46 protein-coding genes and 1 riboswitch are annotated in these 57,671 nt (G+C 47.1%); all 46 genes read left to right on the top strand.

The window, feature by feature from the left end:
* Positions 1-119 precede the first annotated feature (119 nt).
* The 46 genes from PIL01S_RS08975 (at position 120) to PIL01S_RS08750 (ending at position 57,564) form a co-directional block, all read left to right on the top strand.
* The gene (locus PIL01S_RS08975; RefSeq protein WP_127537252.1) at positions 120-1,340 is read left to right on the top strand and encodes an FtsW/RodA/SpoVE family cell cycle protein; all 1,221 of its coding nucleotides are present in this window, start codon (positions 120-122) and stop codon (positions 1,338-1,340) included.
* Between the two features lie 240 nt (positions 1,341-1,580).
* A complete protein-coding gene (gene spoIIR / locus PIL01S_RS08970; RefSeq protein WP_127537251.1) occupies positions 1,581-2,243 on the top strand; it encodes a stage II sporulation protein R in 663 nt (220 codons plus the stop codon).
* Positions 2,244-2,480: 237 nt separating this feature from the next.
* A complete protein-coding gene (locus PIL01S_RS08965) occupies positions 2,481-3,710 on the top strand; it encodes an L-threonylcarbamoyladenylate synthase (RefSeq protein ID WP_127537250.1) in 1,230 nt (409 codons plus the stop codon).
* 4 nt (positions 3,711-3,714) lie between these two features.
* The gene (locus PIL01S_RS08960; RefSeq protein ID WP_127537249.1) at positions 3,715-3,960 is read left to right on the top strand and encodes a hypothetical protein; all 246 of its coding nucleotides are present in this window, start codon (positions 3,715-3,717) and stop codon (positions 3,958-3,960) included.
* Positions 3,924-4,484 carry a manganese efflux pump MntP gene (locus PIL01S_RS08955; protein ID WP_127537248.1) on the top strand — a complete coding sequence of 187 codons (561 nt, stop codon included), beginning with the start codon at positions 3,924-3,926 and terminating at the stop codon, positions 4,482-4,484. Before PIL01S_RS08960 ends, PIL01S_RS08955 begins: the two co-directional genes overlap by 37 nt.
* Before the next feature lie 127 nt (positions 4,485-4,611).
* Positions 4,612-5,184 carry a low molecular weight protein arginine phosphatase gene (locus PIL01S_RS08950; protein WP_127537247.1) on the top strand — a complete coding sequence of 191 codons (573 nt, stop codon included), beginning with the start codon at positions 4,612-4,614 and terminating at the stop codon, positions 5,182-5,184.
* A 138-nt stretch (positions 5,185-5,322) separates the two neighbouring features.
* Positions 5,323-5,404, top strand: a riboswitch (ZMP/ZTP riboswitch).
* A gap of 142 nt (positions 5,405-5,546) precedes the next feature.
* The gene (locus PIL01S_RS08945; protein WP_127537246.1) at positions 5,547-6,140 is read left to right on the top strand and encodes a TIGR01440 family protein; all 594 of its coding nucleotides are present in this window, start codon (positions 5,547-5,549) and stop codon (positions 6,138-6,140) included.
* 229 nt (positions 6,141-6,369) lie between these two features.
* Positions 6,370-7,617: a serine hydroxymethyltransferase gene (locus tag PIL01S_RS08940; protein ID WP_095291213.1), complete on the top strand. Its 1,248-nt coding sequence runs from the start codon at positions 6,370-6,372 to the stop codon at positions 7,615-7,617.
* 230 nt (positions 7,618-7,847) lie between these two features.
* Positions 7,848-8,477, top strand: coding sequence for a uracil phosphoribosyltransferase (gene upp / locus PIL01S_RS08935; protein ID WP_127537245.1), 630 nt, complete (start codon positions 7,848-7,850; stop codon positions 8,475-8,477).
* 38 nt (positions 8,478-8,515) lie between these two features.
* On the top strand, positions 8,516-9,673 hold the full coding sequence (gene wecB, locus PIL01S_RS08930) for a non-hydrolyzing UDP-N-acetylglucosamine 2-epimerase (protein WP_127537244.1): 1,158 nt from the start codon (positions 8,516-8,518) through the stop codon (positions 9,671-9,673).
* A 187-nt stretch (positions 9,674-9,860) separates the two neighbouring features.
* Positions 9,861-10,115, top strand: a complete 255-nt coding sequence (locus tag PIL01S_RS08925) for an AtpZ/AtpI family protein (RefSeq protein WP_127537243.1) — start codon at positions 9,861-9,863, stop codon at positions 10,113-10,115.
* The gene (locus PIL01S_RS08920) at positions 10,108-10,485 is read left to right on the top strand and encodes an ATP synthase subunit I (RefSeq protein WP_127537242.1); all 378 of its coding nucleotides are present in this window, start codon (positions 10,108-10,110) and stop codon (positions 10,483-10,485) included. Before PIL01S_RS08925 ends, PIL01S_RS08920 begins: the two co-directional genes overlap by 8 nt.
* Positions 10,486-10,530: 45 nt before the next feature.
* Entirely contained in the window at positions 10,531-11,349 is an 819-nt protein-coding gene (gene atpB / locus PIL01S_RS08915; RefSeq protein ID WP_127537241.1) for a F0F1 ATP synthase subunit A, read from the top strand.
* A gap of 78 nt (positions 11,350-11,427) precedes the next feature.
* A complete protein-coding gene (gene atpE, locus PIL01S_RS08910; protein WP_090922866.1) occupies positions 11,428-11,652 on the top strand; it encodes a F0F1 ATP synthase subunit C in 225 nt (74 codons plus the stop codon).
* 114 nt (positions 11,653-11,766) lie between these two features.
* Positions 11,767-12,255, top strand: coding sequence for a F0F1 ATP synthase subunit B (atpF, locus tag PIL01S_RS08905; RefSeq protein ID WP_095291225.1), 489 nt, complete (start codon positions 11,767-11,769; stop codon positions 12,253-12,255).
* Complete coding sequence (locus PIL01S_RS08900; RefSeq protein ID WP_095291227.1) at positions 12,252-12,800, top strand: F0F1 ATP synthase subunit delta; 549 nt, start codon at positions 12,252-12,254, stop codon at positions 12,798-12,800. The genes atpF and PIL01S_RS08900 overlap by 4 nt, the downstream gene beginning before the upstream one ends.
* Before the next feature lie 16 nt (positions 12,801-12,816).
* Positions 12,817-14,331: a F0F1 ATP synthase subunit alpha gene (gene atpA, locus PIL01S_RS08895; RefSeq protein ID WP_095291229.1), complete on the top strand. Its 1,515-nt coding sequence runs from the start codon at positions 12,817-12,819 to the stop codon at positions 14,329-14,331.
* Positions 14,332-14,461: 130 nt separating this feature from the next.
* The gene (gene atpG / locus PIL01S_RS08890; RefSeq protein WP_095359963.1) at positions 14,462-15,334 is read left to right on the top strand and encodes an ATP synthase F1 subunit gamma; all 873 of its coding nucleotides are present in this window, start codon (positions 14,462-14,464) and stop codon (positions 15,332-15,334) included.
* Positions 15,335-15,429: 95 nt separating this feature from the next.
* Complete coding sequence (gene atpD, locus PIL01S_RS08885; RefSeq protein ID WP_127537240.1) at positions 15,430-16,833, top strand: F0F1 ATP synthase subunit beta; 1,404 nt, start codon at positions 15,430-15,432, stop codon at positions 16,831-16,833.
* A gap of 63 nt (positions 16,834-16,896) precedes the next feature.
* Positions 16,897-17,301, top strand: coding sequence for a F0F1 ATP synthase subunit epsilon (locus tag PIL01S_RS08880; RefSeq protein ID WP_127537239.1), 405 nt, complete (start codon positions 16,897-16,899; stop codon positions 17,299-17,301).
* 602 nt (positions 17,302-17,903) lie between these two features.
* A complete protein-coding gene (locus PIL01S_RS08875; RefSeq protein ID WP_095291312.1) occupies positions 17,904-18,161 on the top strand; it encodes a DUF1146 family protein in 258 nt (85 codons plus the stop codon).
* 516 nt (positions 18,162-18,677) lie between these two features.
* Positions 18,678-20,024 (top strand): UDP-N-acetylglucosamine 1-carboxyvinyltransferase, encoded by a 1,347-nt coding sequence (gene murA, locus PIL01S_RS08870; RefSeq protein ID WP_095359959.1) that lies wholly within the window; start codon positions 18,678-18,680, stop codon positions 20,022-20,024.
* 399 nt (positions 20,025-20,423) lie between these two features.
* Positions 20,424-21,770, top strand: coding sequence for a stage II sporulation protein D (gene spoIID, locus PIL01S_RS08865; RefSeq protein WP_127537238.1), 1,347 nt, complete (start codon positions 20,424-20,426; stop codon positions 21,768-21,770).
* 624 nt (positions 21,771-22,394) lie between these two features.
* On the top strand, positions 22,395-23,129 hold the full coding sequence (locus PIL01S_RS08860) for a M23 family metallopeptidase (protein WP_095291317.1): 735 nt from the start codon (positions 22,395-22,397) through the stop codon (positions 23,127-23,129).
* 170 nt (positions 23,130-23,299) lie between these two features.
* Positions 23,300-23,587, top strand: a complete 288-nt coding sequence (gene spoIIID / locus PIL01S_RS08855) for a sporulation transcriptional regulator SpoIIID (RefSeq protein WP_024632710.1) — start codon at positions 23,300-23,302, stop codon at positions 23,585-23,587.
* Positions 23,588-23,805: 218 nt separating this feature from the next.
* Complete coding sequence (gene mreB / locus PIL01S_RS08850; RefSeq protein WP_095291319.1) at positions 23,806-24,804, top strand: rod shape-determining protein; 999 nt, start codon at positions 23,806-23,808, stop codon at positions 24,802-24,804.
* A gap of 102 nt (positions 24,805-24,906) precedes the next feature.
* Positions 24,907-25,791, top strand: a complete 885-nt coding sequence (locus tag PIL01S_RS08845; protein WP_127537237.1) for a flagellar hook-basal body protein — start codon at positions 24,907-24,909, stop codon at positions 25,789-25,791.
* Positions 25,792-25,821: 30 nt separating this feature from the next.
* Positions 25,822-26,661 carry a flagellar hook-basal body protein gene (locus PIL01S_RS08840; protein ID WP_127537236.1) on the top strand — a complete coding sequence of 280 codons (840 nt, stop codon included), beginning with the start codon at positions 25,822-25,824 and terminating at the stop codon, positions 26,659-26,661.
* 11 nt (positions 26,662-26,672) lie between these two features.
* A complete protein-coding gene (locus PIL01S_RS08835) occupies positions 26,673-26,900 on the top strand; it encodes a DNA-directed RNA polymerase subunit beta (protein ID WP_095291325.1) in 228 nt (75 codons plus the stop codon).
* Between the two features lie 467 nt (positions 26,901-27,367).
* On the top strand, positions 27,368-27,799 hold the full coding sequence (gene fabZ / locus PIL01S_RS08830; RefSeq protein ID WP_095291326.1) for a 3-hydroxyacyl-ACP dehydratase FabZ: 432 nt from the start codon (positions 27,368-27,370) through the stop codon (positions 27,797-27,799).
* A gap of 113 nt (positions 27,800-27,912) precedes the next feature.
* On the top strand, positions 27,913-29,634 hold the full coding sequence (locus PIL01S_RS08825; protein ID WP_127537235.1) for a phospho-sugar mutase: 1,722 nt from the start codon (positions 27,913-27,915) through the stop codon (positions 29,632-29,634).
* Positions 29,635-29,860: 226 nt separating this feature from the next.
* Positions 29,861-31,882, top strand: a complete 2,022-nt coding sequence (locus PIL01S_RS08820; protein WP_127537234.1) for a DUF5693 family protein — start codon at positions 29,861-29,863, stop codon at positions 31,880-31,882.
* Entirely contained in the window at positions 31,858-33,027 is a 1,170-nt protein-coding gene (gene csaB, locus PIL01S_RS08815) for a polysaccharide pyruvyl transferase CsaB (protein ID WP_127537233.1), read from the top strand. The genes PIL01S_RS08820 and csaB overlap by 25 nt, the downstream gene beginning before the upstream one ends.
* 7 nt (positions 33,028-33,034) lie before the next feature.
* Complete coding sequence (locus PIL01S_RS08810) at positions 33,035-33,793, top strand: WecB/TagA/CpsF family glycosyltransferase (protein ID WP_095359951.1); 759 nt, start codon at positions 33,035-33,037, stop codon at positions 33,791-33,793.
* Positions 33,794-34,170: 377 nt separating this feature from the next.
* Positions 34,171-35,298 (top strand): glycosyltransferase family 4 protein, encoded by a 1,128-nt coding sequence (locus PIL01S_RS08805; protein WP_127537232.1) that lies wholly within the window; start codon positions 34,171-34,173, stop codon positions 35,296-35,298.
* 163 nt (positions 35,299-35,461) lie between these two features.
* Positions 35,462-39,400 carry an S-layer homology domain-containing protein gene (locus tag PIL01S_RS08800; protein ID WP_127537231.1) on the top strand — a complete coding sequence of 1,313 codons (3,939 nt, stop codon included), beginning with the start codon at positions 35,462-35,464 and terminating at the stop codon, positions 39,398-39,400.
* A 205-nt stretch (positions 39,401-39,605) separates the two neighbouring features.
* A complete protein-coding gene (locus PIL01S_RS08795; RefSeq protein ID WP_127537230.1) occupies positions 39,606-39,947 on the top strand; it encodes a hypothetical protein in 342 nt (113 codons plus the stop codon).
* A 588-nt stretch (positions 39,948-40,535) separates the two neighbouring features.
* Positions 40,536-43,475: an S-layer homology domain-containing protein gene (locus PIL01S_RS08790; RefSeq protein ID WP_164764197.1), complete on the top strand. Its 2,940-nt coding sequence runs from the start codon at positions 40,536-40,538 to the stop codon at positions 43,473-43,475.
* Positions 43,476-43,622: 147 nt separating this feature from the next.
* On the top strand, positions 43,623-46,214 hold the full coding sequence (locus tag PIL01S_RS08785; protein WP_127537228.1) for a hypothetical protein: 2,592 nt from the start codon (positions 43,623-43,625) through the stop codon (positions 46,212-46,214).
* A gap of 139 nt (positions 46,215-46,353) precedes the next feature.
* A complete protein-coding gene (locus PIL01S_RS08780; protein ID WP_127537227.1) occupies positions 46,354-46,911 on the top strand; it encodes a hypothetical protein in 558 nt (185 codons plus the stop codon).
* A 137-nt stretch (positions 46,912-47,048) separates the two neighbouring features.
* Entirely contained in the window at positions 47,049-47,324 is a 276-nt protein-coding gene (locus tag PIL01S_RS08775; protein ID WP_095291345.1) for an alpha/beta-type small acid-soluble spore protein, read from the top strand.
* Positions 47,325-47,579: 255 nt separating this feature from the next.
* Positions 47,580-48,782, top strand: a complete 1,203-nt coding sequence (gene metK, locus PIL01S_RS08770) for a methionine adenosyltransferase (protein ID WP_127537226.1) — start codon at positions 47,580-47,582, stop codon at positions 48,780-48,782.
* Positions 48,783-48,965: 183 nt separating this feature from the next.
* Positions 48,966-52,673, top strand: coding sequence for a SwmB domain-containing protein (locus PIL01S_RS08765; RefSeq protein WP_127537225.1), 3,708 nt, complete (start codon positions 48,966-48,968; stop codon positions 52,671-52,673).
* 232 nt (positions 52,674-52,905) lie between these two features.
* Positions 52,906-55,629, top strand: a complete 2,724-nt coding sequence (locus tag PIL01S_RS08760; protein ID WP_127537224.1) for a stalk domain-containing protein — start codon at positions 52,906-52,908, stop codon at positions 55,627-55,629.
* Positions 55,630-55,676: 47 nt separating this feature from the next.
* A complete protein-coding gene (locus PIL01S_RS08755) occupies positions 55,677-56,837 on the top strand; it encodes a sensor histidine kinase (RefSeq protein ID WP_095291353.1) in 1,161 nt (386 codons plus the stop codon).
* A gap of 4 nt (positions 56,838-56,841) precedes the next feature.
* A complete protein-coding gene (locus tag PIL01S_RS08750) occupies positions 56,842-57,564 on the top strand; it encodes a response regulator transcription factor (RefSeq protein WP_095291355.1) in 723 nt (240 codons plus the stop codon).
* The last annotated feature ends 107 nt before the right edge of the window (positions 57,565-57,671 follow it).

Genomic DNA, 57,671 nt, shown 5'->3' with positions numbered 1-57,671 from the left:
GAAATCCATCCTCCGCGAAGTGATTAAAATTTCCAATTTATCTCTCTATTTTATACAATGGAAATTATAAGTCAATTTGGAAAATGCGTATATAGGTACCCGGGAGGACGATTGCAGTTATGTTGAGAATGCTGAAAAAGATGGACGGTGTTATTCTTTTTGTATTGTTTTTGCTGATGATCGCAAGTGTGTTTGCCATTTATAGTGGTACGCAGACGGATGCCACTTTGGCCAAGCATCATATCAAAACCTTGCTATTTTATATCTTAGGATTTGTCGCAGTAGTGGGCATCGGACTAGTGAATTACAAAATGTATGTGAAATATGCTTTTTATCTGTATGCCTTAGGAATCGTTCTGCTTGTTCTCGTCAACTTTGTGGGCGGACCTATCAATAATGCCAATGGCTGGATCAAGCTTGGGGAAAATCTTTCGTTTCAACCTGCGGAGTTGTTCAAGATGATTCTGATCCTGTTTCTTGCACATTTGCTTGTGAAGCGTCAGAGAAACACGCTAGGTTTCTGGAGGGATATTATTCCCATCGGATGTTGGGCGTTTGTTCCGTTTGCACTCGTCATGATTCAAAATGATTTGGGCAACGCGCTGGGTTACGTCGTCATCTTGGCTGCGGTATTATGGATCGGTAATATCAAGCTAAAACATGCAATCATTGGCCTTGTTATTGTAGCTGTCACTTTCTTTGGTTTCGTCAAAGCCTACACGACGTATCATGATGAAATCTTTACCTTTCTCGAAAAGATAGGCCGTGAACACTGGGCGGAACGGATAGATCCCTGGCTCGTACCGGAAAAGGCCACATCCAAGGCGACGTGGCACACCAAAAATGCCGGCTTGGCTATAGGCTCAGGAGGCATTGTCGGTAAAGGGTATTTGCAGGGAACTTCCGTCCAAAGTGGACGCGTGCCGTATACCTATTCGGATTCCATCTTTGTCGTTATCGCTGAGGAATTCGGTTTTGTGGGGGCGTCGGTGCTGTTACTGCTGTACTTCATTCTGATTCACCGAATGGTTCTGATCGGTATGGAGTGCAAGGATCGGGCGGGGCCAGTCATTATTGTAGGCATTATTGGCATGCTGTTATACCAAGTGTTTGAAAACATAGGTGCGTTCCTCGGACTGATGCCACTAACAGGGATTACCCTTCCGTTCATCAGTTATGGCGGGACTTCATTGCTCATTAATATGGCTTGTATCGGACTGGTCATGAGCATTAAATTATATGGAGATGAAGAGGAAGATGACCTGCTGCTTGGAGAGCAGAAGCCTGGTTTGCCAGACCGGTTACTGCATTTGCTGAGAAAAGAAAAGAGCGCGTTGTAATCATCGAATAGGGTTATGTATTAACAGTTGGGTTCCATAGGTCTCTTAAGCATGGCTGATGCACACCTGTAACAGGTGTGGTCAGCCTTTTCTTAATTCCGCTCAACCACGTTAAAATAAGAGAATGAATTTGCTAGATTTATGATTTTTGCTAGGTTTACTTCTGTCTCTTCCGGGCATACTGATAGACATGAGAGAGTTGCAGGGAACATGATCACGGGAGCCGAGGGGGAGAACGGGATGAGCAGAAGAACAGTGAAACAAATTGGACTTATTATCGTTTGTCTTATGATGATTATTATGATGTGGGAAGGTCAGAAGACGGATGCAGCTGTAGCCGCTACAGCAATTCCGGAGCAATCCATCCGTTTGCGGATTCTAGCGAATTCGGATGCTCCAGGGGACCAACTGGTGAAACGCGAGATTCGGGATGCTGTGGTTGCGCAGATGAGTGAGTGGGTTACAGAGCTGGATAATCCGCAAAGTCTGGATGAAGCACGCCATGTCATTCGTGAGCATTTGTCTGAAATCGAAGATCGGGTGGGAGAAGAGCTGGCCAGCCGTGGATTGGACTATCCATACCAAGTGGAGCTTGGTGTCGTACCGTTCCCTACCAAACTATATGGAGGCACGGTATATCCCGCAGGTGATTATGAAGCAGTGCGTATAACACTGGGAGAAGGAAAGGGTCAGAATTGGTGGTGTGTGCTGTTTCCGCCGCTATGCTTCATTGATGCAAGCACAGGGGATGCGCTGGCGAATCCGTCTACGGTATCTGCAGCGGCTGCTACTGAGCCTGGAGATGCTGAAGCATCTGTCCAGGGAGCAACACCGGAAGCGCGTTTTTTCCTGGTGGATCTGGCGGTTAAACTATGGGATTGGGTAGCGGGGTTGTTTGCATAATATCGTGAGAATGATAGGGAAGGGCAACTTCGATACAGGAAGCTGCCCTTTTGCCCCATTTTTCAATGAATGGCTGTCATGCTTAAGGGATGGGGTTTATAAGAGAGCTAGCGAGCCCGTTCTTAGGTTGAACAGATATGCTATAATTATAGGTATTCGAAATGTAAGCAAGACAGCTACCGTCAAGGTCGAGGCCCCGCGGTTACTAACCTATTGAAGTTTAGGGATGATGGATATATGAGTAGAGAACAAGACCAATACCAATACACAGGAAACAAAGATTCGGGCAACCCAGAAGGATTGCTTACCTCGGTGTGGGATGTCAGAGCATTGATGAGTGAGAAACAGCCGCATGTTGTGGGTAATTTGGTTATGGGTGAACCTGAGGGACAGGGATCTGATGAGAAAAAAAAGAGCGCCTATCAGCAGGCGCTCGCTGACTTGCAGGCTGCCGCTGCCTGCATTCGTCAAGGCCAGACCGTTGCGTTTCCGACAGAGACGGTATACGGTTTGGGCGCGGATGCGCGCAGTACAGCCGCGGTAGAGGCTATATTTGAAGCCAAAGGCCGCCCGTCTGACAATCCGCTTATTGTGCATATCGCACATCGCGATCAGCTGGATTCACTGGTTACGGAAGTGAATGAGGCGGCAGAAGCGCTGATTGAGGCCTTTTGGCCAGGTCCGCTCACCATTGTGCTGCCTGTTAAGCCAGGCGCCGTATCCCCGCGGGTTACGGCTGGCTTGGATACGGTGGGTGTCCGCATGCCGGATCACCCGGTTGCTCTGCAGCTGCTCGCAGCAGCGGCGTGCCCGGTGGCTGCGCCAAGTGCTAACCGCTCCGGGCGGCCAAGCCCGACGCTCGCTTCACATGTAAGCGAGGATCTGGCTGGCCGCATCGGCGGCATCGTGGACGGCGGCCCCACGGGTGTGGGCGTCGAGTCCACGGTGGTGCAGGTCGGTGACGACGGTACCGTCACCATCCTGCGCCCTGGCGGCATTACGGCGGAACAGTTGTCCGCCGTTGCCGCCCGTGTCGCCACGGACCCGGCGATTCTCGCGGGTGGGTCCGAAGGCGAAGGCAGCCCGGCGCCGCGCTCGCCGGGCATGAAGTACACGCACTATGCGCCCACAGGGTCGCTGTGCGTGGTAGAGGGGCCGCCGCCAGCCGTGGCGGCCTGGATCAGCGCCGCCCTCGCGGAGGCGGCGCAGCGCGGAGAGCGCACCGCGGTGCTGGCGTTCGCCGAGCACGCGGAGCAGTACCGCGCCGATGCCGTATTCTCGCTGGGCGATGCCAGCGAGCTTGAAGAAGCAGCGCGCCGGCTGTACGCCGCGCTGCGCAGCTGCGATGAGCAGGGCGCCACATACATTGTGGCTGAAGCCTGCTCACGCGAAGGGCTGGGAGCAGCCGTCATGAATCGGCTGCTCAAGGCTGCTGGTCACCAACTTATACAGGTTGGGGACCAGTAGCACCATGACCGGAGCTGACGACGTCTCTCCGGTCCACCTGATCGGCAGGCCGTGGCAGCAGGCACCACCAACCACGGCCTGCCGATTAGACCAATCCTCTTTTGACACGCCTGCCTGCATCTCTCTGACTATTCATTCTCTATCTCCCGTCATGTTTGTGTCCTTGTCCGCATATCGTGTACAAGAACCTTTACGTGACTTGGGGGTATGGGAATGTGGGATGTGTCTGCCCATCTGGGGCAGTTGGTAACCATTTTGATTATGGCCGTCGCCCTTGGGCTGGATGCCTTCTCGCTGGGTATTGGGATCGGCATGAAAGGCATTCGTTTGCGTGATGTGCTGCGAATCAGTTTTGTCACGGCCCTGTTCCATGTGATCATGCCGCTGATCGGTATGTACACGGGGAAATACGTCAGTTCACTTCTTGGGGACATCACGACGTATGCTGCAGGCGGATTGCTCGTTCTGCTTGGGGGTCACATGATTCTGAATGCATTTCGTGAAGGTGACACCAAGCTGGTGGACCATCGCTCCATGCTAGGTGTGATCTTATTTTCACTCAGTGTGAGTGTGGATTCGTTTTCCGTTGGGGTATCCCTCGGCATGTTTAGCAGTGATCTGGTACTGACGGTACTTGCCTTTGGTGCATGCGGTGGAATCATGTCCGTCATGGGTCTGCTGCTGGGAAGACGAGTGAGCCAGAACCTTGGTGATTATGGTGAAGCGATTGGCGGAGCCATCCTGCTTGCGTTTGGACTGTTGTTTATTTTTTAATAGTCATAGAGCGGAGCAGTGCAGTGCAGCCATTGTGCAGTCATAACGATATCCTTTAAATTTTCATCATTTAAAATTAAAATATTGCATCATTCGACAACATTTGCGAAATGGGGAGGCTATCACAATGAAACATATTTTGTTTGTATGTACAGGGAATACGTGCCGCAGCCCCATGGCGGAGGGGCTTTTGCGCAAGCTGGCAGCAGAACGGAGCATTCAGGTAGAGGTTCGTTCTGCAGGTGTGGCGGCAGCATCGGGAATGCCAATTTCCCGTCATGCCGAAGCTGTATTAAGAGATCACCAGGCGGAAGGGCCTGGTCATTCCACACAGCTTAACGCGAGCCTGATTGGCTGGGCAGATTTGGTCCTTACGTTAACGCGAAGCCATAAACAGCATGTCATGCAGGTTTTTCCGGATTCGGTACACAAGACGTACACGCTGAAAGAGTATGTGGAGAATGATAATCAGGTTCTGAATGATCTTCAGGAACTGGACAGCCTGTTCGCCACACTGGAACTGAAGCGTGCACTCGGTCAGGAGATTCTGGCATCAGAGCGTGAGCGCGTGATCGAGATTCGGCAGCGTATTCCAAGCTTTGATATATCTGACCCGTTTGGCGGCAGTCGTGATGATTACAATATCGCCGCTGCGGAGATCAGAACTGCACTGGATCGCCTTCTGGACAAGTTGGGATAAACCGGGATTGTGCAGGTCATAGTAATGGGACAATGAAGATTGAATTTTCAAATTTATTTTTATATGCAAAAACGAACATGTAGTGTAAATTACCCGTTGATTTTAAGCGTGGGTTGTTTTATGATGAAGGGGAAAACAGGGATCCGGTGTAACTGGCGACGAAGTGGGCACAACCACAATGGAGCACCGGAACAAACGGCCGGTCGCCTGGGCAAAAGAGCAATTCTGCGATACCCGCAGACTGCTCTTTTTTTCGTCTTTCATCTGATTATTCGCTATAATAGTACCTGAGATGCCGTGCATGAATACAAGAGCGGGCTGCCGTGAGGAAGTCAGGCATGATTTTATCGGGAGGCGATAGGATGACTATTGAGTTAGATTCGGAACAACCCGGATTGCAGGAACAGACCGCATCCATTCTGCGTGAACTGGCACTTGCCGGAAAGCTTGGACCTGGACAGATTGTTGTGATCGGTACAAGCACAAGCGAGGTTGCAGGCCAGAAGATCGGTACGAGTGGTGCCGTTGATGTAGCACAGCAGCTTCTTGCAGGGATCCGCGAGGTACAGCAGGAATTCGGTTTCGAGCCTGTGTTCCAGTGCTGTGAACACTTGAATCGCGCACTGGTGATGGAGCGTTCATTGCTCACACGTCTTGGTTTGACCGAAGTGGGTGCCGTACCGGTTCCCAAGGCAGGTGGTTCCATGGCATCCGCAGCATATCGTTCACTGAGTGATCCTTGCCTGGCTGAACATGTGCAGGCTCATGCGGGAGTGGATATCGGGGAAACGATGATTGGCATGCACTTGCGGCATGTGGCAGTTCCTTTCCGTACAGCGCTCCGCTACATCGGGGAAGCCCGTGTGACGACAGCCTTGACCCGTCCGAAGCTGATTGGCGGCGAACGTGCGGTGTATCAGATGGAAGAGCAACCAGATTCGACATTTTGCGACTAAATCTTCAACCTACTATAAAGCGAAATTAATGTTTACACGAAAACGGAGAGTGCAGGACAAATCTGGAGAAACGAAGTGCTCGCCTTTATCACCGGATTTCCCCTTTAGAGGGGGATTCAAAAAAATCTGGGGATAACAGCGATCGGAAGATTGTGCTGCATTCGGAGTGGCGAGTGTAACCTTTCAATTTTGCTTTAAACTTCACTAATATACTGGGAGGAATTTAAACATGGAACAATTGCGTAAGAATGACCCTGCAGTACTTGAAGCGATGAATTTGGAGTTGAAACGCCAACAGAACAACATTGAGCTGATTGCATCCGAGAACATCGTAAGTGAAGCGGTAATTGAGGCACTTGGATCTGTACTGACGAACAAGTACGCTGAAGGATACCCAGGCAAACGTTATTATGGTGGCTGCGAGCATGTGGATGTTGTGGAAGATATCGCACGTGACCGCGCGAAGGAACTGTTTGGAGCTGAGCACGTAAACGTACAGCCTCACTCCGGAGCACAAGCAAATATGGCAGTTTACCTTGCCGCATTGAAACCTGGTGACACGGTACTGGGTATGAATCTTGCCCATGGTGGACACTTGACTCACGGTAGCCCGGTGAATGCATCTGGTTTGCTCTACAATTTCGTGGCCTATGGCGTACAGGAAGATACTTTCCTGATCGATTACGATGAAGTGCGCAAAGCAGCGTTCAAGCACCGTCCTCGTCTGATTGTAGCCGGCGCAAGTGCCTACCCGCGTACGATTGATTTCGAAAAACTCGCTTCCATCGCAAACGATGTAGGTGCATTGTTCATGGTGGACATGGCCCACATTGCAGGACTGGTTGCTGCTGGATTGCATCCGAGCCCGGTTCCACATGCCCATTTCGTAACAACGACAACACACAAAACGCTGCGCGGACCTCGTGGCGGTATGATCCTGTGCCGCAAATCCTGGGCAGCTGCAATTGATAAAGCCGTATTCCCAGGTTCCCAAGGTGGACCTTTGATGCACGTTATTGCTTCCAAAGCGGTGGCATTGGGTGAGGCCCTGCAGCCTTCGTTCAAAACTTATGCACAAAACGTAGTGAAGAATGCTCAGGTTTTGGCGGAAACACTGATTGCCGAAGGATTGAACATTGTATCCGGCGGTACAGACAACCACTTGATGCTGATCGACACGCGCAGCGTGAACATCACAGGTAAGGAAGCTGAGCATGTGCTTGATTCCATCGGTATTACCGTGAACAAAAATGCAATTCCATTTGATCCGACCAGCCCGTTTGTAACGAGCGGCATTCGTATTGGTACACCGGCAGCTACTTCCCGTGGCATGAACGAAGAAGCCATGGTTGCTATTGGTAAAATCATTGCCAAAACATTGAAAAATCCTAAAGATACAGCGAAACTGGATGAGGCCCGCGCGGAAGTAACGGCTTTGACAGACCAATTCCCGCTGTACACAGATCTGAAATACTAGTCCATCTACACATGGAATTATTGTACAACTAGAGCAAAAAGGACCGGAACATGCCAAGTTTCCGGTCCTATTTTTATAGTATTTGGTTTTCTGTAATGATTACATGTCCTTTGATGGTGTAATTCGGTGTAGGTGATGATATAATATACAGGATTTATCGGGCCTATGAATGATGATTAGGCATTATTGGAAATGCTGAACATGAAGAACTTACCGGAGGGACAAATTAGATGGGAAAATTAGTAATATGTGATCACCCCTTGATTCAACACAAACTGACGTTTATACGCGACATGCGTACGAATACGAAAGATTTCCGCGAATTGGTGGATGAAGTGGCTACGCTGATGGCGTACGAGATTACAAGAGAGATTCCGCTCGAGTCTATTGATGTGCAAACACCAGTAGCTGAAACACAAGGAAAAGTCATCTCTGGACGTATGCTTGGTCTGGTACCAATCCTGCGCGCAGGTCTGGGTATGCTGGATGGCGTTGTTAAACTGCTTCCTGCGGCAAAAGTAGGACATGTTGGTCTGTTCCGTGACCCGGAAACACTGCAACCTGTTGAATACTACACGAAGCTGCCTACGGACGTTACGGAGCGTGAGCTGATTGTTATCGACCCTATGCTGGCAACTGGCGGATCTGCCATTGCTGCGATTGACGTGCTCAAAAAACGCGGCTGCACCCAAATCAAAATGATGAACCTTGTGGCAGCGCCTGAAGGTGTAAAAGCAGTTCAGGACGCGCACCCGGATGTGGACATCTACGTGGCTGCACTGGATGATCGTCTGGATGATCACGGTTATATCGTTCCCGGATTGGGAGATGCAGGAGACCGTCTGTACGGCACTAAATAAGCATGCTGCATGCTGAATAGAAAAGGGGCTTTGTTTGAATGTCCAAGAAAATTAAAGTTATGACGATATTCGGAGTTCGTCCGGAAGCCATCAAGATGGCTCCGCTTATTTTGGAACTTCAGAAACATCCCGAATCTATCGAATCCATCGTCTGTGTGACCGCACAACATCGTCAAATGCTGGATCAGGTTCTTGAAGTGTTTAACATTAAACCGGACTATGATCTGGACGTGATGAAAGATCGCCAAACGCTGAATGAAATCACGATTCGTGTGCTTGGTGGCCTGGAGCCAGTACTGCGCGAAGCAAAACCCGATATCGTGCTTGTTCACGGCGATACGCTGACTACGTTTGTAGCCAGCTATGCAGCGTTTTTGCAGCAGATTCAGGTGGGCCATGTGGAAGCAGGCCTTCGTACGTGGAACAAGCTGTCTCCGTATCCGGAGGAAATGAACCGCCAGTTAACCGGTGTGCTTGCAGACATGCATTTTGCACCGACGGATTGGTCGTTCTCCAACCTTGCCAAAGAAAATAAACCGGAGTCTAGTACCTATGTCACAGGCAACACGGTAACAGATGTGTTTCAATATACAGTACGGCAGGATTACACACATCCGGTACTTGAATGGGCACAGGGCAAACGTCTTGTGCTGATGACAGCTCACCGCCGTGAATCCCAAGGCGAGCCTCACCGCAACATTTTCCAGGCCGTCAAACGGATTGCCGACGAGTTCGAAGATATTGCCATCGTGTACCCGGTGCATCCAAGTCCTGCTGTGAAGGAGCCGGCTCACGCGATTTTGGGGAATCACCCCCGTATTCAATTAATTGATCCACTAGACGTGGTGGATTTGCATAACTTTTATCCGCATACTCACTTGATTTTGACCGATTCAGGCGGTTTGCAGGAAGAAGCGCCTTCGTTTGGTGTGCCCGTGCTGGTTCTGCGGGATACAACGGAGCGCCCGGAAGGCATCGAGGCTGGAACGTTGGAACTGGTGGGTACGGATGAGGAACGTGTTTATGAACGGACCAAAGCTCTGCTTACGGATGAAACGCTGTATGCAAGCATGAGTCAAGCTGCCAATCCATACGGTGATGGACATGCATCGGAAAGAATTGTCAATGCGATTTTGCACCATTTTGGCGTAAATAGTGAGCGTCCGGAATCATTTCACAGAAAATTCAAAAAATAATTCGTTTTTTCTGACTTAATCATAAAGGGTACAGCATACAGTTAAACTGTACGGTTTACGCGGGTTTATGGGCTCCCGGGGGCCTGTAAACCCGTCGTTTTACCCTTTAAAACGCTAAAATCAATCAATTGACAAAGGCTCTCATCATTCAGTAAAATTAACTGGGATTGCAAGGGTGGCGTGGAAAATGGCCGATTCGAACAAACCAAATTCATCCCGTAACCATGACAACAATGTATGGAAAGCGATGGGGCTCGTGACAGCTTTTGGGATCGAGATTGCCGTTCTCGCTGTTGCCGGATATTACGCTGGCTCCTGGTTGGACAAGACCGTTGGAGGTAACGGAATATGGATCGCCGTAAGCGTTCTCTTTTTTCTGGCGGCAGGTGGCGTGAGCATCTACTTTATCGCGAAAAAATTCATGGGGGAAAGTGATGAGTGAACTAACCAGATACCGCAGATGGATGACTGTTTCCGTCATGTACTTTCTTATGATTTGTTTTCTCGCAGCGGCCTTTATGCCACGTGTGGAGACAATTGCTTTGGGACTGGCCCTGGGTACAGGAATTAGCTGGATCAATGCATTTTACCTGGGCTACAAAGTAAGGAAAATGTCTGATGATGCGGCAGAAGGTAACTTGAAGCGTGTGAACCTGGGATTTTTGACAAGAGCGGCACTCGCTGTGCTCGGTATATACATATCGATGCGCTTTCCGCAGTATTTCAATACATATGCGGTTGCAGGCGGTCTGGTCATTGCGCAATTTTCCTTACTGATTATAGGGATCGTCTATTCCCGCAGAGCAGAATGATGTTAGGTGCTGCAGCTTTCAAGTCGAGAAAGGGGTGAGAAAAATATGCATGAAGCTCCAATTATTATGCTTGGCGGATTTCGACTGGATCTATCGGTTGTGTTGATGTTGGTCGTTACAGGTGCCCTCGTTTTTATTTTCGCTGTCCTGGCTACACGGAGATTGTCCGTTGAAAACCCCGGCAAGCTGCAAAATTTTATGGAGTGGGCAGTCGAATTCGTCCGCAATCTGATCTCCAGTACGATGGATATGAAGAAAGGGAAACATTTTATCTCTCTCGCTCTTTCCATGATTATGTTTATCTTTGTCGGTAACATGCTGGGTCTTCCGTTCCAGGCAGTTACTGAAGTTACGGAGGTCAGCCAGGCACAGGTGTTCAATCAGCCGATTGTTACAGCGGTCGATGCGTTTGAAGAGGCGCATGCCAAAGATCCTGAAGCACATCCACACGTTGAGCTGGCTTGGTGGAAATCACCTACCGCTGACTTGTCGGTAACGATGGGACTAGCACTTGTTGCGTTCATGGTATCTCATGGACTCGGATTGTTCCGCAACACGAGAGGTTATCTCAAGCACTACCTTCAGCCATTCGCCTTGTTCTTGCCCATCAACTTGATTGAAACGGCATCCAAGCTGCTGACACACGGTATGCGTCTATTCGCGAATATCTTCGCGGGTGAGGTACTGATCGCAACGATCCTGAAGCTGACCACGTTTAAAGTGTTTGGCGCAATAGCTGCCATTCCTTTGCTGATGGTGTGGCAAGGCTTTAGTATCTTTATCGGCGCGATCCAGGCATTTGTTTTTGTAATCTTGATGATGGTGTACATTTCACAGAGCATCGAGACGCACGACGAACATTAAGTTCCAAGCCCTACGAAGATTTCTTCACCAGGCTGAACAATAAAAAATTTGATTTATAATTTTAAGGAGGATATACAAATGGGAGCAATGGCATTAATCGCAGCAGCAATTGTTGCAGGACTGGGCGCGTTTGGCGCAGGTATCGGTAACGGTATGGTAATCAGCAAGACAGTAGAAGGAATTGCCCGTCAACCGGAAGCAAAATCCACTCTTCAAACAACAATGTTTATCGGGGTAGGTCTGATCGAGGTATTGCCGATCATCGGTGTGGTACTCGCGTTCATGTTCTACGGTGCGGCTTAATTAAATTGATAAGGTTTGGCGGGGAAGGCCATAGCCATCCGCGCCTTCTTTTTAGGTAATGTCCGTTCATGCGGATGAACGTTTCAAGGATACCTCCAGGAAGGAGTGAACAGATTGAGTTTCGTATGGGAAAATACGCTTCTTGCGATTATCGCATTTGCAATTTTATATTGGCTGCTTAGCCGTTATGCTTTCGGTCCTTTGTTCTCCATCATGGAAAAACGTCGCGAACTCGTGCTGACGCAGATGAATGAGGCTGCTCAGACTCGGGAACAGGCCATTGCCTATGTGGAGGAACAAAAACAAGCTCTGGAGCAAGCGCGCAAGGAAGCTCACGACATCATTGAACAGTCCAAACAAACGGGCGGCAAACAGGCTGAGTCAATTCTGGCTGACGCAAAAGCTGAAGCTAATCGTCTGAAAGACGATGCGGTACGTGAAATTGAAAGCGAGAAGAACAAAGCGGTTGCAGCGCTTCGCAGCGAACTGGGTACAGCTTCCGTTCAGATTGCTTCCAAATTGATCAAAAAAGAAGTTGAGAACGGTCCAGCACAAGAAGAGCTTGTGAACCAATACCTCAATGAGGTAGGGGGCCGACAATGAGCCGCGATACGATTGTTGCCAAGCGTTATGCGAAAGCATTGTTCGAAGTTGCTCTCCAGCAGCAGCAGGTACTTGAAGTTGAACAGGAACTGCGTGCGGTTGTCAGCGGATTGACTGGGGATGCCGAGATCATCAAGTTCATCGTATCTCCAAACATCTCTGATGAAGCCAAGCGGAACGTGCTTCATGCGAGCCTTGAAGGCAAAGTGTCCGAACCTGTTCTGCGTACGGTTCTGCTCCTGATTGAGCGTGGCCGTGTTGAACTGCTGGAAGCTCTTTTGAGTGATTATCTGAAGATCGAGGGCGACTCGCTCGGCATTGCCGATGCTCGCGTTTACTCGACTTATGCATTGAATGATGAAGAAAAAGAAGCGGTAGCCCGTGAATTCGGAGGCCGTGTGAATAAAAAGATCCGTATCGAGAACATTGTCGATTCGACTCTGCTGGGCGGATTGAAAGTCGCCATTGGCGATACGATCTATGACGGCAGCTTGGCTGGCAAGCTCGAACGTCTTGAGCAGTCTTTTAACAGACGAGTACAGTAGATTGGGGTGAGGACACTTGAGTATCAAACCAGAAGAAATCAGTACATTAATTAAGAGCCAAATCGAACAATACAAGACCGATATCGATGTAGTCGAAGTCGGGACGGTTATCGAGGTTGGTGATGGTATTGCTCGTGTATACGGACTTGAGAACGTCATGTCCAACGAGTTGGTTGAATTCCCAAGCGGTGTAATGGGACTCGCCATGAACGTGGAAGAGAGTAATGTCGGTGTCGTTATCCTGGGACCTTACTATGATATTCGTGAAGGCGACCAAGTAAAACGTACTGGCCAAATCATGCAAGTGCCGGTTGGCGAAGCATTGATTGGACGTGTTGTGAACCCGCTCGGTATTCCTGTCGATGGCAAAGGGCCAATCGCGACAACGGAATTCCGTCCGGTTGAAGGTAAAGCACCAGGCGTAATGGATCGTAAATCCGTTCATGAGCCGATGCAAACAGGTATCAAAGCCATTGATGCCATGGTACCAATCGGTCGCGGACAACGTGAGTTGATCATCGGTGACCGTCAAACAGGTAAAACCTCGATCGCAATTGATGCGATTCTGAACCAAAAAGGCAGCGGCATGAAGTGTATCTATGTGGCTATCGGTCAGAAACAATCTACAGTTGCACAAGTTGTGGAAACTCTTCGTCGTAAAGGCGCAATGGAGTACACGATCGTTGTAACTGCAGCTGCTTCCGATCCATCACCACTCTTGTACATCGCACCGTATTCCGGTTGTTCGATGGGTGAGTACTTCATGTACAAAGGGGAGCACGTTCTCGTTATCTATGATGACTTGACTAAACAAGCTTCTGCTTACCGTGAGCTTTCCTTGCTGCTTCGTCGTCCTCCAGGCCGTGAGGCATATCCGGGTGACGTCTTCTACTTGCACTCCCGTTTGCTGGAGCGTGCTGCGAAGCTGAATGATGAACTTGGTGGTGGTTCTTTAACCGCACTTCCGTTTATTGAAACACAAGCTTCCGACGTATCTGCTTACATCCCGACGAACGTAATCTCCATCACGGACGGACAAATCTTTCTGGAAGCCGACTTGTTCAATGCTGGACAACGCCCGGCGATCAACGTAGGTATCTCCGTATCCCGTGTCGGTGGTTCTGCTCAGATCAAAGCGATGAAAAAGGTTGCAGGTTCCCTGCGTCTCGACCTCGCTCAATATCGTGAGCTTCAAGCGTTCTCCCAGTTCGGTTCCGATCTGGATAAAGCCACTCAGGCCCGCCTGAATCGTGGTGCTCGCATGATGGAAATCCTGAAGCAGGGTGTAAACCAGCCTCTGCCTGTTGAACAACAGGTTGTCAGCTTGTATACAGCGGTTAAAGGGTTCCTGGATGAAATCCCAACAGGTGATGTGACTCGCTTTGAACACGAATTCCTAGCGTTCATGGAGAGCAACCATCCGGAGATTCTCGGGTCCATCCGTGATACAAAAGAATTGACTGCAGACAACGAAAATGCACTGAAAGGTGCAATCGAGAAGTTCAGAAAGAGCTTCGCTGTCTCTGTCTAAATAGATGATTGCAGCTGCGGAGTTGTTTAACCGATTCCGCATGTCTGCATGTAAAACTTTGATGCTTTCAAAGTAAGATAATGCTTACGAAGTAGTTTTGACTACGTCAAAACTTGAAGGTGGTGAAATCATGGCAAAAGGCATGCGCGAAATTAAGCGGCAAATTAAAAGCGTACAAAGCACCAAGCAAATCACCAAAGCAATGGAGATGGTTGCAGCTGCAAAACTGCGTAAAGCGCAGGAAAAAGCTGAGGCAGCCCGTCCGTATTCGGAGAAACTGAAAGAAGTTGTGGCTAGTATTGCGTCAAGCACGCAAGGGATCCAGCATCCGATGCTCGAGAGCCGTCCGGTCAAAAAGACAGCTTACCTGATCATTACATCGGACCGCGGTCTTGCGGGTGGATACAATGCGAACGTTTTGCGTCAGGTCAATCTGACGCTCAAAGAGCGCCATAACTCCCAAGATGACTACGAGTTGTTTGTTATTGGGCGTAAAGGACGCGATTACTTCAGACGGCGCGAAATTGCGATGGCATCCGTTACAACGGATCTATCCGATTCACCAGCATTTGCAGACATCAAATCTATTGCACACGAGGCTGTTCAAGGATTTGAGTTGGCTAAATTTGATGAATTGTACATTTGTTATAACCGCTTTGTGAATGCGTTGACCCAGATTCCTACGGTAGAAAAACTTCTTCCAATGGAAACACCTGAGGTAACTGCTGCGGAAGGACCGACGGCGAGCTACGAATACGAGCCTTCAGCTGAAGCTGTACTGGAAGTTTTGCTACCGCGTTATGCGGAAACGCTAATCTATGGTGCACTTCTGAACGGTAAGGCGAGTGAGCTGGGGGCGAAAATGACGGCAATGGGTAATGCAACCAAAAATGCATCCAAACTCATTAACGATTTGTCATTGACATACAACCGTGCCCGTCAAGCGGCTATCACGCAGGAGATTACGGAAATTGTGGCAGGTGCCAACGCAGCACAAGGCTAACCGTTTTTTATTTAATGAAGGCTTGCACTGCAAAGATAAACGAACGGAACTTTATTTTTGTCAAAGTAGCAGGCTTGTAGGAGGGGAACGTTAAGATGAACAAAGGACGCGTTGTGAGCATCATGGGTCCGGTTGTTGACGTCGAGTTTGAACGCGGCGGTCTGCCGGAAATCCTCAATGCCATTACGATCACTACAGTAACCGAAAGCGGCGTAAGTGTAAGTCTTACACTCGAAGCTTCGAAACATCTGGGTGACAACCGGGTACGTTGTATCGCGATGTCCTCCACGGACGGTCTCGTACGTGGTATGGAAGCAGTAGATACAGGAGCTCCAATCTCTGTACCTGTTGGGGAAGCGACACTGGGTCGTGTATTTAACGTACTCGGCGAAGCAATTGATACTGGCGGTACTGTTGCAGCTGAACATAAAAACCCGATTCACCGCTCTGCTCCTGCATTCGATGAACTGACGACTCAAGCTGAAATGCTGGAGACAGGTATCAAAGTTATCGACTTGCTGGCTCCTTACGCCAAAGGTGGTAAAATCGGTTTGTTCGGTGGTGCCGGTGTAGGTAAAACCGTTACAATTCAAGAATTGATCAACAACATTGCGCAAGAGCACGGTGGTATCTCCGTATTCGCGGGTGTTGGTGAGCGTACACGTGAAGGTAACGACTTGTATCACGAGATGAGTGATTCCGGCGTTATCAACAAAACAGCAATGGTCTTCGGACAAATGAACGAGCCTCCAGGCGCACGTCTTCGTGTAGCCCTCACAGGTCTGACGATGGCGGAATATTTCCGTGATGAAGAAGGCCGTGACGTGTTGCTCTTTATCGATAACATCTTCCGTTTCACCCAAGCGGGTTCAGAAGTATCTGCCTTGCTCGGACGTATGCCTTCCGCGGTAGGTTACCAGCCTACGCTGGCAACAGAAATGGGTCAATTGCAAGAGCGTATCACTTCCACGAAAAAAGGATCGGTTACATCCATCCAGGCGATCTACGTACCTGCGGATGACTATACGGATCCGGCTCCTGCAACAACGTTTGCTCACTTGGATGCAACAACGAACCTGGAGCGTAAAATTTCCGAGATGGGTATCTACCCTGCGGTAGATCCACTTGCATCCAGCTCCCGGATCTTGGCACCAGAAGTTGTAGGTGAAGAACACTATAGCGTAGCACAAGGCGTTAAACGCATCTTGGCGCGTTATAATGAGCTGCAGGATATCATTGCGATCCTGGGTATGGACGAGCTGAGTGAAGAAGACAGAGCGCTCGTTTACCGTGCTCGTAAAATCCAACGTTTCTTGTCCCAGCCTTTCCACGTTGCTGAAGCATTTAACGGTATTCCGGGTAAATACGTTCCGGTTAAAGAAACAGTGCGCAGCTTTAAAGAGATTCTCGAAGGCAAGCATGACGATCTGCCGGAAGCAGCATTCCTCTTCGTGGGTACGATTGAAGAGGCAGTGGAGAAAGCTAAAACACTGGTATAATCTGAATCCAGGATTGTCCTTATGAAGCGAGCTATCCTTCGGATAGTTTCAGGAGGGATGGAATTGAGCACCTTTTTGTTGGAAATCGTAACGCCTGAGCGTTTGGTCTATTCGGCGCAAGCAGATAGCATCATCGCTCGTGGTATTGAAGGGGAGCTGGGGATCTTGCCAGGCCATATCCCTATGGTTACTCCGTTGCAGATTGCACCGATTATTATCAAAAACGGAAAAGAGAACAAGCAGGTCGCTATTGGCGGCGGCTTTATCGAAATCCGCAAAGATAAGGTTGTTGTTCTCGCAGAAAGTGCCGAATTCCCGGGAGATATCGATGTGGATCGTGCGCGTGCAGCGAAAGAACGGGCAGAACGCCGTCTCAGCAGCCAAAGCAACCAGGACCACTTTGATCACCGCCGGGCAGAGATTGCTCTGCAAAAAGCGGTTAACCGGATCAACGTATACGGCAAATAAACGATTAAAGGAAGCCCGGCGGCTTGGTCTGCCGGGCTTTTTTGCTGTGTTTCGCAGAAATGACTTCCATATTTATGTGTGGTAATCGTGATTTACTGGATGATTTTATGTAGATTGTCCGTTAATTTTTGTAAACAATGATCACCGTTGGTGTGATATTGAATATAGTATAGGACTATAGTAGTGGTGATAGTTACCACTAATAGACCCATTTTTGGCCAGTTCAAACCAAATTATTTCCGAGGAAATGACAACATCGATATCGAAATAGCGCTCTTTTATGTCGTTTTAGTCACAAAATCCCGATGGTTTAAAATTAAAATATTTTCAAAGTGGAAATCAATGTAATTGACAATGTATGATGAAAGAGCCTATATTCCATAGAGTCAGCAGAGATTGCAGCTGCGAAGATGAATTCCATGATCATTCTCAGCCAGATTGTGCTGCTCGATGAATGGGCAACACGAAGGATCTCCATACGGGGTACTTCAGCGGTGAATCAGTTGTGTTCTGCTGGAAAAAACCATTCTTATGACTTTTAAATTAAGGATGACAAGCAAAATTACGCTGGTTGCTGCAACAAATGTGGAGGTAATGAATATATGGATATTGATCTGACGAATCAGTTGAACCAGTCATTAAGCACAAATGGGTTAGTTTCGATTGTCGTTTCGCTATTGTGTATAGCACTCGCATGGTGGGCACTGCAAAACCTGAAGCTTGATCTGATTATAAGACAGCCGAAGGGTGCTCAAGGAAGATTGCTGCATTTGCTGCTTGCCATTATTCTGGGTCATGCCGTATCCGGGTTCGTTATTGATTATTTATCATGGACCCAAATGTTGCGTCATTTGTTTTAATGTTGAGATGGTTGGTTAATCATCTGTTAGGTTCTTCATGCAGCCTGATTGTCGAATAACATCGATTGATTGTGTCAACAATTAGAGTATGACCAACCTGTTAACAATTAAGAAAAATGTGTGACATGTAATTGGTTGAATTGAGATGTTTTATGTAAAAATGCTTGTATCGTACAATTCAAAAATGTTATGATGGAAGTTAGGGAATTAACTATTGTTTACTTTAACCTTAGGTTATAAACGGGATCCCCGGTAATTACCGGCTAATAATCATCCCAATCCGTCTGTCCTGATGTTTTGCTGACCTGTAAGCCTTAATTACAAGTTTGCAGGCAATCAGCACGGCAAGTGTTATCATCAATTTTGGATTATAAACCAATTCTTTTCTGAACAGACATCAGGCGTTTTTTGCCGGGTAATGTCGAAATTCCACACACAGCAACAGTCCTTTCTAACACAGAGGGCTTACGTATTCCGGAATGAAGAAAAGGGAATAAAAGCGCGGAGGGAACCATGATGAGCAAATTTATCGTCCGCGGTGGCAAAAGGTTGACCGGAAGTGTCAAAGTTAGCGGCGCTAAAAATTCTGTTCTTCCGATCATCGCTGCCTCTCTACTAGGGGAAGAAGGACAAAGCGTTATTATTGACGCGCCTCCTCTAGACGATGTGATGACGATTAACAAAGTGTTGGAATCGCTGGGAGCGGGTGTTACATACCGGGACGAAGTGATTACCGTGAATGCGGAAAAACTTACTTCCTGCGAAGCCCCGTATGAATGGGTAAGTAAAATGCGGGCGTCTTTTCTGGTCATGGGGCCTTTATTGACGCGTATGGGTCATACAAGAATTTCGCTTCCTGGTGGATGTGCCATCGGAACACGGCCGATTGATCAGCATTTGAAAGGTTTTGAAGCCATGGGTGCCGAGATCAGCTTGGGCCAAGGCTATATCGAAGCTCGCAGCCAAGGACGGTTGCGTGGTGCAAAAATTTATCTGGATGTAGCCTCCGTCGGAGCTACTCAAAATATTATGATGGCTGCAACGCTGGCTGACGGTGTTACCGTGCTGGAGAATGCAGCAAAAGAACCTGAGATCGTGGATCTGGCTAACTTCCTTAACGGAATGGGTGCCAAAGTCCGTGGCGCGGGTACAGGGGTAATTCGCATCGAGGGTGTGGAGAAACTCACTGGCGTGAAGCACACAGTAATTCCGGATAGGGTAGAAGCAGGTACTTACATGGCTGCTGCTGCAATTTCCGGTGGTGATGTGTACATCGAAGGTGCGATCTCCGACCATCTGGGTTCAGTTATTGCGAAGATGGAAGAGATGGGAGTAACCATCCTGCCAGATGAGAATGGGGTGCGTGTTATTGCGGACCGTCCACTCAAGGCAGTAGATGTGAAAACATTACCATACCCTGGATTCCCTACTGACATGCAATCCCAGATGATGGCGCTCTTGCTGGCATCTGAAGGAACAAGTGTCGTAACGGAAACGGTGTTTGAGAATCGCTTCATGCATGTGGATGAATTCCAGTTGATGAATGCGGAGATCAAAGTGGAAGGCCGTTCGTCCATCATTACAGGTAATGCCAAACTGAAGGGTGCCAAAGTTACAGCTACCGATTTGCGTGCGGGTGCTGCACTCATTATTGCGGGTCTGGTTGCTGAAGGCACAACTGAAGTCGGCGGTGTTCATCACATCGACCGTGGCTACGTTCACCTGGCTGAAAAGCTGAATGGACTGGGAGCCGACATTTACCGTATTTCGGTTGAAGAACCGAAACTGGACGCAGCTAAGCCTGCAACCGAAAAAGCTGAGGAAGAAGTGCCGATGTTCAAGGTACAACCGACTTGGGCTTAAATCATGTTTTTAGTAAAAAGCTAAGCCATCTGGCTTGGCTTTTTTTATGCCCTTTTTTGACACTATACTATTAAAGTATGGCCAACAATTCAGTACCTGATTCTATTAATAGCTGGTCCTAATGGAAGAACTGTGGGTCTAACTTTTGAATATATACAATTGAATAAAAGAACATCAATAGAGAATGCGGTGCATGGTGAGGCATGTCAAAAATGCCTGTATAGCGGCGGTTTATCCACTATAGCAGAGCAATGTTAATCTAACATTAAAAAGAAGCAGAAGCTCTTTCTTTCTCTCAAATCAGGTTCTATCAGATCGAAACAGCTCATACCCTAAACTATGGATTTGAACAAAAGGACCGGTCTATGACGGCCTATGTACAACGGAGGGTATGTCGAAATGAAAGAAGCTCGTATACAGGTTAAGGTGCCCCTTGTCCCCCGTCCAATGATGGAGGAGTCCAAGCAGACTTCGGATGCCGGAATGGAGAAAGACAAGTCCATGGCCATGAATACCAGAAATTCAGCTGCAGAGGCCAAAAGAACAATCAATCCAAACCCAACAGGAGCATCAGACCAGTCTGAGCGTGAGTCAAGGAGAATTCGCGGACCGGTCATTGAACTCGATCAGTTCCGCCGAGTAAAGAGACGCAGGATGAGGACATTCGGAAGAGGACGCAGGTGGTCAAGCGGATCCAGGCGCTGGCAACCAGCTGCTGCTGTAACAGGGCTCTTGGCGCTGGCACTCCTGATCCCTGCTATATTAGTGTGGCCCCGGACAAGTGATCCGGTGAAGCCGATCCCAGTTACACCATCAACAGGCAGTGTAACGAACACCGTCCCAGTCCCAGCTGTGCCAGTGACATACCCAGAACCCAATGTAAGAGTGTATCTGTCGGCAACGGGAACAACAATGAGTCTTCCGCTTGAGGAGTATGTGACGGGTGTTGTTGCTGCGGAGATGCCTGCCGAGTTCAGGCTTGAGGCACTGAAGGCACAGGCCATTGCCGCGCGGACCTTTATCGTCAGAAGGCTGGCAGCGCACGATACCAGCGGTGTACCTTCAGGTGATGCAGATGTAACGGATACGGTCAGTCATCAGGTGTTTATTCCACCGGATCAGGTGGAGAAGGAGTGGACACGTTTGGGGAAAGCGGAAGAATGGGAGAAGTTACAGCAGGCCATTCGCGAAAGCCGGGACGCCGTGATGACATATCAGGGTAAGGCCATTACTGCATCCTTTTTTTCTACAAGTAACGGTTATACGGAGAACGCTGAGGATGTATGGGGAAATGTCGTACCCTATTTGAAAAGTGTAGCAAGTCCATGGGACCAGAAGTTAGCTCCGGGATTCAAGGAGACCGTCACAATGAAGCGCAGCGAAATTCTCCAGAAGCTGAATTTGAGTGCCAGTGCTATCCCGGTCACTGCCCAGGAGGGCGGCTCCTGGATGGAAGTGCTGTCTACAACAGAAGGTCACCGAATTAAGGAGCTGCAGATCGCAGGTTCGACTTTCAGTGGACCAGAGGTGCGCAAGCTGCTTGGATTGAGATCCAGTCAATTCAGCTGGACGACAGAGGGTGACGAGGTGCAGATTACGACCTACGGTTACGGACATGGCGTGGGAATGAGCCAGTGGGGAGCGAATGGCATGGCGCAGGAGGGACACACCGCGACACAGATTCTGAAACACTACTACACAGGTATATCCTTTGGACAGGCATCAAAGATGCTGGCAAAACAATAGCGCCATGAACATTATTTGTACAACAGCAATTTAATAATTGAGCCATTCAATCATACCCCGCCTCATCTGAACCAAACTTAATAAATGGCTAAACATTCAGCAAGCTACCCATATATAGAATGAGGACGCGAGCAAGCAAAGAGTGCTACCCCTCTGAACCAATTAAAATGCTACGCTACGACATCAAACATGAGTGCCAACATCATAGAATTCTATCTCAAAAAGGTTCACTATATTTCATTAAGATTGGCTATTAAAGCCAATCACACTCTAAACACCGCCCATTCCGGAGCTTTCAGAATTTAGCTATATATACGGAAAGTGAGAGTGTACGGGGAGCGCAGGGACAGAAAAGACCTGTAGAAGCGAAGCTAAAAGCTTTCTGAAAGAAAGCTGCTTCGGAAGCATAAGCTTGCCTTTACTCCTGGATTTCTCCCTTTGAAGAAGGTGATAGAAGAAATCCGGGAGTAACAGCGGTCGAAAGGTTTTCTGGCACCGAAGCGGCGCACGCACTAACCACTCATCCACATATATAGCAGTCTCTGAAACCTCCGTGAAAAAAATTAGAGTCGCGCGTGTATAAAAGAGTTGCACCCGGTAACACTTGTTACTGAGGTGATCAAGATGAATGAACAAAACAAAAAAACAGTCCAAGAAGAAACTCCTAAAACAACTCAAGGAGTACCGGCCAGCCAGCCCTCTTCATGGAAAAGAGCAATGTCCAAACGTTGGGTCTTCCCGGCAGCCTACATCGCAGCAGCAGGCATTATACTAACATTAGTGTGGGTCTATCAGGGTACAGGCGAGAAAACGCTGAACTCCGATCCTGCTAGTGGAGTAGTAGAAACGGGAGCATCGGGTACAGAAGAAACAGCAGTTGGTGGAGAAGAAAGTGTGGAAGTTGTCGCCCAGTCGGAAAGTTTTGCATGGCCAGTAGCAAGTCCGTCGGAAATCTCTGTTGTTAAACCGTTCTATGAGAACGAAGGCTCTACCGAAGAACATGAAGCCGCAATGGTGCAGTACAACGATACGTTTATTCCGAACACAGGCGTAGACCTGGCGCGTGGGGATAACAAATCATTTGAAGTAAAAGCAGCACTCGGCGGTAAAGTGACACGGGTGGAGCAAAATCCGCTGACGGGTCAAGTTGTGGAAATCACACACAGTGATAACCTCAAAACCGTATACCAAAGCCTGTCTGACGTCAAAGTGAAACAGGATGATGAAGTGAAACAGGGAGATGCAATTGCATCCGCTGGCGTAAATGAACTGGAAAAAACGCTCGGCAACCACCTGCACTTCGAAGTATACGAAGACGGTCAACCGGTTAACCCGCAAGGATATCTTCCGGAAAAATAAATGATTTTTAACGCAGAATGAAAAGGGCAGAGGGAAATTCCCTCTGCTTTTTTTGTGCTTTTCAGAAATTATTGGGACCTCCGAAGCTTGTCACACCTCTAAACCGCGAATATATAGGCATGCTCCTCATATAATGTACCAAACTATCCACACAGTAGGGAGGCGGGAGCGTGCACGATTACATCAAGGAACGGACCATAAAAATAGGTCGCTGCATTGTCGAGACGAGGAATACGGTCCGTACCATTGCCAAAGAGTTCGGCGTGTCAAAGAGTACGGTGCATAAGGACCTGACGGAGCGTCTGCCGGAAATCAACCCTGATCTTGCTGACCAGGTGAAACATATCCTGGAGTACCACAAGTCCATCCGCCACTTGCGGGGCGGCGAAGCGACCAAAATCAAATACAAAAAAACAAGCGGCAAAAAGCGTGAAGTACTGGCTTCCGCTAAATCGTAACCATCGCGAAAAGACGTAGGCCAAAAAGCTCACACATGGATTGAATCCCTCCCCTGAAGTATGATATGTTAAAAGCTGGTACAGGATCGAATTATGACATCTTATCAGCCCGATTTTTACATATATATGTTGCACTTTGTCGAACGAGCGGTGACGTGATAAGGGACTCTTTTTCACAGGATACGCTGACCAAATAATATCACTTTGGGGGCTCTTTTATGTTAAGCAAGGATATCGGTATTGATCTTGGCACGGCGAACGTGCTTATTCACGTGAAAGGAAGTGGGGTTGTCCTCGATGAACCTTCCGTCGTGACCATTGAAAGCGATACGAAGCGGGTCCTTGCTGTTGGGGAAGAAGCGCGTCGTATGGTGGGGCGTACTCCGGGTAACATTGTTGCCATCCGACCGCTGCGTGACGGCGTTATTGCGGACTTCGAAATTACGGAAGCGATGCTCAGACATTTTATTAATCGTGTGGGGGCGAGAAGCTGGTACAGCCACCCGCGTATTCTAATCTGTGCACCGACGAATATTACTTCCGTAGAGCAGAAGGCGATCCGTGAAGCTGCGGAGCGCAGCGGTGCCAAAGAAGTATTTTTGGAAGAAGAGCCAAAAGCGGCAGCCATTGGTGCAGGAATGGATATTTTTCAGCCGAGCGGCAATATGGTCGTGGATATCGGCGGCGGAACGACTGACGTTGCAGTCCTGTCTATGGGCGACGTAGTCACCGCCTCTTCTATTAAAGTCGCAGGGGACAAGTTCGACGAAGCGATTATCAAGTTTATCAAAGCCAAGTACAAACTCATGATCGGTGAACGCACTGCCGAGGATCTGAAGATTGCAATTGGTTCCGTAAACCCGGCTGGACGCCAAACCGAGATGGACATTCGCGGACGGGATATGGTATCCGGATTGCCTGTTACGGTAACGGTGTCGGGAAGTGAAGTACAGGAAGCGCTATGGGATTCCGTGCAATCCATTATCGTTGCAGCCAAATCGGTATTGGAGCGGACGCCACCAGAGCTGTCGGCGGATATTATTGACCGGGGTGTTGTGTTGACAGGAGGAGGCGCTTTGCTTAATGGGCTGGACGAGCTTTTGTCCAATGAACTGCATGTACCGGTATGGGTTGCAGAGGATCCGATGCATTGTGTCGTAAAAGGGACAGGCATTATGCTCAATAATTTGGATCAAGTGGTTAAGAAAAAGTTCTGATCTGCCGATATAAGTATCAAAGGTTTGCCTATGCTCGGCAATAGAACGGACAAGCATTGATCCTGCAGTGCAGGACAAGCGCTTGAGGAGAGGGGTTAATTCATGCTAAGAGGTTTGTACACCGCTACCGCGGGAATGATTACGCAGCAACGCCGCCATGACACAGCGACTCAAAATATTGTTAATGCGAACACGACGGGATATAAACAGGTGAACAGCGTAAGCCGTTCCTTCCCGGAAATGCTCATTACGTTGGTCGGTGGAGATGCCAATGTTCCGACGAAGCGGCTGGGCAGGCTGAACACAGGGGTGTTCGCGGAAGAGAGCTTGTCCATGAATTTGCAGGGAGCGATTATGGAGAGTGGTCAAAAGAGTGATTTTGCCATCTCGTCCAATCTGTCCTTAAATGATCCGCAGACGGGACAACCTGTCGCCTTTGACGGTTCAGGCAAATTTGTACGAGCTGATGGCACGGTGATCTATCAGCCTCAAGCGTATTTTACGGTGCGAGATGCGGAAGGCAATACAAGATATACACGTGATGGCCACTTCCAGGTTACCGGAACAGGAGAACTATTAAGCTCAACGGGAGCTCAGGTTCTGGATAATAATGGACAGCCCGTTGTGTTGACAGGCTCAGTGGACCAATTTAAAGTGGATGAGCAAGGCCGTCTTGTGGATGCAGTCACGGGTGCACCTACGGGGGTTACGCTTGGAATCAGCGTCATTGATCAGCCTAACCAACTGGTTCGTCAGGGTGACGGTAATTTTAGTCTGTATGACCAGGAAGGTGCTACAGCGCGAATGATGGCTGCGGGAGATAATGTGCAGATCCGTCAGGGCTACTTGGAAGGATCGAATGTCGATGCTTCCCAAGCTACGGTGGATATGAATGCCGCTTATCGTGCGTATGAAGCGAATCAGAAGGTTGTGCAGTTCTATGATCGAAGTTTGGACAAAGCTGTCAATGATGTAGGTCGTGTATAACGCGCGGCAATAGAGAGGATGAATTACTAAATGAATAATTCCATGATTAGTGCGAAGGTCTCGATGACCGCGATACAGCAACGTCTGGATGTCATTTCCGATAATATTGCCAACGTGAATACGGCAGGCTATAAAAGCAAGCAGGCGGCGTTCGAGGATGTACTGACCCGGGTGCAGCAGCAACCGGACAAGTATAAGCTCGATGGACGTTCCACCCCAATGGGATATAATCTGGGATTTGGTGCCCGTTTGACGAGTGTGACGAAGGATATGTCTCAGGGGACACTGAATGAGACAGGCAGTCCAACGGATTTGGCAATCGAAGGCAACGCGATGTTTGCGGTTGAAGCGAATGGTCAGAAAATGTGGACACGTCAGGGAGCATTCCATTTTGTCCCTGATCCAACACCTAACCCGAACCCCAATGCACCTCAGATGATGGTGCTGGTTAATGGGGAAGGCTACTTCGCGCTGGATCGTCAAGGTAACCGGATCACGGCTCCGAACAATAGTAAAGTGGCCTTCGACGAGAAGGGTAACCTATTGATTCGTCGCGGGAATGAAGCCAATGCAACGATTGGAGCCCAGCTGCAGCTTGTAGACATCGAACGTCCGGAAGGACTTGTGCAATACGCAGATAATCTGTTTGGTCTGGATGCCGGCTTGACCGAGAATGATGTGTTTGGCGCTAATGCGGCTACACGTGATGCAGTAGCTACGATTCGTGCGGGCTATCTGGAGCAATCCAACGTGGATCTGACACAGGAGATGGCACTATTGATGCAAGGACAGCGGACCTATCAGCTGGCAGCACGTGCACTGACATCAAGTGATTCGATGGCAGGTCTTGCCAACACTATAAGAGCATAAAGGTGAATGCGATGACAGATACACAGAAGCAGAACAGCAAGCCGGAGAAGAAGGAAGTCAAGAAGAAGAAAAAGAGTGGATGGCGCGTTGCCAGATGGTTCCTGATCCCGGTCTTGCTTGTTCTTGCCCTCGCTGGCGGCATGGTCGCTGGTTATGTGGTACTGGGCAAACAGGATATTGGCTCCGTGTTCCAGTGGAGTACCTGGAAACATGTATATGATCTGGTGTTCGCTTCATGATCGTGAAATAGCGAAAACTCCTGCGCAGGCAGGAGTTTTCTTTTTCGCGTTGAAAACAGTATAATGATGGATGACGTTTGACGTCAAAAGAGGCCTCCCCTGCGAAAGACGAATGTCATCGCGAAGAGAGACCCCTTATCTCAACCTTCACTACTGCAGTCATGAAGGATATTAGTAGTGTTAACCGAAAATGCGTTTTTCATACCAAATAAAAATAACCACATTTATATGTAATACATTTAGCATAATGGTTTTGTTTTAGCGACGTGTGGAGGGGACGGAATCGATTCTGAAGAAGCAAAGCGTTCGCCTTTGTCTCCAAATTTTTACCTTCAAAAAATGAATCGAGAAAATTTGGAGACAACAGCGATCGGAAGAACGATCCGTAACCGTAACGGCCACCGCGCATACAAGCAATTATGTAGGGAATGATTCGCATATAAATGACACCGAAAGGAGATTACACTGTGCTCGATAGCAAACAGATTCAAGCCATTATCCCGCACCGTCCCCCATTTCTGCTGGTGGACAAGATTGTAGAAATGGAGGATGGCAAACGCGCCGTTGGTCTGAAGAACGTAACGATTAACGAACCGTTCTTCATCGGTCATTTCCCGGAATATCCGGTAATGCCTGGGGTGTTGATCACCGAAGCACTGGCTCAAGTAGGCGCAGCAGCGATTCTTAACGTGGAGAGCAATAAAGGGAAAATCGGCTTTTTGGCGGGACTGGATAATTTCCGATTCCGTGGACAAGTTGTGCCTGGAGATACGTTGATGCTGGAAGTGGAAATTACACGTCTGAAGGGTTCGATCGGTAAAGGCAAAGCGACAGCCCGTGTGGAAGACAAAGTCGTCGCTGAAGGCGAAATCATGTTTGCCCTGTCTGACCCAAGCTGATTACAACCATGAGCATTTGCATCAGTCAGAGTGTGTATATAACGGATTGATGCAAAATGCTGAAGCAGCTCAGCAAACCATTGAATTTATATAGACGGAAGGGGTTTATAGGAATGGAACAGTTAAGCGAAACAGCAGCACAGACGCTACAGCAGTGGTTGGAGGATGCTTCGATTGATGAAGCGACGAAACAGGAGCTTCGTGATTTGCAGGATCAGCCGAAAGAGCTGGAGGATCGTTTCTATCGAAATCTGGAGTTTGGTACAGGTGGATTGCGCGGGGTCATTGGCGCCGGAAGCAACCGGATGAACAAGTACACCGTTGGTCGGGCGACTCAAGGTTTTGCACGTTATCTGCTCGAGCAGCATGGTGACAAGGAAGGCAGACCTTCTGTAGTCATTGCCCATGACTCCCGTCACTACTCGCCTGAATTTACACTGGATGCTGCGTTGGTTCTTGCCGGAAACGGCATTGTAGCCAAGCTGTTCACATCTCTGCGCCCTACGCCGCAGCTGTCCTTCAGTGTGCGTCACTTGCAAGCAACGGGCGGTATTGTGGTAACGGCAAGTCATAACCCACCGGAATATAACGGATACAAAGTGTACAACCACGAAGGTGGCCAACTAGTACCGCACGAAGCAGAGAAAGTCATCCAGTACATTCAGGAAGTTCCTTCCCTTGCCGATGTGAAAAAGCTGACTCAAGAAGAAGCTGAAGCGCAAGGCTTGCTGGTATGGCTGGGTGAAGAGGAAGATCAGGCATTTGTTGATACGGTTGCCAGCGTAAGTCTGAGTCGTGACCTGATTCAATCAGGCGTAGGCCGTGACTTCAAAATCGTCTTTACGCCACTGCATGGCACAGGAAACATTCCGGTTCGTCGTGTGTTGGAACAGATCGGTTTTGAGCAGGTCCATGTTGTGGCAGAGCAGGAACAGCCGGATGCTGAATTCTCCACGGTGAAGTCTCCTAACCCGGAAGAACGCGAAGCATTTACACTTGCCATGAAACTGGGTGAATCCGTAGGTGCTGACATTCTGATTGGTACGGACCCGGATGCAGACCGCATGGGTGCAGTTGTAAAAGACAATGATGGCAAGTATTTCGTACTGTCTGGTAACCAATCCGGTGCGATCATGGTGCACTATGTGCTGAGCCGACTGCAAGAGACAGGCAAGCTGCCAAGCAACAGCGCAGTCGTCAAAACGATTGTAACGAGCGAGATGGGCGCGGTCATTGCTGAGCATTACGGTGCAGAAGTGATGAACACGCTGACAGGCTTTAAATATATCGGTGAAAAAATGAACCAGTTCGAAGCAACTGGCAGTCATACATTCTTGTTCGGATATGAAGAGAGTTATGGCTACCTGGCAGGCAGCTATGCTCGTGACAAAGATGCCATCCTGGCTTCGATGCTTATTGCAGAAGCTGCTGCATATTACAAAAACCAAGGTAAAACGCTGTACGATGTCCTGCAGGAGCTCTATCGCCAGTTCGGGTATTTCCTCGAGAAGCTGGAGTCCCGTACGCTGAAAGGCAAGGACGGTGTAGCGCAAATCCAGGCAAAAATGACGGATTGGCGTTCGAACCCGCCACAAGAAGTAGCGGGTATCGCGGTACAAGATGTGCTTGATTACTCTCTTGGTTTGGATGGCTTGCCAAAAGAAAACGTCCTGAAGTTCATTTTGGCAGATGGATCATGGTTCTGCCTGCGTCCTTCCGGTACAGAGCCGAAGATCAAAGTGTACTTCGCAGTACGTGGTGAGAGCTTGGAAGATGCGGAAGGCCGCATTGAACGTTTGGCTTCCACAGTAATGTCGCGAGTAGACGCACAATAAGTACGATTGTTGTACAAAGCACGAATGGTTAAAAGCCTCTCCGCACCGTAAGGTTGGTTGGCGGAGGGGCTTTTCTTTTAGGTGTGATTTTTTGCAGAGGTTGAAACAGATTGATCGGATATTCGAAGGCTTGTTGACACAAGCTGTGTATATACCCGTTAATTATTTGAATGAATTACTTGAGCTGAACGTGGATTTGGTTCCAACACTTGAGGAGGTACATGTAGTGCGTCAAAAATGGCTTTATTGGAATACCGCTTCCCGGAAGTGGCTGTGGCTTGTTGTCATTATAGGACTGATCGCTTCCATCCCTGTTATTAGTGATCGGGTACAGACGGAATCGTCCGCCAAAAAGGTGGAGCTTGTATTCAATTATAGAGGTCTGTTGGATATATCGGCTTATCAAGCCCATCCCCAGGATTTTATGAATGAGCAATTGACTCGCTTGAAAGATGCCGGCGTAACAACGATGGCTGTATTCGAAAGTACACTGGATGAGCTTAGAAAGTCACGGAAACTGACCGTATATAACGGGCAGGATGTTGCTAACCTGACTCAGAACGTGGTTTCTCCTAACGAGAACTTCACGTATGTGTTGTTCACATCCGAAGAAAATGCTCAAACGTATACACCCATCATTGAACAAACGTTCGCGGATCGTCAGATTCCGGTGGTGCCATGGGAGTTTGAAGGTCGAAGCGGCTTGATTTTGCAGACTCCTCCGGAGAATGCCAACATGCAGCCGATGCAGCCGGATCCGGTTGCCATCCAGATGCTGCGTGATAAAGGGTTTTACATTTTGCCAAGGATCGCAGATAGCGTGCCATACAGCCAGGAATCCATGGAGCGTCTGCTTACCTTCTTCGAAGAGAATGGCGTGAAACGCATCCTGTTTGATGGCGATGCAGTGAAAGGGTACAATGATAATGCGGAGATGAAGAGTCTCGATCAATTCGCACAATTGTTGAACAAACATGACATTGGACTTGCAGCCATTGAAAACTTGAAGAAACCTCAATCTGGATTTGAAACCCTTGCCTACAAAACGGACTACAACGTTGCTCGTTTGTATTCGTTAAGTGAGGGAGATGCCAATCTGGATGTAGATGTCATTGCGGACCGTTTTGTGCTCGCTACCAAGGACCGTAACATCCGCATGCTCTATTTGAATGCAGGGCCTAGCCGGAACACGGCCAAAGCCATGATTACGGATCCGATTGAGAACCTGATTAACAGTCTGGGTGAGCCAGGGCATGCCATTGAACGCATGGAGAAGCGCGGATTCGAGCTTGGACAGGCTGAGGCATTTACAGTAAAAGAATCTTCGATTCAGCGTTATGCCAAGCTGGTTGCGCTAGTTGGTGCAATTGCCATGATTACCTTGATGGTGTCATACTTCGTACCACTGTTGACCTTGCTTGTGTTTGTATTAGGTTTGGTTGGAAGTGCGGGCTTGTTCCTCCTGAAACCGACCTTGCTTGAGCAGGCGATTGCCTTGCTCGTTGCGATCTCCGCACCAACCATCGCGATGGTGCTTGCGGTGAGAACCGTGAATTATCAGCAGCAGCGTCAACCCAATGCATCTGCGGGTCGTCGATTGGCACAAACGTTGATCTTATATGTAAGAACGTCTATTCTGTCGTTCCTTGCCGTGCCGTTTATGATCGCATTGCTTAACAGCATTACGTATAGTCTGGTCATTAACCAGTTTAGGGGCGTGAGCCTGCTGCACTTTGCTCCAATGGGACTGGTAGCTCTTTATATCTTGTTTTATCGTGGATCGGGTACGATTTCCATTAAGCAGCTCAAAGGAATTCTCCGTACACCGGTTAATGTACTGATGGTTGTTCTGGCGGTTGTTGCAGCCGCAGCTGGATATTATTATTTGACACGTACAGGGAACTCGGGTTCAGTAACCCCGTTTGAGATGTTCCTGCGTACAACGCTGGAAGATACATTTGGCGTACGACCAAGGTTCAAAGAATTTGTGCTGGGACACCCGCTGTTTATCGTTGGCGTGTTCGCCGCTTTAAAATATCGTCAAGTCATCTTTGTACTCATTATTGCAGCGATTGGACAGTTGTCCATGGTGGATACGTTCGCGCATATCCATACACCGGCTGTATTATCTCTCATTCGCGGAGTAATGGGACTCGGAATTGGCTTGATCTTCGGTATCATTGCTGTGGGTGTGTGGCAAGTAGCGGAAGGATGTTGGAAAAAATGGTCACCACTTCTCAAAAGTTAGTCATCTCGGGATATTACGGATTCCGCAACAGCGGAGACGAAGCGGTACTTAAGTCGATTCTGACTGCACTGGAAGAGGAGAGTCACAGATCTGGCGTCAACATTGAGCCGATCGTGCTCTCCATCGATCCGGAGTCAACGACCTCCATGTATGGGGTACGTTCCGTTCACCGTATGAAATTGAAGGAAGTTCGTGAAGCGATCAAGGAAAGTGACGGATTGATCAGTGGCGGCGGAAGCTTGCTGCAGGATGCGACCGGACTGAAATCCATTCCCTACTATCTGGGTGTAATCAAGCTGGCCCAGTGGCTGAAAAAACCTACGTTTGTTTATGCTCAGGGAATTGGGCCCGTTAACCGTAAATTCTTCAATCCGATGATCCGTTCCGTATTCAAGGGGTGTAAGTATATATCGGTGAGGGATGAACAATCCGCTGATTATCTGCGCGGACTTGGATTGCAGTGGAATCAGATTCATGTTGTGCCTGACCCGGTTATGGGACTGCCTTTGCCTGAAGGTAGCAGGGAAAAGGATGTTACGACGGGGACTGTGTCGGATCAATCGAGCGATGGTTCATCTGCGGCGCAAACGAAGCTTCCGGTCATCGGTGTATCTGTGCGTTTCTGGGAATCCGATCGGAAGGAACTGACGGCAATTGCCTCAGGACTGAAGAAGCTATGTGCCAAAAAGGCAGTGCATCTGCGTTTTATGCCATTTCATTTGCCAAAAGATGAAGAGGCGTCCCGTTTTATTATGGAGATGCTCGGAGACGTCACCAGTAAAGGCAGCGAGGTCAGCATAACTCCGAATCTGACAGATCCACAGCTCATGTTGGAGGAAGTCAGCAAGTGTGATGTTGTTATTGGCATGCGTTTGCACAGCTTGATCTATGCCGCATCGCAGTATGTGCCACCTGTGGCTATCTCATATGATCCCAAAATCGATCAGTTTATGCTTCGTCTGGATAGTGAGCCTGTAGGAAGCACGACTGCACTCGATGGGGACAAGCTGGCGAAGAGCGTAGCCTCTCTTCTGGATCAACGTTCACAGTGGTTGAAGGAAAACGAAGATCGCATTACCGAACTGAAGCAGGAGGCCAGAGTGCCTGCAAAGCAAATTATTAACTATTTAGGCCGCAAAGGGTGAGATAAAGATGAATCAGACCGGACCAATACCTACCGTTTCGATCTATGGCATTCCTTTTTCCAAACTAACGATGAAAGAAACGGTGGAGACTCTCCGGGAAGCCGTGTTGTCCAAGAAGCCGCATCAGGTCATTACAGCTAACCCGATCATGGTGATGGCAGCACTGGAGAATCCGTCCATGATGCAAGTGATGCAATCTGCCGAGTTGATTGTACCGGATGGTACAGGCGTCGTGTGGGCTGCCAATTATTGTGGGGATCCTGTAGCAGAGCGAGTACCCGGATTTGAGCTTTTACATGAATTGCTGCGGGTTGGAGAAAACTATCGCTGGGGTGTGTATTTGCTCGGTTCCACCCCTGAGGTGATTCAAGAAACGGCAGTTCGGTTACAACAGCAATATCCGGCGATCCGTATTGTGGGCTATCGCGACGGTTATTTTGGCCCGGCTGAGGACGAAGAGGTGGTTGCTTCCATTCGCGAAGCTGCACCTGATCTACTGTTTGTGGCACGCGGCGCAGATACGCAGGAGCCCTGGATTCACAAGTATAAGGAGGCGCTTCAGGTTCCCGTAACCATGGGCGTTGGAGGCAGTTTTGATGTCATTTCCGGCAAAAGTAAACGTGCCCCAAAACTGTTCCAGAAGCTAAGACTGGAGTGGTTTTACCGACTGCTTCGCGAACCAAGTCGTGCAGGGCGCATGCTTGCGCTTCCAAAATTCGCGATTAAAGTGATCCAGGACAAAGAAAACGTGACTAAAGCCCGTTAAATACAGGCTATTACGAGAAAAATGCACGTTTTTGCTAAAAATTGAGGTTGGCGTTTCGCGTGTGATCAGCGTATAATTCATTCCGGATTACATGTATGTTCGCAAACAATGAATCAAACCGTTACACTTGGCACTACGATTGCAAGGCAACCTTCCGATTGCTGTTATCCCCAGATTTCTTTTATTCCCTTTTGATAGGGAGAAATCCGGTGATAAAGGCAAACGTTGCACTTCTCCAGGTTTTCCTTGCACTCTTCGTTATCGTGTAACCAATAGTTCTTCATTAAATAGGGCTAACAATATTTCTTATATATATAAAAGAGATCAGGGGATTTATAATTTCGTATGGGTATTATAATTGGGGGTCGAATGTTCAAATGGTAGCGATCTTTATCATTGGATTTATCGTGTCGATGGGACTGGCTCTTGCCCTGACACCGCTTGTCAAAAAGTTCGCGGTAAGAATAGGTGCAATGGACACACCGAATGCACGTAAAGTGCACACTCGGATCATGCCACGTCTAGGTGGTTTGGGAATCTTTCTTGCTTTTATTATTACAGTAGCTGCACTTCTTCCTTTTGTATCTGCATGGTTTACAACAAGAGATATGAGCTTTGTCAGTGCGTTTCTGATCGGCGGATCGATTATCGTTCTGATTGGCGCACTGGATGACCGTTTCGAACTGTCAGCCAAAGTAAAACTGCTTGGGCAGCTCGTTGCTGCTGCTGTGGTCGTATTCGGATTTAATATCCGAGTGGATTTCGTTAACATTCCTTTTCAGGATTCTTATTCCTCACTGGAAGCTTGGGTATCCATTCCGCTGACGATTCTGTGGATTGTTGGTGTAACGAATGCGATTAACCTGATTGACGGTCTGGATGGTCTTGCTGCAGGTGTATCCGGTATTGCGATTGGTACTATTGCCGTGATGTCCTTCTTGATGGGCAATATGATGATTGCCTTGATGTGCCTTGTGCTGCTGGGCAGTATTATCGGGTTCCTGTTCTTCAACTTCCACCCGGCCAAGATCTTCATGGGAGATACGGGATCACTATTCCTTGGTTTCTCTCTGGCGATGCTATCCATGCTCGGGTTCAAACAAATTGCAGTCGTGTCCTTTATCACGCCGCTGATCATTATCGGTGTACCTCTTTCGGATACCTTCTTCGCAATCATTCGTCGTGCGGTACAACGGAAACCGATTTTCTCACCGGACAAAGGTCACCTGCATCACTGCTTGCGTGAACTTGGATTCAGCCACCGCCAGACGGTGCTGATCATCTACGGCATTGCCGCATTCTTCGGTGTACTGGCGATCATTCAGTCATCGGCCGCTATGTTCGAAGCCAACTGGGTAACGTTTGTTGTGATCTGTATCATGATGTTCTTCCTGCAGGTTGGTGCAGAAGTCATTGGACTTGTAAGTAAAACCAGACGACCGGTTATTAATTTCCTGATGCGCATGCGTGTCAAAATTAATCCGGAGACTCGCTCGAAATCCTAGATATAAACGCTCGTTTACTGCAATTCTTGAATATTATCCAAGCCCCAAACCTTATCCAAGTGGATAAGGTTTTTTTGTTTATTTTGCTGTTTTTACTAAATAATTGGAACCTAGGCACCGATATAAGAGGTAACTGACTTAAAAAGAGGAGAGATGATACTTAATGCAACAAAAGAAACGACCGTTGGTATGGATCATGTTGGTCACCATGGTGCTCTCATTGTTCCCACAGGGTCTGTTCAGTGGGTCCATTGCATCTGCTGCGGATGATGACACGAATGGATCTAATGCTTATACAACATACTTTACGCCAGATCTTAGAACATTGCGTGAAACGGCGGGACTTTCAATCTTGCCAGATGCAACTAAGCCCTTTTTGACGCGTTCCAATGCATATACGACTTCAACCTCATCTATCACGATCTCAGGCTCATATGCATTTGTATCAAATACAAGCTTGAAGGTTAAGGTAGAGCAATTGAATTTGGTGACTGATGGTACAGACAGCAAGTGGGTAGCTGATGCGACCAAGGCAATTACAACTGCTGTTACTGCAGATCCTAGCGGTAATAACAAATTTACGGCTAATAATCTGAATCTGTTCCCAGGCTTCAACCGGATCACATTCTTGGGTAACCAAGGATCCGTAGAAAGATCGGATACATTCTATGTGTTATATGATCAGGCTCCTTTCATTGAAAGCTTCCAGGTATTTACGGACAGCTCTGCCACAGGCGGCAATAAGTCTTACAACTTGAATGAGGGTTCCAACACGGTGGTAGACACACAACGTGTATCCATTCAAGGTAAAGTTCAAAACTCCACGCTCGTTAGTGTGAAGGTAAATGGTGGAGACGAAATCAATGCTTCCATGCTTCAAGATGGATCATTCTTTTTGCCACAGCTTCAATTGAAGGCAGGTCTGAATAATCTGAAGTTTAAAATCTCAAGTGCAAGCAATGCCATTGAAACAGAACGCTCCATTTATTATTTTGATAAGGATCAGCCATTCACGGATTTAAAAGTACAGCTAGGTGGACAGGATAAGTCCATTCTGGGAACGAATCCGACATTCACGGGTTCTAGCCAAACAACTGCAACGGTAACAGGACAGGTGCTTCTTCCGTATTCAGCCAGCGACAAGGAATTTGATTCAACCAATGGTGAGATTAATCTTGCCAATGGAAATCTGACGCAGCCGACTACCTTTGCTTTCACGACTTCCGATGAAGTCCTGATCACAGGCTCTGACGGGGTAACGATTGAGTATCGTTTGGTTAAGTTCGCAGTGACAACACCTTACAACTTGGAGCTTGCTACTGACGGAACCAGTCCGAAAAAGGAACAAACGTTACGTCTTCGTCTTGCCTACGGCAACTTTAGTGCCGGGTATAACGCAAGCTATGTGTTTTCGCCTGGTGCCCAGGACATCACAGAAATCTACTATCTCCCTGATTATGTTGAAGGGGAAGATATTGATTCACAAACGAAGCTGGACGGAACCAAATTGCAGAGCGATTCGTTCTACATCATGGTAGAATCCAGTGAGGCTATTACGGGTACACTTGTAGGTGAATACTTGCCAACAGGAACAACTAAACTCACTATTGCAAACGTAGCTTCACCAGCGAGTCTGACAGCTAAACAAAAGATCTATAAAATTACAGGCTTCCTAGGCGGAGATCAGCAAGTAAGATTCTATTACGGTAGTGCGACTAATCTGCCTAAAGTCGTGAAGATTTCTTATGTAACAGCAAGTTCAATCTATGTAGAAAGTCTTCAAAATGGACAGACTTATACATTTAATTCTAAAAACAATCAGCAAGTCCTTCCGCTTAAAGGGCGCTTTATCGGTTTCAAAACATTAAACGGAAGCAACTTTATAGCCGAAGTTCTTGTAAACGGTAAAAAGTATAACACGGGCACATTCCCTGCTGCAGACGGAACATTTAGTTTGAATTTGCCAGTGTTGAAAGAAGGCCCAATTGTTTACGGTGAGAACACGATTCTCATTCGGGCAACAGATGAGGATGCGAATAAGCTTCCAATCACGATTTCAACAACATTGAAGATTAACGTTATCGACCAGAATCAATCGACGATTACTTCTTTCATGCCAACGTTGATTCCTAAGGATTCGCGTCAGCAATTCATTAACAAACCGATTACACAATATGAAGATGAAGAAATGAAACGTATTTTCTCGGTTACACCTGAATTTGCGTTCAAAGAAGACAAGTATGTAACAAGTGAAGAGACCTACGACCTGGTTGTTAATGGTGGTGGAGCTGATATCGTCAATGTCTATTTCGGGTCAGACAAGATCTTCACCAAGAACCTGACATCCACAACGATCTATGAAGTAAACCAACCTGCGGCGAATGGACTGCCGAGCTATGATATTACAGGTAATAGTGATCTATTCATTGCACGGATTCAAAACTTGAAGTTTGATGCACCAGGAACACATGTGTACACGTTGGAGCTGATCAACAGCACAGGTGCGAGAACGACTCAGCGTCTTGAAATTGTGCGTGAGCCAGCATCTTACCGTATCCTGTCACCGCAGCCTACAGTAGGCAGCAACATTGTGGTTAACAAAAACTTCGTTCGCTTCGACATTGAAGCAGAAGGTGCAACACAAGTATTGATAGGCAAAGAGCCTGCGGTTAAACGTACAGATATGAACAATCGTTTTGTTCTCGATTATGTTGGACTGAAAGCTGACAAAGACAACAAAATTAAAATTGAGATTATTCGTGACGGAGGCACCATCACGGATACAGTAAGTGTGTATTACACCAGTGCCATCGCCATTGACTCGCAGTATATGGCTCCAAAGGTAGCCACGAAGTACACTGTGTTTAACAAGGATCTCGTTCTGTCCTTCCCGAAAGGGACTGTGCTGCAATCTACTACGACAAGCGGTATGGTGAAGTTCTATCCGGACAACAAATTGCTGTTTGGTATTGCTGATCCAAAAGATGGTGTTGTAGAACGTAAAAACGACTATGGTAACGTGATTGGTGTCAATCCAGATGACAGAAGTACCAATGGCGCCAGCGTTATCCGGATTCCAACCGAGCTGTCGAGCTTCTTCGCATCGGTAATTAACACGAACAACTTTACACAAGTATCTGATATTTACTGGATCAATGGTGGTCTGGGTGAACTTGGAGACCGTGGTACCAATGGATACAAAGCGGGAACCAACGGCATTACGCCATACTCCATTGAAGGGGAGTTCACTAGATATGCACAAGAGCGTATTCTGACACCTTCCCAGCGCGGAACCTTAACTCTGAAATACGATCCATCTATTGTTGATGATGTAGGCTCCACGATTACAGTGTACCGTTATTCGGATAATTCAAACGTAGGTAAATGGGTTTCCATTGGTGGTGTTGTTGATACCAAATCACACACCATTACCGTTCCATTTGATGAGTTCGGATATTACAAGGTCATGAAACAAAGCCAAAGCTATCCGGACATTACGAACCATCCGTGGGCGCGTAACTTACTGAATGCCATGTATTCCAAAGGTATTATGAATCCGCTCAGAACCAATGCGTTCGGTGCCGATGACCAGACGACACGTGGGGAATTCGCTACCCTGCTCGTGAAGGGCATGGACATTCCGTTGGTCAAAACGACCAAGGCAACCTTCACCGATGTTTCTGAGAATACCAAATCTGATCGCTGGACCTATGAGGCCATTGAGACAGCGGCAAAAGCAGGTATTGTCCAAGGTCTCAGTGACGGGTTCTTCGGACCGGATCAGCCTGTTACACGTGAACAGGCAGCAGTGATGATCGCTCGTGCCATGAATGCGAAGCTGGCGGCTAATGACAGCAAGCTGTCTGCAGCATTGGCGAAGTCTTTCCTGGATTCAAGCTCCATTGATTTCTATGCGCGTCCTGCAATTCAGGCTGTGACCAAGGCAAAAATCATGGAAGGAAGTCCTGTAACGATTCCAGGAGCAACCAAACCGCAGTACCAATTTAATCCTAAAGGTAACATGACTCGTGCAGAAGCAGCCAAAATTGCTGTAGAGCTGCTCAAGAAAAGCACCAAGTTATTCCCTAAAACATTGAGCTAAACTGTCAGAGTTTCACATTTTTTAGGAAGGACCTGTCCCTTTTGCTAAAAGGGGCGGGTTCTTTTTACGAGTGTTAATGGACTGGTGAAGATCACTTTTATAATAGAAGAAAGATGATTTTTACCAATAACTATTTTTGTAATTTGCTAGAGTTTAAGATACAATAACGGTAAATACACAATGATCTAGAGGGTGAAGTTAGCTAATGAAACCGATTTATTCGAAGGCCCAACTGGGCTACATGAAGGCAAAGACTCAGTTCGAGAAGCAGGCAGTCATTCTGGAGAAAAAGCTGGAAGATACACGCAAGACGCAAGAAATCTCTCAAGAGGTTATGGAAGGGCTCGTACAGACGACTGGCTTCCATGATGCATATAACCAATTGGTGCTGGCTGAGAATGAATTGATTGAATGGTCTCACACCACCATGAAGCATGAGAAAACATACCGGGAGAACCGTTTGGCCATTGACGATATGTATCTGAAATTGAACAGTGATCCCAAAATGCGTGCTCAAATTATCGATCTTGCGATGAAAATTCGTTAAGCCATAAAACGAGGAATTACTTAAGGCATCCCTGTAGGGGTGCTTTTTATTTTTTTTACATATCATACAAATTGTCGCTTCATGGAGGAAAATTAAGGGTATAAATAAACGTCTTCATCAAAATAAACACAGAGTAAAAGCATAACCGCAGCTGATTTGATCAAGATTACATGGTTTTGAACTGTCCCAGACCCGCGTTGTATCAATACATAAATTAGTTCAAAACTTTTTTTGAAGAATCCGCAACTTTTTGAAATCTACTGCGTTTAAGATGTAGAGTCGAAAACATTGGGCCTCTTACCAAGAATGACCTCGTGAAGAATCTTGTCTATTTATTAGAAAAAATTGCTTTACGGCACGAGAGACCCATTGTATAATACGTAAGGTAGGATTAGGAAACTACTCTATTTTCGTATGATTCTATTATTATTCTAGTTTACAAGTTTCTGTGATTTGCTCACAGACATCATTTATATTAACTTGCTCATGACTCTGGAAAGGGGGTGCGACAATAGAATGAGGAACACGAGCGACCCTATTAAAGAAAATTCCCATGTTATGAACGCCCAAGGAGGAGAAAAAAAGGTTATGAAGAAAATTTTATCCGTCGCTTTGTCTACAGCAATGGCATTCTCGATGTTTGCATCTGTAGCATTCGGTGATACAGCAGTTACACCACAACAACAATTTGATGCATTGAAAGCTAAAGGTATCTTCAACGGTTACCCAGATGGCACAGCTGGTCTGGACAAAGAGATGACTCGCGCTGAGTTCGCGAAAGTTATCACTAAATTGCTCGGCTTGAAAGAGATCACTGGTGTGTACTCTTACAACGACAAAAACTACAACGCTAAAAACTGGGCTGCTCCTTACATTGAAGCAGTAACAGCTGCAGGCATCATGGAAGGTAAAAACGTTGAGAAGAAAATCTTTGACTTCAACGGTAAAGTAACTATCGCTGAGATGGCTACAATCCTGACTCGTGCACTGGATCTGGAAATCCCAACTGAAACTAACAACAGCGCAGCAGCATGGGCTAAAGGTTATGTTCAAGCAGCGATCAACGCTGGTCTGATCGATGCTAACGCTAACTTCAGTGCTAACGCTTCCCGTGAATTGTTGGTAGGTGCAGCATACTCCATCGATCAAGCTCAAAGCTTGAAAGTGACATCTTACACAGTATCCGAAGCTGGTAAAGTAGTTGAGTTCAAAATCAGCGACGGCGAAACTGTTAAAGTAACTTTGGATAAAGCTCTCGAAGCTAACAAAGAAACTGAAGTGAAATTCACTTACAAAGATAAAGAGTTCACTGAGAAAGTTACTTATGTAGTAACTGAAGCAACTAAATTGCAATCTGTATCTGCAGACAACTTGAAAGAAGTAACTGTTACTTTTGACGGTAAAGTTGATAAAGCCACTGCAGAACTGAAAGACAACTACAGATTGAATGCTAATCTGACTGTGAAATCCGCTGTACTGAGCGCTTCTGGAAATGAAGTTGTTCTGACTTTGGATCAAGATCAAGCTTTCAAAAACCAACAAAAATACACTGTAACAGTTACTGGTGTTAAAGCTGGTACTAAAACAATCGAAGCAAGCAATGTTGAGTTTACTCCAGTAGACAACAAGCTTCCTGAAGTTGTAAGTGTAACTGGTTTGGGAACTAAAGCAATCAAAATTATCTTCAGCGAGCCTGTAAAACAATCTTACACAAACAACTTCCAGGTTGATGGTCAAGGTTTCTACAGCTCTCCAAATGTTGAAGGTCGTGAAGTTATTCTGAAATCCAGCTCTGCACTGAGTGTTGGTGAACACACTCTGACAGTAACTGGTGTTGAAGATTTCGCAGGTTTCAAATCCTTGAAATCCGACCACAAGTTCTCCGTTGTTGAAGACAACACAGCTCCAACAATTGCTGAAGCTACTGCAACTTTGGAAAAACTGACTGTAACATTCAGTGAAGATATCGATGACTCTACACTGGATAAAGCTAACGTTTACCACAAACGTGGCGATTCTAAAATCACTCCTAGCAGCGTTGTAAGATTGTCTGCTAACAAATACGAGTTCTACTTCGATACTGATAAAGCTCTTCCTTCTTACGAAACTACAATTTTCGTTGAGAAAGTAAAAGACTTCTCTGGTAACGAAATCACTCAAACATCTAAACTGGTTAAAGCTGAAATCGATACAGAGCGTCCACAAGTTTTGGATGCACGTGTAACGACTGGAACTAAAAATCAATTGGCTTTGACATTCAGCAAACCACTTGCTAGTCAAGATTTCTTGAAATTGATCACTGTTAAAGACAAAGACGGAAAAGTTCGTCAAATCTCCAGTGTAACTTTCAAAGATTCTTCAACTAAAAATATTCTCTTGGTTAACTTCTTCTCGGATCTTCCAGAAGGTACTAACACTTTGAATATTGCTGGTGTTAAAGACGCAACTGTTCTTGGTAACGTAATGCTGGATTACACTACTACATTTAATGTAGGTGATACTACAGCTCCTAATGTTGCCTCGGTTTCCTTCAACGTTTCTGACAATGCTCGTCGTGCAGTTATCGTGTTTGACGAGAAAATGGATCCAGAGTCCTTGTTGAACCGTGCTAATTACTCTTTGACATTTGATAACAAAGAAATTGGTCTGCCGAGCGATGCTTACCTGTCTGTAACACAAGATGGTAAAGCAGTGGTAATTGAATTGCCTGTAACTATCGGAGGCCAAGATGTAAATTCTACTTTGCTTACAAAAGTTAGAGTACAAGGTGTTAAAGACGTAGCAGGTAACTACCTTGCTGGATTTAACACAGTATTGGATCTTGCAGAATACCGTTATATCAGCCTTAAAGATTATAACGATGCAGGAAACAGTGCTTCCCTTACAGGAAAACGTGATATCAAAGTTAAATTGAATCAGTCTGTTTCTCGTGTTGTTAACAAAAATTCAGTTACTGTACCTGGATACGGTGTAACTGATGTTGTTGCTAATGATACAGACACAGTAACAATCAAATTGGATCGTGACGTTTATTCTCCAGCAGGTTTGTCTGTATCATTTAATGGTACTAAATTCATCGGTGCTGCTCAAAATGAAATTTCATTCAACAGCACAACACCAGTTGTGATTTCTTCTAACATTAAAGATGAAGTTAAACCTGAAGTTGCAGCTAACCAAAATGTTTATGCTACAACAGTTACTGGTTCCACTTACACTACTACTGTAAATGTAACAGAGAACTTGAATGCTACTCCAGCACTTGTTGGTTTGTATGCTCAAGATCTTATCGTAACTCGTTTGTCTGACAATAAAGAGGTACCTGCATTCACAAACCAAACTGATTTCCATTACAACGTAGTTCAAGTAGTTAATGCAACTGCGACTACACCTGCTCAATTCATCGTTGAGATTGTTGACGCTAAAGGTAGTGCAAATGGTTACTCTATCGAAATCAAGGATAATGCTAAATATATCCAAGATACTCAAGGTAACGTAATCACTGCTAAAGGTGCAGTTAGAACTCAATAAGTAATACTTTTCTAAAAAAGAGGTCTAGAATTTTTCTAGACCTCTTTTGTTTATTTTTATAGTTGAAATTCAACAACATCGTAACTTTCTCTCCCTATTAAACGTTTATACTATAAGTGCAACAAGCAACATATGGGAGGTTTGGAAGTGAGTCGAAGAAAATTGTTTGTAAGTTTACTCGCGAGCACCTTGTTAGTTAGCTCAACACCTGGGATTGCGATGGCAGCGAGCACAACCAATAAAACGTCAGCCAACAGTTCAAACAGTAGCTCATCGAAGAAAGCGACAATTACAACGAACAAGGTTGTACATACACTAAGTAACTTATCCTCTGTTAAAGTAACATCACGCAGCACCGTGAAACTAACGGATGTGAACATCCTGTCTCAGGATGATGGCAACGTGGTTACGTATACGTTGACTTACAAAAACAATGATAGCTCGCCACTCATGATGATCGATTATTGGAGCAAAGTGAAAACAAAAGGCGGAACGCTCTTCTCACCTAAACTGATTGCGAAGGATCAGGAGAAGAAAACAGTTGCCCCTGGATCCACCGTAGATCTGACGTACGTTATGAAAGTTGGACGTGAAGTAAAGCTAAGCGATCTGAACTTTCTCATCGTTAAATGGGATTTCAGTCAAGCGAACTATGAACGAACGCTGGGTAAGTTTAATGTGCCCGCTTCCTATAGTATTACAACACCCGTAGGGAAAACGAAAACCGTTCGACTTAGTGACTCAGCTGTAAAGATAAAGGTCGCTGGTATTAAGGTATTCCCAGGGGAAGATAAGAATCAGTATGTGAAAATTGGTGTGAATTTAAACAATATTAGTTATAAATTGCTTGAAAACCCGAACATCAAATGGATTTTGCGTACACCAAGTGGAACCAATTATCCGCTTACTCCAGATAAGGATAGTACAAGTGTGAGCATTCAAGCTCAGGCCAATAAAGCCCTCAGCTTGATGGCATCACTACCAACTTCGGTTAAACTGCAAAAATCCGAACTCCTTCTAGTTGAAGAACAGGGCGAGGAGAAAATGGTACTACCTGTAGCTGCACTACAACTGCCAGAAGCCAGTAAAACGAACGTAGAGGTGGCTGCGAATCAGCCGAATATCATATCGGTTGAAGGACAGCGGTTGTCCACACTTCTAGAGTCGGCCAAGGTCCGAGTAGATGATGGAGCATACGATCTCAACATGCAGCTGGTGCTTAAGAATGAAGGTAAGAAAGCGATCAAAGTACCAACATATACTTTTGAGGTCCGTACCGCAGATGGAACGGTGTATCCAATAGAAACGAAAGCATTGGATGCTCTGAAGCTGAATCCTGGAGATATTAAAACGATCAAGCTTAATACGAGTCTTCAAGGAGACGGAGATACAAGCAAGATTAAGCTGTACGCGATGAGTCCGATGAATAAAAGTGAAAGCACGGAATCTGCGACTCCATCTAATAGTTTTGAATTTTCCTACCCTGTAGGCGTTTATGCCATCCCACAAGCTATTTCCAGTGGTGATGGATTAACTACAGAAAGTTTGATAAAAAACAATAAAGGAACCTTTGGTGTTTCTCTAGGGTCTTTACAGCGTCTGCCTTGGTTGGACAGTGACATTGTTGCAGCCAAAGTAACCATTCGTAATGCTGGCACCAAAACAGTACAGCTGCCCGAACTAGAAGCCATGTTTACCATTGACTCCGCTCAAGTTGATGGAGACAAGAAGCTGATCTACACGCAGAGCGGCAAATTGTTGGGAGCGGGTATGACGACAGAAGCCTATCTGTTAACCAAGATTCCTTCTGAGCTTCGTATGAGCCGGCTGGAAGTAAGTTTAATTGAGAAAGTCAGTGAAGAAGAAACAAATGAATGGATTACGTTGAATACATCAGGGCTGATTCAGCCGATTTCTTATGTAGGTACAGGTAAGACATATACGTCTGGTACAGCAGATAAAGAGACGGAGATGAGTGTGCGAAGAACCATTCGTTATCCGGGAACATCATCGGATATTGTGTATACTGAGTTCGAGATGACCAATAAATCACTCCGTCAGAGCGGTCTTGGCAAGCTGGTTGGATATTTTAAAACCTCTGACGGCCAATATTACCGAGCAACCGCCAAACAATCTGAACGATTACCTGGACCTGGCCAAAAGTCGATTGTTACGTTTTGGGCCAAAGTTCCTAAATCAGGCACATTCTCGGATATGCGTCTGATTGTGGGAGAGGGAATTGCTGATAGTAAATTTGTTACGGGTGAAGGAGAGGCAACTGCCTACGTGAATGCACTGGCTTTTGAAGTGCCGCCTACGTCCATTAACGTATTGGGCACTTTAACGAATATTGATCTCTATCCATATACCTTAACCGCTAACAGTGTACGAACATATCTAGCAGGAAGTTCATCGGTTCAGGTAGAGATGAATTACAGTTTGTCGCGTAATGAAGAGATTGAGATGGGCGAGAACGAACACAAACTCATTCTTACATTGACCGATCAGTCTGGCAAAACATTTGAAAAAGAGCTGGCCATAGGAACAGATCTGAAGGCTGGCACCAATCAAACGTTAAGCTGGATTATAGAAGACAGCTTCTTCGAAAAATTGCGTGGTGGTTCGTATCGCTTAACCGTATACGACCAATTCCAAGGACAGCGTATTCGACTGGCCGAGCAAGGATATGGATACGATACATCCAAGCTTCCAAAAGAAGAACCTGAAGAGTTTAGATAAGTTTCCAACCTTTTAATCTCGTATAATTTGACAAGCAAAACCTCGCTTCCATATCATTGGAGCGAGGTTTTGCTTGTCGCACTGGGTATTTTTCTCTATAGTAAATGATAGATAGATTACCAGAGGAGGAAACAAAGCAATGAAACCTTATATGAAAGTATCCCTGGCTGCGCTGGCTATTGGTGTGGGCGTGTGGGTTGGATCTGTATACAGCAACACAGCTATAGGTGCAGGAACAAGTCAACCAGGGACAGCGGATGATCCGGTTGTGACGAAGAGCTATGTAGATCAACAAATTCAAAAGGCTTTAAACGGAGGTACTAATGCTGGATCGGGAAGCTCCGCAGGCAATAATAGTGGATCTACAGGGACAGGCAGCACCGGTGGTGACACTTCGCTTCCACCGGTGGTATCTGGAGCATCTGATGCGGTAGAGATCGTTACCGTGAAGCCGGGTCAACAGCTAATCGGTGCCTCTGGCGCTGAGTTCATTGTACGCAGCGGCAAGGCTGTGATCGTCAGTGAAGGTACAAACGGTGTAGCTGATCTGACGGACGGAGTTGACCTAACGAATGGACAGGCAGCGCCGACCAATCACCTGCTCTCTTTTCCAAGGGATGGACGGGGCATAACGGTATTGGATGGTAACAAGTACAGCCTGACAGTTATGGTTCGCGGCGGATATTCTCTGAAATAGGTTAAGCATTTATTCGCATTTTTATACATTTCATTTGTGTAGATTAACCAGTTCTAACAAACATTTATAAGGCTAGCCATGAGTGTTCCTGCTCACTCTATAATTGTACAAAACCAATTAACGGAGGTGCAGGAATCATGGCTAGAAGCAACCGCAGAGTGGTACCAGAAAGTCGTCAGATGCTGGATCAAATGAAATATGAGATTGCTGCCGAGTTTGGGTTGAATGTAGGGTACGGTCAAAATGCCCTTGCTGGTGCAGATACCGAGTTTGGTTCTGAGCTGGGAGCTGTGAGTGATCATTCCTATGGTCAGTATAAAGGCTGGGGACATCTGACATCCCGTGAGAACGGATCAGTTGGTGGCGAGATTACGAAAAGGCTGATTCGTCAGGCTGAAAAGCAGTTATTATAAGGTTTTTCCTTATCCCACATGGTTTGACACGGCTTGACAAATGCGTTAAGATGGCAGTTGAGGTATGCAACCTTTTCCAGGAGGAAAAGGTTGATTTTTTGTTAGGGCAATTACCTGAAAAATCCTTATCTTCGTAACTGCGGACCCTGCGTCCTTATTCCGCCCGGAAAGCTTTCGAGGGTACAGTGAACGAATCACCGTAAATGTTTTGTTCGGGCAATCGCCATACTACTAGTTATGGGAGGTTGAAACTTCATGTCTGTTAAAGGCCGACATCTATTCACATCGGAGTCTGTAACCGAAGGACATCCGGATAAGATTTGCGACCAGATCTCGGACGCCGTATTGGACGCGTTTCTGGCGAATGATCCAAACGCTCGCGTAGCGTGCGAAGTTTCCGTGGCTACAGGCCTAGTGCTTGTCATCGGTGAAATCAGTTCAGCTTCTGAATACGTAGACATTCCGGCCATTGTACGTAACACGGTTAAGGAAATCGGGTACACACGTGCCAAATATGGTTTTGACTACAACACTTGTGCCGTTCTGACTTCTCTGAACGAGCAGTCTGCCGATATCGCGCAAGGGGTTAACGCAGCTCTGGAGAACCGTGACCCGGCTCAAGTCGCTCGCGAAACAGAAAACATCGGTGCGGGTGACCAAGGCCTGATGTTCGGGTTTGCAACGAATGAAACACCAGAACTCATGCCATTGCCAATCGCATTGTCCCACCGTATTGCACGCCGCCTAGCTGAGGTGCGTAAAAACGGTACACTGGATTACCTCCGTCCGGACGGTAAAACTCAAGTAACGATCGAATACGACGGCGACAAAGTAGTTCGTGTCGATACAATTGTAGTATCCACTCAGCACGCTGAAGAGATTACCCTTGAGCAGATTCAAAAAGATATTAAAGAACAAGTTATCCTGCCTGTCGTTCCGGCTGAATTGCTGGATGAGCAGACTAAATATTTCATCAACCCAACAGGACGTTTCGTTATTGGCGGACCTCAAGGAGATGCAGGCCTGACTGGACGTAAAATCATCGTAGATACCTACGGCGGTTATGCACGTCACGGCGGTGGCGCATTCTCCGGTAAAGATCCGACAAAAGTAGACCGTTCCGCTGCTTACGCGGCTCGCTACGTAGCGAAGAACCTCGTTGCTGCAGGTCTTGCAGACAAAGTGGAAATCCAGCTCGCTTATGCGATTGGTGTAGCCAACCCGGTATCGATCAACGTGGATACATACGGAACTGGCAAAGTCAGCGAAGAGAAGCTGGTTGAGTTGGTACGTAACAACTTCGATCTGCGTCCAGCTGGCATCATCCGTATGCTGGATCTGCGTCGCCCAATTTACAAACAAACGGCTGCTTACGGTCACTTCGGCCGCACAGATCTGGATGTACCTTGGGAGCAAGTGGACAAAGCCGATGCTTTGAAAGCTCAAGCGGGTCTGTAAGTTCAATTGCGATAGATCAAAGCCTTTGGTTCCGATCAGGAATCAGGGGCTTTTTTGCGTACAATGATAAAATAAACACCTTTTATTTCCATTCTATTAAACAAAATTCCTCCGGTGACCGACATAAATAAAGAGGTCTGTATATCAGACAATAGGAAAATGGGTTGATAGGAGGAAGGATGGGTGTTTGTGAAAAAAATGGCCCGTAAGGGATTCATTAGCCTGATGATTATGATGCTAGTTATACAAGGTGGGTTAACCGGATGGACAGGATTGGAATCTGCGTATGCTGCTGACGACCTGACGACAAACGGAATTAGTGCAACAACACCAACACTAAACGCAACACAGGCAGATGGCACTGTGCCGCTGATGATGGAGTTTATTAAACCTGTCAAAAAAATAGCAGGTACTACGGATAAAATCTCGATACGCAGAATTCAGGATGACTCTGTGGTTACAGAGGTTCTCGTAGACAGTGAAACAGTAACGGTTAATCCAGATGATTTATCAGTAGATCCTAATCTGGGTAAAGTTGTACGAATTCAGCTGCCAACACCGCTGCCAGGGGGCACCTTTTATGTCACAGTGGGCAGCCAATCATTTGAATATGCGGATGGACAGCTGTTCGGTGGATTGAACAAAGAATGGACATTTCGCACAGCGGGAGTCAGTTCAGCACGATTAACAGGACAGTTTCCTGCTAATGCAGCAACGAATGTATCGCCTTCTGCCAATATTCAGCTGACCTTTGACCGTGCAGTGAACAAGGGAGCAGGCAAACTGAGAATCTATCAGGGAAGTACAGTTGTAGAGGAAATCGATGCCAATTCATCACAGCTTACTTTTAATGCAGCTAGAACTACGGTGACGATTGACCCGGCCCAAAACTGGACCAGTAACAGTACGATGTACATAGATATACCGGAAGGATTCCTGCGCGATGATCAGAACAATGATACGGGATCTATTCAGCGGAGCACGTGGGGCTTCACTGTTGTATCCGATCCAACTGCACTAACCGTATCTTCCCTGTCTCCTTCGAATGGAGCAACAGGCGTATCACTTACGAATGAATTTACTCTAACCTTCAGCAAAGAGCTGGATACCAATTATAAAGGCTCGGCTACCTTGAAGAATGCCAACGGCGGGATTGTGGCTTCTACCACAGTTATTAATACCTCCAACCCAAGGCAGCTGCGAATTATTCCACAAGCCAGTCTGACGAGCAACACGACGTATACTGTGGATGTTCCAGCGAATGTTTTTCGCGATAAATCAGGGAACTTGTTTACAGGCTTGAATGGTGCGACATCGTGGTCCTTCAGAACGTTAACGGTGGATACCACACCTCCTGTACTCAAGACTGCAAAAATGTACAGCAATACAATTATTCGATTGACCTATGACGAGCTGCTCTCAACTCTGGATCCGTTTTCTTCCAGCTTCACGGTAACGGTGAATGGGGAAAATCGGAATGTAAGCACCTCCTATGTATCGGGAGACAGTGTACATGTTGTGCTGGATACGGGGGTAGCTGTTGGCCAGGTTGTTAGAATTGCTTATGCTCCTGGAACGGGAACACGCAAAATTCAGGATTTATCTCTAAACGCCGCTGCTGCCTTCTCGGCTAGAGATGTGGAGAACAGTCTGGACTCTATTATGTCGAAGCCTCGTGAAGGCAGTGCCTACAACAATACCATCACACTATACTATCCGGAGACGGTCTATATCAGTTCCAGTGACGCAGTGAGACAATTCAGCGTTACGGCAGATGGATCAGCTGTCGGGATTAACAGTATTTCAACGTATAACAGTTCGGTAGTTACGCTAACTCTTAGTCGTTCCATCCAAAATGGTGAAGTCTTGCGAGTGTCTTATGCGCCTGGATCCTGGCCTGTAAAAGATAGCCGCGGACAGGCACTTGCCGGATTCAGCGGATTCTATGTTCGTAATACAATTGATACGAAGCCGCCTGAATTCAAAAGTGCAGAAGTGAGCGGCACGACCATGTGGATCAGATACAATGAGCCGCTTAGTCGGACGAATAAACCACTCAAGAGTCAATACTCCGTACTGGTAGATGGTAAGGCCGTTTACGTGAATGATACGGAAATTGAGGATGATCTGATTACTTTGACGCTGGCCAATACTGTAGCCAGTACACAAAACGTCACGTTTTCTTATGTACCAGGAACGCTTCGTTTAACTGACCTGAATGGAAACCCTGCAGGTTATGTTAACTTGGCTCCAGTAACGTACACTTATGGTAACGGAAAGATCCTATCAGCTACCCTTCAAGGGGACAAGGTATATATTAACTTCCGTGATGCACTCCAGGCTCAAACGGCTCTTACGGCTTCCCAGTTCAGCGTTCAGCTTGGGGGCACAACAACAAACGTAATTTCTGCTTCAATTACTGGATCAGTGGTTACGCTAAATCTCTCCACTGCTGCTACAGCAGGTCAAACGGGTACAGTCAGTTATACGCCAGGGGCTGTTCCATTGCGGGATGCGTTGAATAATACGATTGCTGCATTTGGACCACTGGCCTTACAACAAAGTGGAAGTTCAACCGGCAGTCAGACAAGCGGGCGTCCTTCATGGTTGACCGAGCTGGAGGCTTCGAGCTATGGACAGGCATTGTATGTGATGAGCAATGATACAGCTACTGCAACATCTACGATGTCACGCAATAACCGTTCCACGCAGCAATACAATGTAGATGGGGCAAAGCTGATGCAAGCTTATCAATACGCCACGACCAATGGGAAAACGGGACAACCGGTTGTGTTGGAAATTCCGGGAAGTGACTCTTCTGCATATATTGGATTCCCGTTGAATACTCTTGCTCAGGTTGCTTCCAGTAATCGAACAAGCTCCATCGGAGTCAAGTTCGGAGATCGCTTGTGGATGGTTCCGCTGTCCAATCTTGATGTAACTGGCTTGCTTCAAAGTGTAGGAGGCAATACGACAAGTACTGATGCTTCCTATCTTTACGTGCAAGTGGAGACTGTGCCAGTGTCCAATTCGGGAACCATAGACGGTATGTTAATCAGTGCCGGAGCGCAAAAGCTGGGAAATGTTACAGAGGTATATCTCTCTGCGTTTAACCGAAATACAAACCAACGAGCCGAGCAGAATATCAAAAGTCAACTGTCGATGCAGCTTCCATCCAATACACCTACATTGACTTCTGGTCTGACCTATATTGATCCGGTAACGCTGGTCTTGGCAAATGTACCGCATACGTTCTCAACGACATCTGGGGGATTGATTGTCAAAGGACAGTTGAATGGTAATCAGACGGTAGTTCCGGTCAACCATTCTGTTAGCTATCAGGATACGGCCAGCCACTGGGCTGGCCCAGTGATCAAAGAACTCGCATCCAAGTGGATCATTGGTACAACGAATGGTTCTTTCTATGGACCGAATCAGAAAATCACACGTGCCGAGTTTGCCGAGTTGGTAGCCAAGGGGCTGGGACTGAAAGGTGATCAGACCGCAGCGCGTCGTTTCCGTGATATTCGCGGTGGTGACCTGACGAGTGCCTACATTGGTGCTGCTGCAGAAGCAGGAATCATTACGGGGAATACAGATGGAACCTTCAAACCAGATAGTCTGATCACCCGTGAGCAGATGGCTATTATGATGGTTCGTGCGTTGAGTTACGGTGGAAAGCCGGTATCACTTCAATCATCAGCGGCTTCAACATTGTCCAAGTTCAAGGATAGCAGCAAAATTCAATCCAAGGATTCGGTTGCCAAAGCAGTTCAGGAGGGTATCATCCAGGGGATGACATCCAGAACATTTGAACCTCAAGGTAATGCAACTCGTGCACAAGCTGCAGTAATGTTGAAGCGAGTGTTGAATCAACTGGGTTACTTGTAATTTGGAACGTAGATGAATATATCAATGCGACTTCAAGTGTGGCCATTCCATGCCATGCTTGGGGTCTTTTTTTGTACGGAATACCCTCAAAGTTGGCTGCGGGCGTAACTTTTTCCACGAAAAGCAGTCTATTAATAGTAGAGTATACTAGGGATCTGGCTGTTCTCTGCCATTTTTGGCAGGACACTTGATGTCTAAGATTGATATACAAGATGGGAGAGACGTTTCAAACATGCTGGGGAAACACGGGAAACCGCTGGAAGACGTGAAGGGCAGCAAGGCGAAGAAATGGGCAATTGTGACACTGGCAGGTGTGATCTGGATTGCACCGGTTTTGGGAGCAGGGCAGCAGGTCTGGTCGGGAACGACGTGGCAGTCGGTAGCTGCTGCGGCATCTACAAGTACAAGCAAGTTAAGTGAGGAAATTCTGACTTCCGGCGCGAAGCTCATGAAATACAAATATACAACCACAAGATCCGGCTCGAAAGTGAATGTGCTGGCAGACGTAATTCAGGTAGATCTGCAAAACCCTTATGTGAAACTCGATGTGATGACAGGTAAGGGCGGCAACTTGAACAGTAAACAAAGCACAGGCGGCATGGCCAAGGAAAACGGTGCAGTTGCTGCCGTGAACGGTGATTATTTTAACGTATCCGGGGAGCTTGCTCCAATTGGTGGACAGGTCTCAGACGGTGTTCTGATCTCCACACCTTCGGAACTGACAGGTATGTATGCTCTCATCGTGACTAAAGATGGCAAACCGATGATCGACGAATACTCTTTCGACGGTACGGTGAAGGCCGATGACGGTTCTACGTTTGCTCTACGCGGAATTAACAAGGAAGACTATACGGTAGAGTCAGGCTCGGTCAAATACAGTCACGCCAACTCGATGTATATTTATACATCTGCCTGGACTTCAACCAAGCGTCCGAATGACCCTTCTACGACACCAACAGAGGTGCTGGTACAGAATGGCGTCATTACGCAAATTTCCGACAAAAAGGCACTGGACATGACGGTACCGGAGGACGGGTACATTTTGCGTGCACACGGAACAGCCGCTACCTGGATCATGACTCACCTCTCCGTGGGACAGACGCTTAATGCGGACTACAAGCTCGTAGCCAAAACAACCGGACAATCGGTGGATCCAACCAATCTGGACATGATGATTGGTGGTCATACCATCCTTGTCAACGGAGGCAAAGCGGCTACTTTCTCCCGTGATATCGCCTCTTCCGGTATTGGAGGTATTCGTGCGAGAACAGCGGTAGGCTATTCTCAGGATGGTCGATATGTCTATATTATTGCGGCTGAGAAAAACAGTAACAGCAGCGGCTTGTCGCTGACTGAATTGCAATCCTTCATGACCAGTATCGGAGTATGGAAAGGCATGAACCTGGACGGAGGCGGCTCTACCACCATGGTGACACGTCCGCTTGGGGAAGAAAATGCTAGTCTGACTTTCAATACAGAATATGGCACAGAGCAGCGTCAGGTCGTAAACACACTCGGCGTATTCTCTACCGCTCCGGAAGGCAAGCTGAAAGGCTTCGCTGTAAGTGGCAGTCAAACGCTGCTGGTAGGACAAGAGGGCGAGTATTCAGCCAAAGGGTATGACACGTATTACAACCCGATTGCGACCGGAGACATCAAGCTGACCTGGAAATCAAGCAACAATGGCATCGTCAGCGTGAGTAATGGCGTGATTAAGGGTGTTAAACCGGGAACGGCTACGCTCACAGCAACCAGCAACGGAGCATCTTCTACCGTTAAAGTAACGGTGCTCGGTGGAAGCGAGCTATCCTCTCTGACTGCAGGTTCTGGTCGTGGCTCGCTGAAAGCGGGAACGACCATGTCGATCCCTGTGACTGCGAAGACGAAAGATGGGCAAAGTGTAACCGTTCCGGCTGATTCGCTGACATGGGAATTTATCGGTTTCAAAGGTAAAGTGGCTGGCGATCAATTAACGGTATCTTCTGTAAATTCAGGAGCACAGGTTGGATACGCAATCGGTCGTTATGACGGCTACAGTACGGTCGTTGTTCTTACGGCTGCTGACAGCGAAACCACCTGGGAGAACTTCGAGAATGTAAGTTATCCAATCAACTTTACAACGAACGCCACTGGCGTAACTGGTTCAGCAGCCGTAACGGCGGGTACAGGTGAAAAGGCTGGCTCCAAAGTGCTTCAGCTGAGCTACGACATGACTGCAGGTACAGGGAAAATGTATGCTTATGCCCAATTGAACGGGACAACAGGCAGAGAAGTATCTTCAGCCGCAACGTCCATGTCGATGGATGTAATGGGTGACAAGAGCCTGAACTGGCTCCGTGCAGAGTTTACGGATGCCAATGGGAAAACCGTATATGCTGATCTCGCGAAGGCCATTGACTGGAGCGGGTGGAAAAAGGTGAACGTGGACCTGAGCGGTCTGAACATTGCATATCCAGCCAAGCTGAAACGTGTCTATGTAGTCAATGTAGAAGAGGGCCAGGATGAGCGCGCCATGACAGGTACCGTTGCATTTGATAACATTGCCTTCACCATGCCATCGAAATCCAGTGAAGTAGGACTGCCTACAGGAACAGCTTCCCTTGTACTTGGACAGAAGTCGATGACAGTGAACGGAACAAAAAAGGCAATTGATGCAGCACCGGTGCTGAAAAATGGTACAACATATGTCCCAATCAAGCATGTGCTGGATGCCTTTGGAGGACAGGCAAGCTGGGATAGCAAAAATCAGCGGATCACCGTTATTCGCGGCGGGAAACTGATTGATCTGGTCGTGGGACAGAAAGAATTCATCTTGAATGGAAAAAGACAGAGCGCAACAGTAGCCCCATATGTATCTGGAGGTAGGACTTTAGTCCCTCTTCGACTCGTTTCCGAGCAACTTGGATTGACTGTAAAATGGGAACAGAAAACGAAGACCGTTACCATCTCATCGTGATATGGTATGATATATACCGGAAACGATAGAAATGGAGTCGAACTAACGTGGATTTACAAGCCGATGCCATAGACCGCGTCATTAAAAACGCCATACAAGTCATGGAAAACAGCAAATATCAAATGTTCGAAATCATGGACTCAACCCGTGAGGAGCTAAAAACTCTAAATGAGGAGTTGAAGTCGGTTCTGAAGGAGACGGCGGAAACGATCGAGAAAGTAGATCAATTGGAGCTCAACTACCGCCGCTCCCGGATCCGTCTGACTGAGGTTAGCCGTGACTTCGTCCGTTATTCCGAGCATGATATCAAGCAGGCGTATGAGAAAGCGACGCAGTTGCAGCTGGACCTGATGATTTATCGTGAGAAGGAAATGTATCTGAAGGCCCGTCGGGATGACCTGCAGAAGCGTGCCAAAAATGTGGAGGCTTCTGTGGAGCGTGCTGAAACGATTGGTTCGCAGATGGGGGTCGTACTGGAGTACTTGTCAGGTGAGCTGGGTCAAGTGACCCGGATCATTGAGTCCGCCAAGAATCGACAAATGATTGGTTTGAAAATAATTTTGGCCCAGGAAGAAGAGCGGAAGCGCATTGCACGTGAGATTCATGACGGGCCTGCGCAGATGCTCGCCAATCTAGTACTTAGGACGGAAATTGTAGAAAGAATGCTCATTAAGCAGGATTTTAAGATGGTCCAGGCCGAAATAATAGATTTGAAAGGCCAGGTTCGTTCCAGTCTTGAAGAAATGAGAAAAGTAATATTCAATTTGCGTCCTATGGCACTGGATGACTTGGGATTGATTCCAACGCTTCGGAAATACGTGCAGGATTTTGAAGTAAAAACAAAAATTCGCTCGATTTTTGAAACAAGAGGCAAGGAACACCGCTTGTCTTCTGCAATGGAGGCTGCAATCTACCGTCTCGTGCAGGAGGGTCTATCCAATGCTGCAAAGCATGCTTATCCCACTCATGTTGTAGTGGAAATTACATACCAGGCTCAGCTCGTCAAAATTGTCGTTCAGGACAATGGGCTTGGCTTCAAACCGGAGCTTCTTGCGAAGAAAAGCAAGGATCACAACCATTTCGGTCTGATTGGGATGAGAGAACGGGTTGAACTGCTGGAAGGCAGAATAGAGATTGAATCCGCAGAAAATCAAGGAACCAAAATCGTGATTCATATCCCGACAAACGTGGATAAGGGAAAGGAGTAGCAGGATGGAAAACCGTGATACTGGTAATACATCAATTAAAGTTCTTTTGGCTGACGATCATCAGCTGTTCCGTGAAGGGCTAAAACGCATTTTGAACATGGAGGACGATATTGAGGTCATCGGCGAATGTGGCGATGGGATTCAGGTGCTTGAATTCTGTAACCAGGAGAAGCCGGATATCGTTCTAATGGATATCAACATGCCTGTGGAGAACGGGGTTGAAGCGACGGAGAAACTGCGTGAGCTGTTCCCGGACGTTAAAGTCATTATTCTTTCTATTCATGATGATGAAAGTTATGTATTTGAGACTTTGCGTAAAGGTGCCAACGGATACTTGCTGAAGGATATGGAAGCTGAATCCCTAATCAATGCGATTCGTTCCGTTCATGAGGGGCATGCGTTCATTCACCCTAAAGTAACAGGCAAACTGATCATGCAGCTGCGTCGTATGACGTATCTTAATGAAACAGGTGCGATGAGCGAAGGTGCTTCAAAAGAAGCTGGGGTTAAATTTGTCGCTGGCGATAACAACCCGCTCACTCGTCGTGAGGCAGAAGTGCTTCGTCTGATGGCTGAAGGTAAGAGTAACAAAATGATTGGTGAATTCCTGTTCATCAGTGAAAAAACGGTGAAAAACCATGTCAGCAGCATTCTGCAGAAGATGGAAGTAGATGACCGTACACAAGCCGTTATTAACTCCATCAAGTATGGTTGGGTTACGCTCTAATACACGTATAAGATTTCCTGTTAATAAAATTAGAATGGTACCATAGATATCTGTTCACTCGCACCCTTCCCGATTGCCCGGATTGGTCTGCGGGTTAATGGACTTTA

The organism is Paenibacillus illinoisensis NBRC 15959, from assembly GCF_004000925.1.
Taxonomy (GTDB): Bacteria; Bacillota; Bacilli; order Paenibacillales; family Paenibacillaceae; genus Paenibacillus; species Paenibacillus illinoisensis.
Note: the sequence above shows the minus strand (reverse complement) of the source record. Positions and strands in the feature narration are given on the sequence as shown.

Excerpts from the sequence above, each read along its gene's own strand:
- PIL01S_RS08900 (WP_095291227.1), top strand. The coding sequence starts at position 12,252 with ATGAGCCGCGATACGATTGTTGCCAAGCGTTATGCGAAAGCATTGTTC.
- mreB (WP_095291319.1), top strand. The coding sequence starts at position 23,806 with ATGTTAAGCAAGGATATCGGTATTGATCTTGGCACGGCGAACGTGCTT.
- PIL01S_RS08875 (WP_095291312.1), top strand. The coding sequence starts at position 17,904 with ATGGATATTGATCTGACGAATCAGTTGAACCAGTCATTAAGCACAAAT.
- atpB (WP_127537241.1), top strand. The coding sequence starts at position 10,531 with ATGCATGAAGCTCCAATTATTATGCTTGGCGGATTTCGACTGGATCTA.
- PIL01S_RS08950 (WP_127537247.1), top strand. The coding sequence starts at position 4,612 with ATGAAACATATTTTGTTTGTATGTACAGGGAATACGTGCCGCAGCCCC.
- PIL01S_RS08940 (WP_095291213.1), top strand. The coding sequence starts at position 6,370 with ATGGAACAATTGCGTAAGAATGACCCTGCAGTACTTGAAGCGATGAAT.
- PIL01S_RS08860 (WP_095291317.1), top strand. The coding sequence starts at position 22,395 with ATGAATGAACAAAACAAAAAAACAGTCCAAGAAGAAACTCCTAAAACA.
- PIL01S_RS08845 (WP_127537237.1), top strand. The coding sequence starts at position 24,907 with ATGCTAAGAGGTTTGTACACCGCTACCGCGGGAATGATTACGCAGCAA.
- PIL01S_RS08925 (WP_127537243.1), top strand. The coding sequence starts at position 9,861 with ATGGCCGATTCGAACAAACCAAATTCATCCCGTAACCATGACAACAAT.
- PIL01S_RS08835 (WP_095291325.1), top strand. The coding sequence starts at position 26,673 with ATGACAGATACACAGAAGCAGAACAGCAAGCCGGAGAAGAAGGAAGTC.
- PIL01S_RS08795 (WP_127537230.1), top strand. The coding sequence starts at position 39,606 with ATGAAACCGATTTATTCGAAGGCCCAACTGGGCTACATGAAGGCAAAG.
- murA (WP_095359959.1), top strand. The coding sequence starts at position 18,678 with ATGAGCAAATTTATCGTCCGCGGTGGCAAAAGGTTGACCGGAAGTGTC.
- spoIID (WP_127537238.1), top strand. The coding sequence starts at position 20,424 with ATGAAAGAAGCTCGTATACAGGTTAAGGTGCCCCTTGTCCCCCGTCCA.
- PIL01S_RS08975 (WP_127537252.1), top strand. The coding sequence starts at position 120 with ATGTTGAGAATGCTGAAAAAGATGGACGGTGTTATTCTTTTTGTATTG.
- upp (WP_127537245.1), top strand. The coding sequence starts at position 7,848 with ATGGGAAAATTAGTAATATGTGATCACCCCTTGATTCAACACAAACTG.
- PIL01S_RS08945 (WP_127537246.1), top strand. The coding sequence starts at position 5,547 with ATGACTATTGAGTTAGATTCGGAACAACCCGGATTGCAGGAACAGACC.
- PIL01S_RS08760 (WP_127537224.1), top strand. The coding sequence starts at position 52,906 with ATGCTGGGGAAACACGGGAAACCGCTGGAAGACGTGAAGGGCAGCAAG.
- PIL01S_RS08840 (WP_127537236.1), top strand. The coding sequence starts at position 25,822 with ATGAATAATTCCATGATTAGTGCGAAGGTCTCGATGACCGCGATACAG.
- atpG (WP_095359963.1), top strand. The coding sequence starts at position 14,462 with ATGGCAAAAGGCATGCGCGAAATTAAGCGGCAAATTAAAAGCGTACAA.
- PIL01S_RS08920 (WP_127537242.1), top strand. The coding sequence starts at position 10,108 with ATGAGTGAACTAACCAGATACCGCAGATGGATGACTGTTTCCGTCATG.
- PIL01S_RS08810 (WP_095359951.1), top strand. The coding sequence starts at position 33,035 with ATGAATCAGACCGGACCAATACCTACCGTTTCGATCTATGGCATTCCT.
- spoIIR (WP_127537251.1), top strand. The coding sequence starts at position 1,581 with ATGAGCAGAAGAACAGTGAAACAAATTGGACTTATTATCGTTTGTCTT.
- PIL01S_RS08780 (WP_127537227.1), top strand. The coding sequence starts at position 46,354 with ATGAAACCTTATATGAAAGTATCCCTGGCTGCGCTGGCTATTGGTGTG.
- PIL01S_RS08960 (WP_127537249.1), top strand. The coding sequence starts at position 3,715 with ATGACCGGAGCTGACGACGTCTCTCCGGTCCACCTGATCGGCAGGCCG.
- PIL01S_RS08965 (WP_127537250.1), top strand. The coding sequence starts at position 2,481 with ATGAGTAGAGAACAAGACCAATACCAATACACAGGAAACAAAGATTCG.
- PIL01S_RS08805 (WP_127537232.1), top strand. The coding sequence starts at position 34,171 with ATGGTAGCGATCTTTATCATTGGATTTATCGTGTCGATGGGACTGGCT.
- PIL01S_RS08775 (WP_095291345.1), top strand. The coding sequence starts at position 47,049 with ATGGCTAGAAGCAACCGCAGAGTGGTACCAGAAAGTCGTCAGATGCTG.
- csaB (WP_127537233.1), top strand. The coding sequence starts at position 31,858 with ATGGTCACCACTTCTCAAAAGTTAGTCATCTCGGGATATTACGGATTC.
- metK (WP_127537226.1), top strand. The coding sequence starts at position 47,580 with ATGTCTGTTAAAGGCCGACATCTATTCACATCGGAGTCTGTAACCGAA.
- PIL01S_RS08800 (WP_127537231.1), top strand. The coding sequence starts at position 35,462 with ATGCAACAAAAGAAACGACCGTTGGTATGGATCATGTTGGTCACCATG.
- PIL01S_RS08790 (WP_164764197.1), top strand. The coding sequence starts at position 40,536 with ATGAAGAAAATTTTATCCGTCGCTTTGTCTACAGCAATGGCATTCTCG.
- PIL01S_RS08825 (WP_127537235.1), top strand. The coding sequence starts at position 27,913 with ATGGAACAGTTAAGCGAAACAGCAGCACAGACGCTACAGCAGTGGTTG.
- PIL01S_RS08750 (WP_095291355.1), top strand. The coding sequence starts at position 56,842 with ATGGAAAACCGTGATACTGGTAATACATCAATTAAAGTTCTTTTGGCT.
- atpE (WP_090922866.1), top strand. The coding sequence starts at position 11,428 with ATGGGAGCAATGGCATTAATCGCAGCAGCAATTGTTGCAGGACTGGGC.
- atpD (WP_127537240.1), top strand. The coding sequence starts at position 15,430 with ATGAACAAAGGACGCGTTGTGAGCATCATGGGTCCGGTTGTTGACGTC.
- PIL01S_RS08955 (WP_127537248.1), top strand. The coding sequence starts at position 3,924 with ATGTGGGATGTGTCTGCCCATCTGGGGCAGTTGGTAACCATTTTGATT.
- wecB (WP_127537244.1), top strand. The coding sequence starts at position 8,516 with ATGTCCAAGAAAATTAAAGTTATGACGATATTCGGAGTTCGTCCGGAA.